This window comes from Leifsonia sp. TF02-11, assembly GCF_017565305.1.
GTDB lineage: Bacteria > Actinomycetota > Actinomycetes > Actinomycetales > Microbacteriaceae > Leifsonia.
Genome location: NZ_JAGEKP010000024.1, coordinates 1 through 57671, shown reverse-complemented (window position 1 = coordinate 57671; position 57671 = coordinate 1). Strand labels below are relative to the sequence as shown.

Below are 57671 nucleotides of genomic sequence, written 5' to 3'. Positions count from 1 at the left end.
GGCGGCGCACGTCGCTTGACTGGATCGGTACGGTCGGTCCCCAGCCGACGAAACGGCCCTCAGCGCGTCGGATACTGGTCGCATGTCCCCCCATGACGCCGTCGCCCACGCTCACACGTCGACGACCACCAGCCCGGTCGCCGTCAGCCACCCCCTCGACGCCCTCACCGCGGCGGAGATCGCCGCGGGCCGCGCGATCCTGGAGGCCGCCGGGCTCGTCACCGAGACCACGCGCTTCCCCAACGTGCTTCCGGTCGAGCCCGAGCGAGAGGTCGTGGCCGGCTTCCGGGAGGGCGACCCGATCGAGCGCCGTCTCCTGTTCGTGCTCCTCGACACCGCGACCGGCCGCTCGGCGGAGGCGGTCGTGTCGGTCACGGCCGGGGAGGTCGTCGACCACCGCGAGCTGAACACCGCGGAGGCGCCCTACGGGCAGCCGCAGTACCTGTTCGAGGAGTACGCCCGCGCCGAGGAGATCGCGAAGGCGTCGCCAGAGTGGCAGGCCGCGATGCGCCGTCGCGGCCTCGAGGATCGCATCGACCTCGCGTTCTGCGCGCCGCTCGCGCCCGGCCACTTCAACCGCGCCGACGAGGTGGGCCGCCGGGCGATCCGCAGCCTCACCTTCCTGCGCAGCACCGAGGACGACTCGCCGTGGTCGCACCCGGTCGAGGGGCTCATCGTCCACATCGACTTGACGCGCGGCGAGGTGATCCGCGTCGAGGACGACGGCGACGTCCCGGTGCCCGACCTCGACGGCAACTACGACGCCGCCACGATCGGCCCGGCCCGCACCTCCCTCAAGCCCATCGAGATCACCCAGCCGGAGGGGCCGAGCTTCCACGTCGACGGTCAGGCGGTCGAGTGGGAGAACTGGAAGTTCCGGGTCGGCTTCAACGCGCGCGAGGGACTGGTGCTCAACCAGGTGACCTTCCGCGACGGCGACGAGGACCGTTCCGTGCTCTACCGCGCATCGGTGCCCGAGATGGTCGTGCCCTACGGCGACACCACCGCGACCCGGTTCTGGATCAGCTACTTCGACGCGGGCGAGTACCTGCTCGGCAAGAACGCCAACACGCTCGCGCTCGGCTGCGACTGCCTCGGCGTCATCCACTACTTCGACGGCGTCGTGGCCGACGACCACGGCAACCCGGTCACCATCCCGCAGGTCGTCTGCATGCACGAGGAGGACTACGGCGTGCTCTGGAAGCACACCGACCTCGCCGGCAAGGCGGAGGTGCGCCGGTCGCGGCGGCTGGTCGTCTCGTACTTCTCGACGATCGGCAACTACGACTACGGCTTCTTCTGGTACTTCTACCTCGACGGCACGATCCAGGTGGAGGCCAAGGCGACGGGCATCGTCTTCGCCGGCGCCGGCATCCCCGGCAGCAGCGACCCGCACGCCACCGAGATCGCACCCGGACTCTTCGCCCCGGTGCACCAGCACCTGTTCTGCGCGCGGCTGGACGTCGCGATCGACGGCGACCGCAACTCGCTTTCCGAGGTCGACGTCGTCGGCATCCCGACCGGACCGGACAACCCGTACGGCAACGCGTTCACCTGGACGACGACCCCGATCGAGCGCGAGTCGGAGGTCGGCAGGCTGGCGAACCCGGCGACCTCCCGGGTCTGGGAGGTCACCAGCTCCGACCGCACGAACGCGGTCGGCAAGCCGACGGCGTTCCACCTCATCCCGCAGCCCGGCGCGACGCTGATGGCGCAGCCGGACTCCACCGTGTTCGGGCGCGCGACGTTCGCGACCAAGCACCTGTGGGCGACGCGGTTCGACCCGACGGAGCGCTTCCCGGCGGGGGACTACCCGAACGCCCACGCGGGCGGCGCCGGCCTACCGGCGTGGACCGCGGCCGACCGTTCGCTGGTCGACGAGAACATCGTGCTGTGGCACGTGTTCGGCCCGACGCACATCCCGCGGCCGGAAGACTGGCCGGTCATGCCCGTCGACTACTCGGGATTCGCGTTCAAGCCGTACGGCTTCCTCGACCGCAACCCGGCGCTCGACCTGCCCGACGGCGCTTCCGGGTCCGCGGGTGCGTCCAGCTGCGGAGGCGGCGCTTCCTGCACCTGCGGGCACTGACCGCCGCCAGCCCACCCACAGACCGCCCCCCGACTGACCCGCCGACCGACGAAGGAGCACCATGTCCGTCACGCTCTCCGACACCTCCACCTGGCTGCCGCTCGACGGCCTGGCGCCCGGCTTCGACGCCAACAAGGCGCCGCTGACCGCGGATCTCGCCGGCCGCACCGTCACGCTCGTCGACGACCGCGGCACGCGCATCGTGCACCGTTTCGGCGAGGCCCGCGTGGAGTGGGAGTACGGGCCGGGGGAGGGCGATCCGATCCCGCCGACGACGGGGGCGGACGACTACGAGGCGTTCCGGGTCGACGACGGCCTGTACTTCGCGCAGTTCCACCACGAGTACGATCCGAACGAGGCCGTCTCGCTGGTCATCGACCTGACGAACGGCCGCGCACTGTCGGTCATCCAGGCGATCGGCGGCGACTTCCCCGGCAACACCGCCGTGAAGCAGCTGTTCGTGCCGTCGCGCCTCGAGGGAGTGGAGGCCACCGGTCCCGAGCCCGCGCCTACCACCTCCCTGATCGGCCGGCGCGTGCTGTGGGTGTACAGCGCCGAGCACGCCTACGAGCACGTCTACCTGAGCCCGGACTGGTACACCTGGCAGTGCCTGGCCGGACCGGAGAAGGGATTGGCCGACACCGACGAGAACTCGGTGTGGCAGATCCGGCCGGGCATCTACGTGTTCGCCTGGCGCGAGAAGGTCATCCCGTGCGCCTCCGTCACCATCGCCGACCACCGCGACCAGCGCAACATCCGCTCGCACGGCGTGCTCTTCGGGCTGGACGAGTCGGGGGAGGTGCCGACGCACTTCACGTTCGGCGCCCACGGCCGGCTGCTGTCGAACACCGTGCACCCGGCGGCGTACGACCCCGCGGGCGCCTGAGGATGGGCGGCACCCTCTCGGCCGGCCTCCTCGCCGACCTCATCGTGACCGGCCGCCTGTACGCGGTCGACCGCGCGCACCCGTACGCCGAGGCGATGGCGGTGCGCGACGGCCGCATCCTGACGGTCGGCAGCGCGGAGGCGGTGGGGGCGCACCGCGGTCCGGACACGCGCACGCTCGACCTCGGCGACGCGTTCGCGATGCCGGGCCTCGTCGACGTGCACAACCACCACGCCCACGCCGGTCGGGCCGAGCTGTTCGAGCTCACGTTCCCGAACTCCGCGTCCTTCGACGGGATCCTGGAGGCCGTGCGCGCGTACGCCGTCACCCGCGGCCCCGACGAGTGGATCGTCGGCACCAGCTGGGGCACCGGCCTGCTCGACCAGCTGGCGCACAGCGCGGCGCGGCGCGCGCTGGACGACGCGGCGGGCGGCCGCCCTGTGCTGCTCACCGACGACAGCCACCACAACCGCTGGGCGTCGAGCCGGGCGCTCGCGCTTGCCGGAATCGACGCCTCCACAGCCGACCCCGACCACGGTGTGATCGTGCGCGATCCGGAGACGGGCGAGCCGAGCGGAGTGCTCCTGGAGGCCGCGGGCCTCCTGGTCGAGAAGGTCGCAGCTCCCGCCGTCGCGCTGACCGTCGATCAGCAGCAGCGCGCCTCCGCGCGCGCGATCGAGATCCTGCACTCGTACGGGATCACCGCGTTCCAGGACGCCGCGATCTCCCTCGACCAGATGCGCGCCCTCGCGGCCCTGGACGCGCGCGGCGAACTGCAGGCGTGGGTCGTCTCCTCGATGACCGTCAACGACCAGATCTTCGGCTACGCGGAGCTCGGGGACGAGCTGATCGCCCACCGCGCCGAGCTGACGAGCCTCCACCACCGCCCGGACTTCGTCAAGATCTTCCTGGACGGCACACCGCCGGCGCACTCGGGAGCGTTCCTCACGCCCTACCTCCCGGCCGACGGATTCGGCGACCACTTCCATGGCTCCACGACGATGCCGGCGGACGAACTGCTCGGCTGGCTGCGGAAGACGGCCGCGCAGGGCATCTCGGCGAAGATCCACTGCACAGGCGACGCAGCGGTGCGGATGGTGCTGGACGCCGTGGAGGCCGTGCGCGCCGACGGCCACGCGGCCCCGCGCTATCAGGTCGCGCACGGCCAGTTCATCGCGCCGGACGACCTCCCGCGGTTCGCGCAGCTCGGCGTCGCAGCCGACATCTCGCCGTTCCTCTGGTTCCCCGGGGTCATCGCGGACGCGCTCGGGACCGTCCGCCCGGCGGCGGAGGTGAACGGCCTGCAGCCGAACCGGTCGCTGATCGACTCCGGTGCGCTCGTCGCCGGCGGCTCCGACTGGCCGGTGAGCGAGACGCCGAACGCGTGGGAGGGCATCCAGGGCCTGGTCACACGCGCCGACCCGTTCGGGCAACGGTCGGGCGTGCTCGGCCCGGAGCAGGCGATCACCCTGCCCGAGGCGATCGAGGTGTTCACCGTCAACGGAGCGCGGGCGATGGGCCTCGGGGAGATCACCGGGTCGCTCGAGCCGGGCAAGTCCGCCGACTTCGTGGTGCTCGACCGCGACCCGTTCGCGCTGCCGGTCACCGAGCTGGTCACTCTGCGCGCCGAGCGGACCTACTTCGCGGGCGAGCAGGTGTACTCCCGCGCCTGAGGCCGCTGGGCCGCGCTGCTCCCGACCGCTCCGGTCTTTCCCCTACACTTGTGGAGATTCCCGGGACGGTCCGGGGTCGAAGGGAGAACGATGCCCAAGGTGATCGACCACGACCAGCGGCGATCGGACATCATCGACGTCACGTGGGGACTCATCGTCAAGGGCGGCCTGGAGGCGGCGACGATGCGCGAGATCGCCGCAGAGGCCGGCTTCGCGAACGGCGCACTGAAGCACTACTTCCCCGGCAAGGACGAGATCATCCAGGGCACCTACGAGCGCGCCCTCGGCATGATGAGCTCCGGCGTCGAGACCGCGGTCGGCGACAAGACCGGGCTGGCGGCGCTGCGCGCGATCGTCTACGCGTCGGCCCCGACCACGGCGGAGTCGATCACGGCCGGCCGGGTGCTCCTCAGCTTCTGGGAGCGCGCGCTCTCGAACGAGGAGCTGCACCAGGCCTACCGCGACCACCTCGTGGCCTGGCGGGCCGGGCTCCTGTCGTACCTCGCGCAGGGCCGCGCGGACGGCGACATCGTGACGGAGACGCCGGACGAGCAGCTCGTGGACGAGATCGTGCTCATCAACGCGGGCGCGAACATCATGAGCCTGATCGCTCCCGATCTGTCGACGCCGGCGCTGTTGACGGCGCAGCTGGACGCGTTCTTCGAGCGGATCACAGCGGGCTGACGCGCAGGCCCGGGCGAACGCGCAACGCCGGAGGTCGGTTTTCCCGTGTCCGACCCCCGGCGTCGTCTGAGTGCGACCGGCGGTCAGACCGCCGTCGCGAGCAGGATGCGCGGGCTGCCGGGCAGCGCGACGGTGCGCTCCGCGCGCCAGTCGGTGTCGGCCAGCCAGTCGCGCACGACCGACTCCTGGTACACGACCGTCCCGTCGATGTTGTAGTACTCGCCGGCGTGCAGCGCGTCGATCTTGCGCTGCTGCGGGTCGTCGTCGAGGAAGAAGTCGAGCAGCACGAGCGTCGCGCCCTCGGCGGCCGCGGCGCGCGCGTTGCGGAGGATCGCGCGGTTCTGAGCGGCGTCGAAGCGGTGGATGACGTGGTTGACCAGCACGAGGTCGTGCGAGCCGCCGGGCTGAGCGTCGGCGGTGTCGGCGCCCTCCACGGCCGTGCGGTCGCCGAAGCCCGCGGCCTGCACGGCCTCCCGCACCGGCTCGACCGACTGCGGGTCGAACACGAAGCGCACGCGCAGCTCGGGGTTGGCCTTGAGCCCCTCGACGGCGAACGCGGGGCTGAGGCCGCCGAAGTCGAGCGCGTCGCGGTACGGCGTGAAGTCGAAGTGCCGCGCGAGCATCGCGGCGTGCAGCTCGTTGTAGCGCATCACGCCGGCGAGGAAGGCGCCCCAGCCGGACTCGTCGAGCTCGAGCACGCCGGGGGCGTCGGTGTCGACCGTGGCGTCGTAGCCGAGCCACTGCGGGTAGCTGGTGGCGCCGAGGAAGGCGAGGAACGGCGCGAGGTCGAGCTCGGCGCGGTCGCCGGTGAGGTAGGCGGCAGCGTCGGGCGTGAGGGCGTAGTGCCCGTCCTCCCGGGTGAGCAGCCCCTGGGCGGCCATGCTGTCGGCCAGGATGCGCACCTGGCGCTGCGGGGCGCCGGTCGCGGCCGCCAGCGCCGCGGCGTCGAGGGGCGCGTCGGCGAGGGCGGAGAACAGGCCGATGCGGCTGGCGGCGAACAGCTGCTTCGCCCCCATGAAGCCGATGGCGATGTCGACGATGGCCTCGGGGGTCGTCGTGGTGGTGGCGGTCGATGTGGTCACTGCGCAGCTCTTTCTGTCGGGTGTCCGGTGAAATCGGGATGACTCTACCGATTTCGGAGTTTATTTTCTACTATCATAGAAAAACCGGGTGCGGAGCGCGCACCGACGACCTGCGCGGGCGAGCTGCGCAGCCGACGAACGGACGACGATGCCCACCACCACGCTGGCCCGCCAGAGCTTTCCCGCACCCTCCTCCACCCTCCCTCCCGTCGTGCTGCTGCACGGCTTCGCAGCAAGCGGCGAGGAGGACTTCGTCGCGACGGGGTGGCCGGAGGACCTCGTCGCAGCCGGCCGTAGCGTGGAGGTGGTAGACCTTCCCGGGCACGGCCGCTCGGGCGCCGTGGCGGGCGATGCGGCCACGACGGCCGGTGTCGTCGCCGCCCTCGCAGGGGTGCTTGCAGAGCTCGACGCGGGTGTCGGCGTCGACGTCGTCGGCTACTCCCTCGGGGCGCGACTCGCCTGGGAGCTTCCCGGCGCGACCGGCCGCGTGCGCCGCCTGGTGCTGGGCGGCCTGAGCCCGTTCGAGCCGTTCGCCGCGGTCGACGTCGCCGCGGTCGGGCGCGCCGCCGCGCGCGCAGCCGGGGAAGCCGACGCGGGCTCCGGCCTGGCCGCCGATGGGGCAGCCGACCCGCTCGTCGGGATGATGGCAGCGATGGTGAGCGCGCCCGGACGGGACACCGCCTCCCTGCTCGCCCTGATGGCGGGACTCGGATCGCAGCCGTTCGACCCGGCCGCCGGCGTCCCCGCGGTGCCGACGCTGGTCGCTGCCGGCGCTGACGACGTCATGACCTCCGGGCTGGGGGCCGTGGCCGCGACCCTGCCCGACGCCGTCTTCGTGCGCGTGCCCGGCGATCACCGGGGAGCCCTCGACTCCGCCGAGTTCCGCGACGCGGCCATCCGCTTCCTCGCCTGAGCCCCTCCCGCGCGGAACTCCCACGATCGCCCCGCTCGTAGGCTCGAGGGGCACGTCGTTGTCACTTTTCGCGCTGCGAAGTGACAACAACGTGCCCCTCGGGCACCTCGCGTCGTGCTACGGGGCGGTCGGTGCCCAGGTTCCGTCGGCGGCGACGTCGCGGTCCAGCCACAGCTCGCTCGTCGCCTCGCGGATCGCGTCGGCGCCGACCCGGTCGAGCAGCGCGATGGCCCCCAGGTTGTCCTCCAGCTGCGACAGCCGGCTGACGCCGAACAGCACGTTCGCCGTCGCCGGATGGGCGAGCGCGAACGCCAGCCCGAGCTGCGTCGGCGTCGCGTCGAAGCCTGCCGCGATCCGCTCGACCTCCGGGTAGGCGTCAACGATCCGCTCGCGGATGCCGCCGACATCCGCACCGATCTTGCGGGCGGGGGAGAGCTTGCCGGCCAGGATGCCGCCTTCGAACACGTCGGACGCCTGCAGCGCCAGCGTCCCGGAGCGGAACAGCTCTCCGTAGTGCGAGCCCTCCGCCATCGACCGGCGCACCAGGCCGTACTTGAGCTGGGCGAACGTGGGAGGGGTGAGCCCTTCCGCCTCGGCGACGGACAGGGCGGTGTGCACCGCGTCGATGGTCCAGTTGTTGACGCCCCAGCCGGTGAAACGGGCGGCGTCGATCTGCGTCTGCACCTCGCGGACGATCCGCGGCACGTCCACCTCGCCGAAGTAGTCGCCCACGACGACCAGATCCGCCCGCTCGACGCCGACCCGGCCGAGGGAGGTCGTGAGCTGATCGGCGAACGACTTCTGCGGATACTCCCACAGCCAGAGCTTGCCGCAGAGCACGTAGTCGTCGCGGTCGAGCCCGGCCTCCCGGACCGCCTCGCCGAAGAGTATGTCGGTACGGGACCCCTCCGCATGCGGGCCCATGTCGTAGTGGGCGACGTCGAAGAAGGCGGCGCCGATCTCGTGCGCGCGGTGGATGAGGGCGACGGCGTCGTCGGCACTCATGCGGTCCCAGGTGTTCCAGGAGCCCAGGGCGAAGACGGGCACGGCGGGACCGCCCGGACCGAGGGTGCGGGTGGGGACGACGGGGACGGTTCCAGCGGACACGAGGCCTCCTTGCGTTCGGCGTGCTGTTTTTCTACGCTCGTATAATATAACGAGGCGTCCCGGAGTGGTGGCGCCGGCCGAGCAGAGAGGGTCCACCGTGACCGACACCCGCACCATCCTCATCACCGGCGGCGCCGGCGGCATCGGCCGCGGTATCGCGGAGGCGTTCCTCGCAGCGGGCGACCGTGTGGTCCTCGCCGACCGGGACGCGGACGCCGTCGCAGCGGCGGCCGTCGGCCTCGGGCCCGGGGCCTCCGCCATCGCCCTCGACATCACCGACGAGGCCGCGGTCGCCGCAGCCGTCGAGGAGGTTGCCGCCGACCACGGGACGATCGACGTCCTCGTCAACAACGCGGGCATCCTCTCGCTGCACGGCGCGCTCACCGAGCTGTCCGCCGCCGACTACGAGACGATCGTGCGCGTCAACATCCTCGGTACGTTCACCGTCACCCAGGCCGTCGCGCGCCACATGACCGCCACAGGGACACGCGGTGCGATCGTCAACATCTCCTCGATCGGCGGACGGCAGCCCACCCCCGGGATGGGCGCGTACGAGTCGAGCAAGGCCGCCGTGGACTCGCTCACCCGCTGGGCCGCGATCGAACTCGCCGGTGCGGGAATCCGCGTGAACGCGGTCGCCCCCGGACCCGTGCTCACGCCGATGCTGCGTGCCGGGATGCCGGAAGGCTCGCCGGAGCGCGCGGCCTGGTCGTCGCGCATCCCGCTCGGCCGTCTGGCCGAGGTGGAGGACGTGGCGCCCGCGGTGGTGTTTCTCGCCGGTGCGGAGCACATCACGGGCGTGAGCCTCCCCGTCGACGGCGGGCAGCTGCTGGCCTGACGACGCGGGCGGGGTGGCGCGGGCGCGCCCGCTCCGGATGGTGCGTCGGGTCGCTCGACGCTTCCGGGGTCGCGCTTGGGCTCCGGGGTCGCGCCACGCCGCGTCACAGGCGCGATGGCGACGCGTCGCGACCCCGGCTCGTTCTCCGCCGACGGCCGAGGGGCACGTTGTTGTCCCTTTCGGCGCTCGAAAGTGACAACGACGTGCCCTTGGGTTGGCTGCGGGCCTGTGCGGGCGGGTGCGGGCGGGTGCGGGTCTCGACCGCTGCTAGTCGTGCGCGTGGTGTGCCCGGTGGTCGAGGGGCACGTTGTTGTCCCTTTGGTTGTCCGAAGGGGACAACAACGTGCCCTTCGATTGCCCCTCGGGGGTGGGGCGGGGCGGGCGGCCGTCCTCAGGCGCCGGCGCGGTCGTAGACGATCGCGCCGTCGACGACCGTGAGGTCGACCGGGACGGCGGGCAGCTCCGCCGGCGCGAGCCGCAGCGGGTCGGCGCCGAGGACGAGCAGGTCGGCGACCTTGCTCGGTTCCAGCGAGCCCTTCCAAGATTCCGCACCGTCCTGGCGGGCGGGCACGGTCGTGTACGCGTGCAGGAGGGCGCGCATCCGGGCGCGCTCGTCGCCGGGCGCGGGAGCGCCCATCCAGGCGTCCGCGTCCGCGATGCCCTGTCGCCAGTCAGGGGGGAGGATGGGCGCGTCCGAGCTCAGCGAGACCGGCACGCCGGCCGCCTGTGCTGCCGCGATCGGCCACGCGGAGGCGGCCACATCGTCGCCGAGGACGCCGGCCAGCCACGGTGCCGTGCGCACGGCGATTCCGGACTGCACGTTCAGGCCCATGCCGAGGCCGGCCATGCGCGCGAGCACGGCAGGCGTGACGAGGTCGCCGTGGATCACGTAGTGGCGCAGCTCGGTCGGGACCTGATCGCGGGCCTCCGCGACGGCATCCACCACGGCCTCGATCGTGCGGTCGCCCGTCGCGTGGACTCCGATCTGGAGGCCGAGCCGGTTCGCCTCGAGGATCATCGCGCGCAGGTTCCCTGCGCGCTCGTCGGTGCTCCCGCCCTCCACGAGCAGGCCGCCCTGGCTGCCGTCCGGGTAGCGGTGCCGGGTCCAGGCCTGGAGCATCGGCGGGATACCGTCGGCGAAGACTTTGACGCCGGCGACCTGCAGCCGCTCCGGGCGCACGGTCGCACGGCGCAGCGCGCCGAGGCCCTCGAGCACGGCGCTCAGCGAACTGGGGCCGTCGAGCACGCCGAACAGTGCGAGCACGGTGACGCGCGCCGTCAGGGCGCCCTCGGCGTCCAGCTCGACGTAGGCGTCGGTGACGTCCTGGCCGAAGCAGCCGGTCGCACCGCCGTCCTCTCCCGGGCCGAGGCCCGGCTCGGTGTAGCTGGTGATGCCGAGGGAGGCGATCAGGCGTCCGGCGCGGAGGATCGCCGCGCGGCGCTCCTCGTGCGTGCGCAGCAGGGGAGCGGAGTCGGAGGTGTCGTGCGGGTCGGAGCCCAGCGCCGACTCCGCGCTCGTGTCGCCCGCGTACCCGGCACTCGGCGCGTCGCCGCCGACCGCACCGCCACCGGCGTCGTCGCCGCCGAACACGGTTCGCGGCCACATCGCCCCGAGCCATGTGGCGTGCAGGTGCGAGTCGTTGATGCCCGGCAGCACGGCGCGACCGTCCAGGTCGATCACGCGCGTGCCGTGGCCGATGGTCGCCTCCACCTCGGCGGTGGTGCCGACCCGCAGGATGCGGCCCCCGCGGATCGCCACGGCCTCACCCGTGGTCTCTGCGGTGTCGAGCGTGTGGACGACCCCGCCGCGCAGCACCAGGTCGGCGGGGGCGGGGGCGCCGGCGCCGGCCCTGGTCGCGCTGATCCCGGTCGCGCTGATCCCGGTCGCGACTGTCTGAGGCGCCCCGCTCGCGCCTGCGCCGCTCGTGCCTGCGCCGCTCGTGCCTGCGCCGCTCGTGCCTGCGCCGCTCGTGCCTGCGCCGCTCGTGCCTGCGCCGCTCGCGCCTGCGCCGCTCTCGCTCGCGCCTGCGCCGCTCGTGCCTGCGCCGCTCGTGCCTGCGCCGCTCGTGCCTGCGCCGCTCGTGCCTGCGCCGCTCGTGCCTGCGCCGCTCGCGCCTGCGCCGCTCGCGCCTCTGCCGGTCGGGGTGGCGTGCACGGGCTCCTCCTTCACGTCGACCTCGCAGCCGACCCGGCTGGTGCCGACCTGGCTGGTGCCGACCTGGCTATTTTGGTCAACGTATGTAGAATAACCCACACCGACGCCGAATCCGCGTCCGATCCTCTGGAGCTTTCGATGACGATTCCCAGTACCACTCGCGCCGCCGTCCTCACAGCGCACGGCGAGCCGCTCACCCTGCAGGACCTCCCGCTGGCCGCCACGATCGAGCCCGGCGCGGCGCTCGTCCGGATCGGCTGCACCACGCTGTGCGGCACCGACATCGAGATCTGGTCGGGGAAGATGACCTTCCCCGGGATGCTGCCGATGGTGCTGGGCCACGAGATGGTCGGCGAGGTGGTCGCGGTCGGCGACGGCGCGCACGACACCCTGGGCCGGGCGCTGAAGCCGGGAGACCGGATCGGCTGGTCGGAGTCGACCTGCGGCGAGTGCTTCGGCTGCACCGTGCTGCGCGAGCCGGTGCACTGCTCGCGGCGCGGCTACGGATTCCTGCAGCGCTCCGACGTGCCGCCGTACGCGACCGCCGGGCTCGCCGACTTCGCCTACGTGACTCCGGGCGCCGCCAAGCTGCTGCTGCCGGACGAGGTGAAGGATACCTGGGCGTCCATGGCCGGCTGCGCCGCCAAGACCGTGCTGCGCGCGTTCCAGCGGGCGGGAGGCGTGCGCCCAGGTTCGCGTGTCGTCATCCAGGGCTCCGGAGCCCTCGGGATCTTCGCGACGGCGGTCGCGCACCTGTCCGGCGCCGCGACCGTCATCACGGTCGGGGCTCCCGCCGACCGGCTGGCGACGGCTCGGCGTTTCGGCGCCGACGCGGTGGTGGACATCGCCGGCGGCTCCGACGCCACCGTGCAACGGGTGCTCGAACTCACCGACGGCCAGGGTGCCGACCTCGTGCTCGATGTCGCCGGGGCGCCGAGCGTCGGTCCGGAGGCGCTCGCCATGGCCGCCCAGCGCGGAACGTTCGCGATCGTCGGCTCCACCGGCCCCGCCGGCGACCCGATCGCCCTCAGCACGATCATGGGCAAGGAGCTGACGGTGGTCGGCTCGCTCAACGGCGACATCGCCGACTACTACCGGGCGATCGAGTTCTTCCGCGCGTTCGCCGACCGGATGCCGTGGGACGAGCTCTTCAGCGCGCCGGTCGGGCTGACCGAGGCGTCGGAGAAGATCGCGACGATGGCCTCCCTCGGCGAGATCAAGGCCGTCATCGACCCGCGGCTCGGCTGAGACCGCGCCCGCCCTGCGCTCGACAGAATCCCCCAGCGACGAGGAGCACCGAACATGACAGAACGCATCCCCACCCGCCCGATCGGCGCCTCCGGCCTGGAAGCCGGCGTCCTGTCGCTCGGCTCGTGGCACACCTACGACCGGATGGACTTCACCGACGCGGTCGAGCTCGTCTCCACGGCCGTCGAGCACGGGGTGAACCTCTTCGACGTCGGCGTCTACGGCTTCAGGGGGATGCAGCCGCCGGTGTTCACCGACGTGCTGTTCTCGGCGATCGTCCGCGCCGCCGGCCTCCCGCGCGAGCGCTACCTGCTCTCCGAGAAGCTCTGGCTGGAGGGCTACGGCGACGGAGGCTTCCGACCGCAGCTCGAGCACGCGCTGTTCCGGGTCGGCAGCGACTACGCCGACCTCGTCATCCTGGGTGACCTGCGACGCGACGACCTCGACCTGCGCGACCTCGTCGTCGACCTCGCCGGGCTTGCGGAGTCGGGGCTGATCCGCGCGTGGGGCGTCAACAACTGGTCGGCCGCGAACATCCAGGCGCTCATCGACATCGCCGCCGCCGAGGGAGTTCCCGGCCCGCAGCTCGCCCAGTTGAAGTACAGCGTCGCGCGCCGCTCGATCCCGGACGGCGAGCCGTTCGCCCGGCTCTGGGCGCAGGGACTCGCGATGCAGGCCTCCGACGTGATGGAGGGCGGCATCCTCGCCGGGAACGCGACACCCGGCCGCGAGGTCGGCCGCGACCCCGGCGCGATCCGCGAGCGCATCGTGGCAGAGCTGCCTGCCTTCGTGGCGCTCGCCGAGGAGTTGGAGGCGACACCGGCTCAGCTCGCCGTCGCCTTCTCGCTCACGCATCCCGCGACGGCGACCACGCTCTTCGGCGCCAGCCGTCTCGAGCAGCTGCTCGCCAACCTCGACGCGGTGGCGCTGGTCGAGCGCGTCGGGGCCGAGACGATCCGCGCCAGGGTCGAGCCGTTCTGGGCCGACCGCGGTGTCGTGGACCCGGAGGGGCCGTGACAGCCCGCAGGGGCGGCGGCCCGCGCCCGCGCACCGCGCCGTACGCTCGCGCATCGCTTCCGTGCACTCCTGATCCACTCCAGCGCCACCCCGAACCTCAGAGAGGACACCCCATGATCCCCGTCCCGTTCGACCCCGAGATCGCCCCTGTGCTCGACGCGCTGGCAGCGGACCCGCAGCCGGCGCTCAGCCGCGAGGCGCTCCCCGCCATGCGCGACGGCGCCGCCTCCCTGTTCCCGTCGGCCGAGGCCGTCATCGGCGACCGGCCGATCGACGCGGAGGACCGGGTGATCCCCGGCCCCGCCGGCGCGCCCGACCTGGAGGTCACCATCCTGACCCCGCGCGGCCACGACGCGTCGCGTCCTGCGCTGCCGGTGCTCTACAACATCCACGGCGGCGGGATGATCGTCGGCCACCGCAGCTGGGAGACCGGCCGACTGGTGCAGCTCGTAGAGGAATTGGGCGTCATCGCGGTCAACGTCGAGTACCGGCTCGCTCCGGAGAACCCGTACCCGGCGGGCGTCGAGGACTGCTACGCAGGCCTGGTCTGGCTGGCGGAGCACGCAGCAGAGCTCGGCGCCGACCCCGCACGCATCGTGGTGATGGGCGGCAGCGCCGGCGGCGGCTTCTCCGCGGCCGTCGCCCTGCTGGCCCGTGACCGCGGCGGCCCCGCGCTCGCCGGCCAGCTGCTGCTGTGTCCGATGATCGACAACACCAACACGACCGTCTCGAGCCACCAGTACGCCGGCATCGGCACCTGGACGCGCGAGACCAACCTGCTCGCCTGGGAGTGCGTGCTCGGCGAGGAGCTCGCCTTCAGCGACCGCGCTCCCGCGTACGCGGCGCCGACCCGCGCGACCGACCTGTCAGGGCTGCCGCACGCGTACATCGAGGTGGGCGCCGCCGAGCCGTTCCGCGACGAGGACGTCGAGTACGCCTCCCGGATCTGGGCGGTCGGCGGCGACGCGGAGCTGCACGTCTGGTCGGGAGGCTTCCACGGCTTCGACATGTACGCGCCGGACAGCGAGCTCACGCGCGCCGCACTGGCTGCGCGGTTCTCCTGGCTGCGGAGGGTGCTCGGGCTGTGACCGCGCCACGGCCGGTCCGCTACGACCGCGAGCTGGTGCCCGGTCTCGCCGCGTTCCTCGACCTCGTGGAGCGCATCCCGCTGCGCGAGCACACCATCCTGGCCAACCGGGCGCACTTCGCGACGATCATCCCGCCGATCGCGGAACAGGCGGCCGGGTTGCCGGTGGAGTGGGAGGACCGGCTCATCCCCGGTCCGCCCGGCGCGCCCGCGGTGGCGGTGACGATCGTGCGGCCGGTGCGCGCGGGGGCCGCCGCTCCCGGTGTCCTGAGCATCCACGGCGGCGGTCAGGTGCTCGGCACCCGCTTCTTCGGCACCGGCGAGCTGATCGACTTCGCCGTGCGCTTCGGCACGGTCGGCGTCGCGGTGGAGTACCGGCTGCACCCGGAGGCCTCCGACGCCGCCCCTGGTCCGCGCGGCACCGCAGGGGCCGAGGACTGCTACGCGGCCCTGGAGTGGTTCGCCGCCCACGCGGACGAGCTCGGCGTCGACACCGAGCGCCTGCTGGTGTCGGGAGCGAGTGCCGGTGGCGGCCTGTCGGCCTCCGTCGCGCTGATGGCCCGCGACCGCGGCGGCCCCCGGCTCGCCGGTCAGCTGCTCGACTGCCCCATGCTGGACGACCGCAACGACACCGTGTCCGCGGGGCAGTACGACGGCATCGGCGCCTGGGACCGCAACAACAACGACACGGCCTGGAACGCCATCCTCGGCCCTGACCGCTTCGGCGACGCGGTGTCGCCCTATGCCGCACCGGCACGCGCCGCCGACCTCTCCGGCCTGCCGCCCGCGTATGTCGCTGTCGGCGCTGCCGAGGTCTTCCGCGACGAGGCGGTCGCCTACGCCTCCGGCATCTGGGCGGCGGGAGGCTCCGCCGAACTGCACGTCTGGAGCGGCGGCTACCACGGGTTCGCCGGCTTCTCGCCGGACGCCATCGTCTCGCGCGCCGCCCTCGCGGCCCGCGACAGCTGGGTGCGGCGCACCCTCCGGCTCGCGTGACCGTCGCGGCGCCGCCGCTGATGAGCGTGCGGCGCAGTGTCCTGGTGCTCGGGCTGCTGGAGGCGTTCGGCCCGCTCTCGATGGACCTCTACCTCCCGCAGCTGCCCCGGCTCGCGGCGTCGCTGCACACCAGCGACGCGCTGGCCCAGGCGACCATGTCGGTCTGCATGATCGGGCTCGGCGTCGGCCAGCTGGCGGCCGGCCCGCTCTCCGACCGGTTCGGACGGCGGCGGCCGCTGCTGATCGGTGTGGCCCTGTTCACGGTCTTCTCGCTCGCGTGCGTGCTGGCGCCCACGGTCGAGCTGCTGCTGGTGGCGCGGCTGTTGCAGGGTCTCGCCGGCTCGGCGGGGCTGGTGATCACGCTGGCCGTCGCCCGCGACCTGTACAGCGGGGCGGACCTGTCCCGGATGCTGTCCCTGCTCGCCCTGGTCAGCGCGTCGGCCCCGATCGTCGCGCCCGTCGTCGGGGGCGCCCTCGCCCTCGTGCTCGACTGGCGCGGGATCTTCGCCGTGCTGACCGCGATCGGCCTCGGCCTGTTCGCGCTGGCGTTCACCGGCTTGCGGGAGACGCTGCCCGCGGCCTCCCGTCACGCCGGCGGGATGCGCGTGGTGGCCTCCCACCTGGGCGCGCTCGGCCGCGACCCGGTGTACATCCTGGTGGTGGCCGCAGCGGCGGCGGGCGGAACGGCCTTCTTCGCCTATCTGTCGATGTCGAGCTTCGTGCTGCAAGACGGCTTCGGCCTCACGCCCCAGCTGTTCAGCCTGTTCTTCGCCGTCAACGCGCTCGCCAACCTGCTCGGCGCCCAGGTGAGCCGTGTGCTCGTGCTGCGCCTGGGGCCGGGGCGGCTGTACCTGGTCGGCCAGCTCGCGACGGCACTGGCCGCGATGCTCCTCCTGGCGGGGGTGCTGCTCGGCTGGGGAGTGCCGGGCGTCCTCGCGTCGCTCGCGGCGTTCCTGTTCGCGTCGGGGCTGGGCGGCCCGAACGGGACGACCATCGCACTCGGCGGCCACGCGGTGCGCGCGGGCACGGCGGCGGCGGTGCTGGGGACGGTGACCTTCACGGTCGGGCCGCTGATCGGACCGTTGGCGGCGCTCGGCGGGACGACGGCGCACGCGATGGCGGCGACGATCGCGGTGGCGGCGGGGGTGGCTGCGGTGCTGGCGGTGGGGGCGGCGGTGGTGTTGCGGCGCCGACCGTGATGGTCCTCCGGCCGGAGCGCCATTGACGCCTGATGCACCACACTCACCGTCGTTGTCGGCGTCCCGTCATGGATTCAGGTACGACCGTGGTCGGCCGTCGGTGACGTACACACGGAAACCGGCCGCCCCGCACAGCGGGACGGCCGGCCACGGCGGGCGGAACCTCAGCCGTTCGCGTTCGACAGCGCCGCGCCGACCGCGATGCCGTAGAAGATCGAGACGATGATGCCGAGGGCCACGAGGATGGCGCCGACGATGATGCCGGCCTTGGCGATGCCGTTGGAGTAGCCGGCCTTCTTCGACTGGCTGGAGGCGACGATGCTGATGATCAGGCCGACCAGGGGGAGGATGATCGCCAGGACCAGTCCCACGATTCCGAGGGTCTTGCCGGGGTAGTCTCCGGCGGGGGCGGACGGCTGCTGGTACGGAGCGGACTCGCTCATCGGGTTCCTTTCAGACGGGTACAGATCGCTGGGCCAGCGGTATGTCCGGCCCGAGCGCACATAGTCTGACGGTATAGCGGCTTTACCGCAAGCATTTGGGTGGGGGTTGAGAAATCCTCGAAAGGTGCATCCTCATCGCCGCAGGTCGCCCGCGGCGTAGAACCGCCGGAGCGCGCCCCGCGACGCCAGCACGATCGCCGGTAGCCCCGCCGATCGGGCGCGTTCGCGGTAGTGCGCCCGGTTGCCGGACGTCTGGGTGACGATCCAGCGCATCATGGCGGGATCCAGCCGGTCGGCGACGCCCTCGAGACCGCCGAGGCGGTCGCGCTCGAAGAGGGTGCGCCGCACGTAGCGCACGAGGCTGGTCGGCATCGAGACGTCCAGCACGATCAGCCCCGTGGCCCGGTCGAGGCGTTGCGGGAGCCACCGCGAGTAGTTGCCCTCCATGACCCACCGCTCCCCGTCGATCGCGGCGTCGTGGAGGCGGCCGAACTCATCAGGGTCGCGCTCGACCCAGTGGGAGCCCGGAACGAATCGCAGCACGTCGAGGTGCACGACGGGCAGTCCGGTAGCAGCGCCGATCGCGGCGGCGAGCGTCGACTTGCCGCTGTTCGACGGTCCGAGGATGCAGATGCGCTCACCCAGTTCGGACAGGCTCGGTCCCCGTTCAGCTCGCGTCATCCCGCCAACGCTATCCGGCCCGCAGCGCGGCTACGACTCCCGTCCGCGCGCGTCCTTCACGCGCTGGTGCCAGCCGGCCGTGCTGATGGCGTCCTCCGCCGTCCCCGCGGCGAGGAACCCAGCGGCCAGCCCGGTGAACTGCGTGTAGCAGTCCGCGCAGAGCACGCGCGTCGCGGTCCGTCTGCCTTCGCCGCTCAGACGTCTGCGGCAGTTGTCGCAGCGGCCGCTCACGCGCGCTGGAGGCCGAGGTCGACCGCCCAGCTGATGTCGACGCTGTGGGTCGGCGGGAGGTCGGTCGCGTCGGGTCGGATGGACGGATTCATGTGCGTCACCTTTCCAGTGCCAGGTCGAGGGCTGAGCAGAACGCCGCATCGCTGCGGGTGTCGGAGGGCTTCCGCGGGAAGACCGCTGGAACGTTGTCCGGGCGCACGCACACCACGAGCGGGGGGACGCCGGTGCTGTCGCCGAGGATCCCGGCGGTCCACGCGGAGGAGCACATGTCGACGGCGCTGGCGGCGCGGTCGGCGGGCGTCGGCACCTGCGACGCGCCGTTCGGGCCGGTCTGCTCGTCGGGGAGGCCCACCTGCGTGTAGCGGGAGTCGACACTGTCGGCGCTGTAGCAGTACGCCGACCTGGTCTGTTGGGTGTGCGGTGCCAGGGTGACCCAGGCGAGGCTGCCGGCGCCGAGCACGACGGCGGCGCCCGCAGCTGCCGCGATCATCCGCCCGCGCTTATTCTGCCGGCGGGTGTAACGGGTCAGCCCGTCGTCGAGGAGTGCTGTGATCCGGGCGTCCGCTCCCGAGGGGAGCAGCGGTGCCGTGTTCGTCGTCATGCCCTCAGCTCCTCGGTCCCAGTTCGCTCTGCAGGCGCGTGCGCATGCGGGAGAGGCGGTTGCGCACGGAGCCGTGCTTCAGGCCGAGCGCGGCGGCCGCCTCCTTGTACGTGAGCTCCTCGACCAGGCAGAGCCGGAAGATCTCCCGGTCGACGGCCGGCAGCCGGTCGACCACCTCGCGGACGAGACCCATCGCCTCGTCCAGGGCCGCGAGGTCTTCGGCGGACGCACGGCCCGACGGCGGGTCGGCGGCGTCGAGCGACTCCGCGGTCCTGCGCTGGTTCGCGCGCAGGCGGTTGCGGCTCAGGTTCTTGACCGTGACGATCAGCCAGGGGAGGGCCGAGACGCCGTAGAGCTGCACCTCGCGGCGGCGCGTCCAGAGGGTCAGGAACGCGTCCGCCGTCATCTCCTCGGCGTCCGGCCGGGAGCGGAGGACGCCGTACGCGTTCCAGTAGACACTTGCGCCGTGCCGCTGGTACAGCTCGGTCAGGGCGTCGCGATCGCCGTGCCGGAGCCGCTCGACGGCGGGCCGGTCGTCGACCGAGCTCCCCGTCGATTCGGGCGTTGGCGCGTACACGGTCCCCCCTCATGCCGAATGTGCGTCTCACTGACATCATGTCCGCTCGCGCGGAATCGTCTCACGCGATTTCGGCGCCAGGAATCGGGCGTGTCGGCTCGTATGTGCGCGCAGACGGATGCGTCTCAAAACGGTCCGCACCACCGGCGTGTCGCCTGTCGCACGTTGCGAGGGACCGGCGATTGCGTCTTGACTGAGGTACCGGTCGTGACCGGCTGATGCATTCGCTGCAGGGGAGTGATGATGGGGATACGCGTGCGCGTGAGTGCGGGGGCGGCCGTTCTGGGGCTGGCGGTCGCGATGACGGCGCTGGGGGCGAGCGCCGCCGTCGCGGCCGCTCCTGCTGTGGCGCCTCCGCCGGTCGCCGCCGCGGACGAGAGCTGCTGGTACGCGGTGGACACCGGGCAGAGCCTGTGCGTCAAGACGGGGGAGGACCTGGTCGCCGCCGTCGCGGAGGAGCAGGGCGTGCGGCTGATCATCCCCGACGGCGAGAAGGTCTCCGGGCTGAAGGTCGACGCCCGCAGCGAGGCAGCGCTCGCGCCGGCCGGGGCGCTGGCGAGCACGGCGGTCTCGACGATCTACGACGACAACAACTACGGCGGGGGGTCGTACACGATGTCGGTCAGCAGCGGCAGCTGCGCCACCACCGCGTACGGGTTCACCGACCTCGGCCCGATCGGCTGGTACAACCGCGTCTCGTCGTTCAAGAGCTACGGAAGCTGCAAGACGGCCGTGTTCTCGAGCACCAACTATGGCGGATCCAGCACCGGCTACTGGGCCTCGCTCAGCTCGGTCGGATCGATGAACGACCTCGCGAAGTCCTGGCGCGTCTCCGGCTGATCCGCTGGTCGGGGCTGATCCGCTCATCGGGGGGAGGGCGGATCGGGAGACGTCGCCAGGCCGCGGCCGTCGGACAGCGAAGGGGGTTCGCTGAAATCCGACAGCCGCACCGGCCGCACCCGCGGGCTCGACACGCCCGACGGGTGCGGCCCTTCTCCATCGGCGCGGCTGTGCGCGTCCGTTGCCGGGGCTACTGCCGCGCGGCCCGCTTTCGAAGCACCGGTTCCTGTGCGGGCAGCACGGTGGTGAAGCGGGCCATGGAGCCGAGCACGTCGTTCGCGTAGCCGGCGCGGGCGGTGCCCTGACCCCGAGGGTTGACGAGGGGGAGCGGCAGGTCGATCGGCGGGGTGCCCTTCTGGAAGACGTGGGCCGTGCGGTACGGCACCCGGGTCTTGCCCGCCGCGACCATCAGCGTCCCGGCCTGGACGTGGTCGACACGATCCCAGGTCAGGGTGAAGCGAGGTTCTGCGTCCGGGCTGCCCTTCCAGAGCCGGATGCCGTCGAATCCGACCGATACGACGACCGCGCCGCCGAGACCGAGGTGAGGTGTGGCGCCGCCCGCCGCTTTCAGCGCCTGTCGGAGCTCGGGCGTCTTCGGCGAGAGGAAGACGGTTTCGCCGGGCCGTGCGGTCGCGAACCGGCGGATCCGTCCGCGCGTCCGGAGGACGCCGAGCCCCAGGCTCACAGCGACCAGGAGCGGGACGCCCACGATTGCCGCCACGAGCCCGATGAGCACTCCTGAGCGACCTGGCCCGTCCGGCACGCTGAGGGCCACAGGGAGGAGGAGTGCCGTCAAGAGCACCGCGAACAGCACCGCAGCCGCCGTGTACACGATTGCGGCCCCTCTGCCCTCGTTCGGAGGCATCGCGAAGTACGTCGCCGTCGTGGGCGCCAAGGCGGGCTCGGGCGGACCACCGACCTCCGCCGGACCACCGGCCTCCGCCGAGGGGAGGGTCAGCACGGCCGAGTGCGCCCGGCGGATGACGACGCCGGTGACCGGATCGACCTGGTCGAAGGCGACCCGCCCGGAGGTCTGGGTCGTGTAGCCGGCTGCGGCCTCGGCGCGGTCGCGCCGCGACACGAAGACGACGAAGGCGACGATCACCAGGGCAGGGACGAGAAGGACGCCGGCCAGCAGGACGGCCTCGGAGGCGGTCATGCCGCCGCGCCGACTCGTGGCGCCCAGGAAGAGCCCGACACCGACGCCGAGGACGACCCAGACGAGGCTGAGCGCCGCGGTGCTCCTCCGGAAGATCTGGCTCGCCCGGTAGGCGGTCATCCCCGGCACGAGCGTGTACCGATCGCGACGCGTGGTGGATTCCCCCGGAGTGTCCATGGCGTCACCCTAGTGGTTAACGTCTATGAACAAAACGGATTCGGCAGTCGCGGCGGCTACTCGTAGATCCGCGCAACGGCCGCCTCGACGGGGATGATGACTTCCGGGTTCTCCGGCGCCCGCTCGCCCGGGACGTACCGCACCCAGCGCAGCTCGCCCTGGAACGGGTCCGACCGGCGCAGGACGTGACGGTCCCAGTCGACGGGGCCGCCGCGGTCGAGCCCGATGCTGATGCCCGTGAACGGCGCCATTCCGAGCAGTTGCAGCACCGGCTCCAGCACGAACAGCCGGGACGCGCCGGCAGGATCGGCGCCCGCCCACGCGCTCACCCGCCAGCGCAGCCCTGGCTCCGCGACGAAGCGCAGCAGCACCTCCGTCTCGCCCGCCGTCGCCAATGCACCCAGGGCTGCCGACGCCCGGCGCATCCGCCCGTACTCGTTGTATGCGAGTTCGAGCATATGGTCGCGTACCGAGAGCGCGTAGCCTCCGCCCTGATCCCCGTGCGCGACGAGCACACCGTCGCCGCTGCCGAAGTCGGCGCGCACGACGATGTCGAAACTGCGCAGCTTGGTGAGCTTCGCCGACCGGAACCTCTCCAGCGTCGCGGTGCCGGGGTAGAGCGTCACCGGGCGCTCGAGCTCGAGCTCGGTCGAGGGGCGGTGCGTGAACAGCGACCCGTCGTCGTCGAGGGGGAACACGGTGTTCCACCAGGCCGCACGGCGCCACTCCTCCGCGAGCTCCGCCACGAGCTCGGGATCCTCGGCGGAGAGGTCGATCAGCTCGGTCGGGTCGCTGGAGGTGTCGTACAGTCTCCACTCGGCGTCGTCGTACGCGTCGCCCCAGCGGTGCGCCGTCACGATCTTCCACGGCCCGCGGGAGTACGCCCGGTTGCCGGCGAACTCGGAGTACTGCGTCGTGCGCGCCGGTGCAGCAGCGGCGTCGCGCAGCACACCGGCGAACGGGATCCCGTCGACCTCGTGCGGCGACGCAGCGCGCGGCACGCCAGCGAGCTCGAGCAGCGTCTGACCGAGGTCCGTGACGTAGGCGTACTGCGGACGGATGCCGTCGTCGCCCTCGGCGCGCGGCAGCCCGGCCGGCCACGACACCACGAGCGGGACGCGGATGCCGCCCTCATAGGTCGAGCCCTTGTAGAGGCGGAACGGCGTGTTCGAGACGCGCGCCCAGCCGGCCGGATAGTGCGCGTGCACTCGCGGGCCGCCGATCAGGTCAGGGTCGCGGTCGACGTCGCGCTCCCAGTCAGCGGGGAGGCCGGCGAGCTGCACGAATTGGCTGAAGTAGCTGCGGGTGCCCTCCGGGCCGCCCTCGCCGGTGCCGCCGTTGTCGGAGGCGACGACGACGATCGTGTTCTCGTACTCGCCGAGCGCGCGCAGCTCGTCGAGGAGACGCGCGAGGTTCTGGTCGACGCTGTCGACGGCCGCGGCGTACACCTCCATGTAGCGCGCGAACAGATCGCGCTGCTCATCGGTGAGGTCGTCCCACGCGGTGTCGCCCGGCGCGGGCTCCGTCGCAGCGGGGAAGAGCCCGTCGCGCACTTGGCGAGAGAAGCGCTCGGAGCGCACGTGGTCCCAGCCACGCTCGTAGGCGCCGCGGTACTTCTCGATGTCCTGGTGCTTGGCCTGGATCGGGCCGTGGACGGCGTGGTGCGCGACGTACAGGAAGAAGGGCTTGTCGGCGTCGTTCGCGCGCAGCGCTCGCACCATCCCGAGGGCTCGGTCGGTGAGATCGTCGGTGAGGTAGTAGTCGTCCGGGTAGTCGTCGACGATCACCGGGGAGTTGTCGGACACCAGACGGTGGGGATGGAAGAGCGTCGTGAACCCGTCCATCGACCCGTAGTAGCGGTCGAAGCCGCGCTGCAGCGGCCACGACGACTTGTCGGCGCCGTCGTTCATCTTCGACTCCGTCGTCAGATGCCACTTGCCGACCATGAATGTCGCGTAGCCGGATTCGCGGAACGACTGCGCGATCGTGGGCACGTCCTCCGCGATCTCCATGACGTAACCGGGAAAGCCGGGATCGGCGTGAACGACGGAGGCGAACCCGGCGCGGTGCGGATTGAGCCCGGTGAGCAGCGCGGCACGCGCGGGGGAGCAGACCGGAGTCGAGTGGTAGTTGGTGAAGCGGTAGCCGGTGTCGGCGAGCTCCTGCACGGCGGGCGTCGCGATCTCGCTGCCGAACGGCGACAGGTCGCTGAACCCGAGGTCGTCCAGCAGCACCACCACGACGTTCGGAGCGCCCTCCCGCGCGCGCCGGCGCGGCGGCCAGGCCGGGGTGGAGGCGCTGGCGACCTCCGCGGCGACGCCCGCGAATCGCTCGTAGCCGCGCGAAGGGTACCCGGGCGATGCGCCCGCCCCTGCCGGCTCGGCCGTCACGCCGCCTGCTCCCGCAGCTTCAGCCACGCCGCCCGCCGCTCGGCCTGCTTGACCGGGTCGGCGATCGGCGATGCCGTCAGCAGACGCCGGGAGTAGGGATGCTGAGGGTCGCGCGTGATCTGCTCGCCGTCACCGGTCTCCACGATCTCGCCGCGGTACATGACCGCCACGCGATGGCAGATCCGCCGCACCACACCGAGGTCGTGCGAGACGAAGAGGTAGGAGACTCCGGTGTCGCGCTGCAATTCGATGAACAGGTCGATGATCGTCGCCTGCGTGGTCAGGTCGAGGGCGCTGACGGGCTCGTCGCACACGATCAGCCGCGGCTTGCGCACGAGGGCCCTGGCGATCGCGATGCGTTGACGCTGGCCTCCGGAGAACTCTTTCGGATAGCGGTCGAGCACGTTCGAGGGCAGCTTCACCCGATCGAGCATCTCGGAGACGGTCGCCCGTGCCTCTCTGCGGCCCGTGCCCGCTGTGGTCAGCGGCTCGGCCAGGATGTCGCCGATCGTCATGGCCGGGTTCAGCGAGCCGTACGGGTCCTGGAAGACGACCTGGATGCTGGAGGCGAGCTCGCGCCGCTTGGCTCCCTTCAGCCGGGTGATGTCGCGGCCGTCGAACTCGATGGTGCCGGAGGAGACGGGCACGAGTCCGAGGATCGCCTTGCCGAGCGTCGACTTGCCCGAGCCGGACTCGCCGACCAGGCCGACGCACTCGCCGGCGCCGACCTCGATGGAGACCTCCGTGAGCGCGCGGAAGGAGCCGCGGCGCTGGCCGTAGTCGACCACGACGTCCTTCGCCGACAGCAGCGGCGCGAACGCGGGTGCGGGCAGGGACGTGGGTGTCGACGTGGACGTGCCCGCGGTGGATGCGGTCATGCCAGCACCGCCTTTCTGATCTCGGGAGCGTGCGCGGCATCGAGCTGGGAGCGGCTCTCCGCTCCGTCGAGCGACGCCGCGATGAGCTCGCGGGTGTAGTCGCTCGCCGGGCTCGCGAAGATCCGCTCGACAGCACCGACCTCCACGATCTCGCCGTTCCGCATCACGACCACGCGGTCGCAGATGTCGGCGACGACGCCGAAGTTGTGGGTGACGATCACGAGCGCCATCCGGTACTCCTGCTGCAGTTCGCGCAGCAGCTCGAGGACCTCCGCCTGCACCGTCACGTCGAGCGCGGTCGTCGGCTCGTCTGCGACGAGCACCGACGGCTTGCCCGCGATCGCTCCGGCGATGAGCACGCGCTGCGCCATCCCTCCGGAGAGCTGGTGCGGGTACGACTTCATCACGCGGGGAGGGTCGACGATGCCGACGCGCTCCAGCACCTCGAGGGCCCGCCGGCGGGCGTCCGCCTTCGACAGCTTGTGCACCGCTCGCAGCGGCTCTGTCAGCTGGTGCCCGATCGTGAACGACGGGTCGAGGTTCGACATCGGCTCCTGCGGGATGTACCCGATCTCGTGGCCGAGCAGCCTCTGGCGCTCGGCGTGCGGGAGTTTCGTGACGTCCCTGCCGCCGAGCCAGATCGCGTCGGCCGTGCAGGCGCCGCCCGCCGGGAGCAAGTCGAGGATGCTGAACACGGTCTGCGACTTGCCGGAGCCGGACTCGCCGACGATCCCGAGCACCTCGCCGGGGGCGACGTCGAGGTCGATGCCGTGCACGACCTCGAGCTCGCCGCCGTCGGCCGTCGCGTAGTTCACGCGCAGGTTCTTGAGCTGGACGGCGGAGTCGGCCGACTTGTGGGCGATCGCGCCCGTGGAGGTCGTGACCGCCGCGGGCTCGCCGCGCCGTGCCGCCCGCTTGCGTCGCCGGTGCACCGGCGTCTTGACGCTGACGACGTCCGCCAGAGTGGAGCCGAGAACGGCGAGGGCGGCGATCGTGATCCCCAACGCGAGCGACGGCCAGAGCAGCAGGAGCGGCGTCGTGAGCATCGTGCGGAAGCCTTCGTTCATCATCGCGCCCCAGCCGGGCGTCTTCGCGCCGCCGATGCCGAGGAACTGCAGACCGGCCTGCATGCCCATGGCAAGCCCGGCGGTCAGAGCGGTCTGGATGATGACCGGGGCGTAGACGGCCTTCACGATGTGCTTCGACAGGATGCGCGCGTCGCCGAGACCCGAGACGCGGGCGGCATCCACGTAGGGTTCGTTGCGCACCGCGAGCACCGTTGAGCGGGTGAGCCGGAAGTATCCGGGCGCCATGAAGACGCCGAGAGTCGCCATCAGTACCGTGAAGTCGTTGCGGGTGCCCGCGGCCACGATCAGCAGGATGATCATGCCGGGCACGGCCTGCAGCGCGTCGCTGACCCAGGTGGCCGCGCGGTCGAACGTCCGGCCGTAGTACCCGGCGGCGAGACCAGCAGGAACACCGACGAGCATGGCGACGACGATCGTGACGAACGCGCCCCAGAGCGTGGACTGCGTGCCCCAGATCAGCCGGCTGAGCACGTCGCGCCCCGCGCTGTCGCCGCCGAGGGGGTGGGCGGCGCTCGGCGGCGCCTTGGTGAGCGCGAGGTCGACGAAGTTCGGGTCGTGCGGCGACAGCACGGGCGCGAACACGGCCACCAGCACGACCAGCACGAGCACGCCGAGCGAGATCGCGCCGGCGGGGCGCTTCAGGAACCGGACGAACGTGGAGCCGCGTCGTGGCGTCGCCGCAGCCCGCGGGTCGATGAGCACTTCGGTCGCCGTCATTGCACACGCGCCTTCGGGTTGATCCAGCCGAGCACCACGTCGAGGAGGAAGTTGACGACCACCACGAAGATGACCGTGATGACCGTGATGCCGAGCAGGATGGGGATGTCGCCGTTCTGGGAGGAGCCCGAGGTGAGGGCGCCGATCCCCGGCAGGGAGAAGATCTGCTCCACGACGATCGCGCCGCCGAGCAGGCCGACGAACATGAGCGCGAGCACGGTGAGGGAGGCCGGGGCCGCGTTGCGCACGAGGTGCACGACGACGCGGCGCTGCGAGAGGCCGCGCGAGCGCAGGGTGCGCACGAAGTCCTGGTTGTTGGTGGAGATGATCGCGTTGCGCAGCTGCTCGGCGATCATGACGATCGCGCCGAGCGAGAGGGCCACGGCCGGCAGCGTGATCGAGCGCAGCCAGCCGTCGAGGCTCACCTGCGGCTGCACGTAGCCGACGGCGGGGAACCACTTGAGATTGACGGCGAACCAGATCACGAGCACGAGGCTCACCCAGAAGCCGGGGAGCGCGAACAGGATGACGGACGCCGCCTTGATGACCTTGTCGAGGATGCTGCCGGGGCGGAGGCCGGCGAGGACGCCGAACAGGCCGCCGAACAGGGCGGACAGCAGCGTCGCGGCGGTGACGACGGAGAGCGTCACGGGCAGCTTGATGGCGATCTGGGCGTTGACCGGCTGGAAGTTGCGCCAGGAGTCGCCGAAGTCGCCGACGATCGCGTGGCTGCCCCAGTCCCAGAACTGCACCAGCAACGGGCGGTCCGTGCCGATCTTGGCGGCGAGGGCCGCCTGCTGGGCCGGCGTCGCCGAGCTGCCGAGGAGGCCGGCCGTCGGGTCGCCGATGGCGGCGTGGGCGAGGAAGAAGGTGCCGATGGAGACGGCCAGCAAGAGGATCACGCCCGAGATGAGCCTCTTGACGGTGAATCTGATCATGTGCGGGTTCCTGCCGGTTGTGGGGAAGGGGCGGGTCGCGCCGGCTGCGCGGCCCGCCCCTGGTGCTGCGTGGCGGTCGCTACTTGACGGTGATCTGGCGCAGCGTGGGGAACATCATCCCGACCACCGGGGTGATCGCGATGTTGGAGGTGGAGGTGTAGCTGTTGTTGGCCTGGTACCAGATCGAGAACCACGCCTTCTGGGTGACCAGCTTGTTGAGCGCCTCGATCTGAGTGAGCTGGTCGCTCGGGTCGGCGGTCAGCACCTTCTGGACGGCGGCCTGCACGTCGGGGAACCGGTCGACCTCCGGGGTCGGGTTGTACCACTGCGGCAGGTTGATCATGCGCTGCACGGTCGCGACCGGGTTGGAGTCCATCGACAGGAAGGAGACGAACATCGGATAGGTCGGTGCGTTCTTCTGGTAGTCCATGTACTGCATGTCGTCCCAGGTGACCTTGATGCCGAGGTCGCCGAAGGTCTGGTCGACCACCGGCTGCCAGACCTGGAAGACCTGCGACATCGGCATGTGCAGCGAGAAGCCGTTGGCATAGCCGGCCTCGGCGAGCAGCGACTTGGCCTTGCTGAGGTTGAACGCGTACATCGTGTCGAGCGACGCGACATTGCCGGGCATCCCGGCAGGGAAGGCCTGGTTCGAGACCTTGCCTGCGCCGTTGCCGACCGACTTGAGGATGCTGGCGCCGTCGAACGCGTAGTTGAGCGCCTGGCGCACCTTCTCGTCGCCGAGCGGCTTGAACTTCTCGCCCGCTCGGTCGGTGAACTGGAGGCCGACCCATCCGGAGACCTTCGCTGCCACATTCCAGCCGTTCTGCTTCGCCTGCTGCAGGGCGGTGTCGTCGGCGTAGTTGACGTTGATCTGGCCGGACATCATCGCGTTGTCACGCGCGGTCGCGTCCTGGATCGGGTAGATCGCCAGCGGGTCGAACGGGAACTGCTTGGCGTCCCAGTGGTTCTTCACCTTGGTGAAGTGGTACTCCGATCCCGCGACGCTCGTGGAGGCGAGCGTGTACGGGCCGGACCCGACGGGCTCCTTGGCGAGCGTGCCCGCTGCGATCGCCTTGGGGGCCATCATGTAGCTTCGCCCGATGCCCATGAAGTAGAGCAGCGTGTCGTCGCGCTCCTTCAGGTCGATCTTCACGGTGTCGTCGCCGACGGCCTCGAACTTGTCGACGCTCGCGTAGGCCTCGCCGCTGCGCGCGCCCTGCTTGAGGTAGTTCAGGCTGGTGACGGCTGCGGCCGCGTCGAACTTCTCGCCGTCGGAGAACGTCACTCCGGTGCGCAGGGTCAGGGTGACGGTCTTGTAGTCGGCGGAGGTCTCGAACTTGGTGGCGAGGGCCGGTACGGGCTTGCCGTCGCCGTCCACCGCGATCAGCGGGTCGTAGACCGCCGACAGGTACGGGCCGTCGAAGCCGACGTCGGCCAGGGAAGGATCCCAGCTCGTCACGTCGGCGAAGTTGCCGATGTTGAGCGGACCGCCGGCCGCCGCCTTCGTGGGTGTGGTTTCGGTTCCCCCGGAGCCGCAGGCGCTCAGCGCCAGCACGGTCGCGGAGGCCACGGCCACCGCGATCAAGGCTTTCTTCATGGTGTCTTCTCTCGGTTCGCTAGGCAGGGAGTGGAACTCGAAACAGCAGACGTCGATCCAGCGATCGGCTGACACTCCGCTGTGTCGTGGCGGTAATTCTACAGTTGTTGACAAGAAAGGCAACTAGTGGAGAAAAACGATGGGAAAAGCCTGACATGGCGCGGCACACAACGTGAAATCGGCGCAGAGGGATCGCCATTTCGCGCACGGATCGACACGGAGAGGTGGTCACGATGTACGGGAAGATATACGATCCTCACGGGGCGATCGGCCCGTCCCCTCCGACGTCGAAGGGAGCCATCGGTGCTCGACAGCCCGACCATCCAGGCCATCGCGGACGAACTCGCGACGGCCGAGAGGGACCGCACGACCGTCCCGCTGCTGACCGCCCGCCACCCCGGTATGACGGTGGAGGACTCCTACGCCGTGCAGCGCGTCTGGGTCGAACGCGGCCTCGCCGCCGGCCGCCGGCTCGTCGGCCGCAAGATCGGCCTGACCTCCAAGGTCATGCAGCAGGCGACCGGCATCACCGAGCCCGACTACGGCGCGATCTTCGCCGACATGGTCTACGAGACCGGTGCCGTCATCCCGTTCGACCAGTTCTCCAACGTGCGCATCGAGGTCGAGCTCGCCTTCGTGCTCGACCGGCCCCTCGCCGGCCCCGACGTGACGCTCTTCGACGTCCTCGACGCGACGAAGTACGTGGTTCCCGCGCTCGAGATCCTGTCGTCGCGCATCGAGCTGCAGGGACGCACGATCGTCGACACGATCTCCGACAACGCCGCGATGGGCGGCATGGTCGTCGGTGGACGGCCGGTCGCGGTCGACGCCGTCGACCTGCGCTGGGTCGGGGCGCTGCTCTACCGCAACGAGACCATCGAGGAGTCCGGAGTCGCCGCCGCCGTGCTCGACCACCCCGCCGCCGGGGTCGCCTGGCTGGCGAACAAGCTCGCGCAGCACGGCACCCGCCTGGAGGCAGGGGACATCGTCCTCGCCGGCTCCTTCACGCGCCCGATGTGGGTCGAGCGCGGCGACACCATCCACGCCGACTACGGAACCCTGGGAGCCGTGACATGCCGATTCCTCTGACCCCTGCGCCGACGCTCGCCGACCGCCTGGGGGAGGCCGAACGCACGCTGTACGGGATGTGGTCGTGCGGCGGCAGCCCGCTGGCCGCCGAGATCTGCGCCGGCAGCGGCCTCGACATCCTGCTCATCGACGGCGAGCATTCGCCGGTGGGGCTGGAGTCGATCCTCGCCCAACTGCAGGCGGTCGCCGCCTACCCGGTGACGCCGGTCGTGCGGGCCCCGATCGGCGACGCGGTCATCCTCAAGCAGCTGCTCGACCTCGGGGCGCAGAACGTGCTCGTGCCGATGGTCGACAGTGTCGAGCAGGCGGAGGCGATGGTGCGCGCCGTGCGCTACCCGCCGCTCGGCGTGCGCGGTGTCGGCAGCGCGCTCGCCCGATCCTCGCGCTGGAGCCGCATCCCGGACTACCTGGCGCGCGCCCACGAGCTGGTGTCGCTCACCGTGCAGATCGAGACGACGGAGGCGCTCGCCGTGGCGGGGGAGATCGCCGCCGTCGAGGGCGTCGACGCCCTGCTGGTCGGCCCGGCCGATCTTGCGGCCTCCCTCGGCCTGCTCGGGCAGCAGAACCACCCGGACGTCGTCGCGGCCGTCGAGACCGTGATCCGCGCCGGTCGGGAGGTCGGCACTCCCGTCGGCGTCAACGCGTTCGACCCGGCGACCGCCGACCGCTACGCGCAGGCCGGCGCGGCCTACCTGCTGGTCGGCTCCGACGTCACGCTGCTGGCGCGTGCCTCGGAGGCGCTCGCCGACCGCTTCATCGGCCCGGCCGGCGGCCCCGCCGCCGCGGCGTACTGAGTGCCCACCGGCGCCTTGCCCAAGCCGATAGGATTGTATATGATCTCGAATATGGTCCACCGGACCCACCCATCCCCGACGACGAGGAGCCCCCTCCTGTGAGCGCCATCAGCCTGCCAGGCAAGATCATCGCGGTGCATCTCAACTACCGCTCGCGCGCCGCCCAGCGCGGCCGCACCCCGGCGCAGCCGTCGTACTTCTTCAAGCCGTCGTCGTCGGTCGCCGCCACCGGCGGCGAACTGGAGCGCCCGGCCGGCACCGAGCTGCTCGCCTTCGAGGGCGAGATCGCCCTCATCATCGGCCGCCCCACCCGCCGGGTCACGCCGGAGGAGGGCTGGGCCGCCGTCTCCGGCGTCACCGCCGCGAACGACTTCGGCCTCTACGACCTGCGCGCCGCGGACAAGGGATCCAACGTCCGCTCGAAGGGCGGCGACGGCTTCACCCCGCTCGGCCCCGACGTCATCCCGGCCGCGTCCGTCCGGCCCGACGCGCTGCGCGTGCGCACGTGGCTGAACGGCGAACTCGTGCAGGAGGGCATGACGGACGACCTGCTGTTCCCGTTCGGACAGCTGGTCGCCGACCTCTCGCAGCTGATGACGCTGGAGCCCGGCGACGTCATCCTCACCGGCACCCCGGCCGGCTCGTCCGTCACGCAGCCCGGCGACATCGTGGAGGTGGAGGTGGACGCGCCGACCGCTCCCGGCGCCCCGACCTCCGGCCGCCTGGTCACCCGCATCACCGAGGGCAGCGTGCCGTTCGGCGACTTCGGCACCAAGCCGAGCGTGGACGACCTCCAGCGCAGCGAGGCGTGGGGTACGCCTCCGGAGCCCGGATTCACGCTGACCGACGAACTCCGCGCCAAGCTCGCCTCCGTCGCCACCGCCACCCTCAGCTCCCAGCTGCGCAAGCGCGGCCTGAACAACGTGAGCATCGACGGCCTGACCTCCACGCGCCCGCAGGCGAAGGTCATCGGCACCGCGCGCACGCTGCGCTTCGTGCCGAACCGCGAGGACCTCTTCGCGACCCACGGCGGCGGCTACAACGCCCAGAAGCGCGCGTTCGACTCCGTCGGCGCCGGCGAGGTGCTCGTCATCGAGGCCAGGGGCGAGCGCGGCAGCGGAACGGTCGGCGACGTCCTCGCCCTGCGCGCGCAGGTCAACGGCGCAGCAGGCATCGTCACCGACGGGGGTGTGCGCGACCTCGCGGTCGTCGCCGCCCTCGACATCCCGACCTACTCGGCCGGCCCGCACCCCGCGGTGCTCGGGCGCAAGCACGTGCCGTGGGACACCGACCTCACCATCTCCTGCGGCGGCGCCACCGTTCAGCCCGGCGACGTGATCGTGGGCGATGCCGACGGCCTCCTGGTCATCCCGCCCTCGCTCGTCGAGGAGGTCGTGGCCGACGCGATCGAGCAGGAGCGCGAAGAGGAGTTCATCGCCGAGATGGTCGCCGCCGGCGAGCGGGTCGACGGACTGTTCCCGATGAACGCCGCGTGGAAAGAGAGGTACGCCGCATGGCTGACACAGCGCTGAGGGCCGACCCGGCCCTGAAGGCCGTCGCCCCGAGCAAGTCGCAGCTCGCCTACGAGTTCATCCGCGAACGGATCGAGGACGACCGGTACGTCTCCGGCTACCGGCTGGTGCTCGGGTCGATCGCCGGCGAGCTCGGCATCAGCGTCGTGCCGGTGCGCGAGGCGATCCGGCGGCTGGAGGCCGAGGGGCTGGTGACGTTCGAGAAGAACGTCGGCGCCCAGGTCGCCTTCCTGCACCCGACCGAGTACACGTACACGATGGAGACCCTCGCTCTCGTGGAGGGCGCGGCGACGCAGCTCTCCGCGCCGCGCCTCACCGCCGAGCACCTGCGCCGTGCGCGCCAGGTCAACGAGGCGATGATCGCGAGCCTCGACGGTTTCGACCCGCACCGCTTCACGCAGCTCAACCAGGAGTTCCACTCCGTGCTGTTCGAGGAGTGCCCGAACCCGCACATCCTCGACCTCGTGCACCGCGGCTGGAACCGGCTCGCCGTGCTCCGCGACTCCGTCTTCAGCTTCGTGCCCGGCCGTGCCCGCGAGTCGGTCGCCGAGCACGAGCACATCGTGGCCCTGATCGAGTCGGGAGCGGAGCCGCTCGAGATCGAGCTCGCCGCCCGCCGGCACCGACTCGCCACCCTGGACGCCTTCCACGCGTACCAGGACGAGCACACCCACCACTGACCTCAGCCCAGCCCAGTAAGAAGGAGCCAGCGCATGGCGCAGCACTACGTTCCCGAGAACCTCCCCACGACCATCCAGCACTTCATCGACGGGAAGTTCGTCGACAGCGTCTCCGGCAAGACCTTCGACGTGCTCGACCCGGTGTCGAACCAGACCTACGTGCAGGCCGCCGCCGGGCAGAAGGAGGACATCGACCTCGCCGTCGCCGCCGCCACCCGCGCGTTCAAGGAGGGCCCGTGGCCGCGGATGAAGCCGCGCGAGCGCGCCCGCGTGCTGAACCGCATCGCCGACGCCGTGGAGGCGCAGGACGCGAGGCTCGCCGAGCTCGAGACCTTCGACACCGGCCTGCCGATCACCCAGGCGCTCGGCCAGGCGCGCCGGGCCGCGGAGAACTTCCGGTTCTTCGCCGACCTGATCGTCGCCCAGGCCGACGACGCCTACAAGGTTCCGGGCAGCCAGCTCAACTACGTCAACCGCAAGCCGATCGGCGTCGCCGGTCTGATCACCCCGTGGAACACGCCGTTCATGCTGGAGAGCTGGAAGCTCGCTCCCGCGCTGGCGACCGGCAACACGGTCGTGCTCAAGCCGGCCGAGTTCACGCCGCTGTCGGCGAGCCTCTGGGCCGAGATCTTCCGCGAGGCCGGTGTGCCGGACGGCGTCTTCAACCTGGTCAACGGCCTCGGCGAGGAGGCCGGCGACGCGCTGGTCAAGCACCCGGACGTCCCGCTCATCTCCTTCACCGGCGAGAGCCGCACCGGCCAGCTGATCTTCGCCAACGCCGCTCCCTTCTTGAAGGGCCTGTCGATGGAGCTCGGCGGCAAGTCGCCCGCCGTCGTCTTCGCCGACGCCGACCTCGACGCCGCGATCGACTCGACCCTGTTCGGCGTCTTCTCGCTGAACGGCGAGCGCTGCACCGCCGGCTCCCGCATCCTCGTCGAGCGGTCGATCTACGACGAGTTCTGCGAGCGCTACGCCGCCCGAGCGAAGAACATCGTCGTCGGCGACCCGCACGACCCGAAGACCGAGGTCGGCGCGCTGGTGCACCCCGAGCACTTCGACAAGGTGATGAGCTACGTCGAGATCGGCAAGTCGGAGGGTCGCCTGCTCGCCGGCGGTGGCCGCCCGGAGGGGCTGGAGCACGGCAACTACGTCGCGCCGACCGTCTTCGCCGACGTCGCTCCGGAGGCCAGGATCTTCCAGGAGGAGATCTTCGGCCCTGTCGTCGCGATCACCCCGTTCGACTCCGACGAGGAGGCTCTGAAGCTCGCCAACGGCGTCCGCTACGGCCTCGCCGCCTACCTCTGGACCAATGACCTGGAGCGCGCGCACACCTTCGCCCAGAACGTGGAGGCCGGGATGGTGTGGCTCAACTCGCACAACGTCCGCGACCTCCGCACCCCGTTCGGCGGTGTGAAGGCGTCCGGCCTCGGCCACGAGGGCGGCTACCGCTCCATCGACTTCTACACCGACCAGCAGGCCGTGCACATCACGCTCGGGCCGGTGCACACCGCCCGGTTCGGCGCGAACTGACGCATCCGATCCACCCAGACCGCACTCGAAGAAGAGGAACCAGCACCATGAGCATCACCCCCGACGGCCCGGAGCCCGTGGTCGGCCTGACCGACCCGATCCCGGCACCGATCGACCGCATCCCGACCCCGAAGGCCACCCCGCCGGACATCGTCCGCTGCGCGTACATGGAGATCGTGGTCACCGACCTCGAGGCCAGCCGCAACTTCTACGTGAACGTGCTCGACCTCGTCGTGACCGAGGAGGACGAGAACACCGTCTACCTGCGCAGCTTCGAGGAGTTCATCCACCACAATCTCGTGCTGCGCAAGGGGCCGATCGCCGCGGTCGCCGCGTTCGCCTACCGGGTGCGCACCCCGGAGGACCTCGATCGCGCCGTGGCGTTCTACACCGAGCTCGGCTGCCGCGTCGAGCGGCGTGCGGAGGGCTTCACGAAGGGCGTCGGCGACAGCGTCCGCGTGGAGGACCCGCTCGGCTTCCCGTACGAGTTCTTCCACGAGGTCGAGCACGTGGAGCGGCTGGCCTGGCGGTACGACCTCTACACCCCGGGCGCCCTGGTCCGGCTCGACCACTTCAACCAGGTCACGCCCGACGTGCCGCGCGCCGTCAAGTACATGGAGGATCTCGGCTTCCGTGTCACGGAGGACATCCAGGACGAGGCCGGCACCACCTACGCGGCGTGGATGCGCCGCAAGCCGACCGTGCACGACACCGCCATGACAGGCGGCGACGGGCCGCGCATGCACCACGTCGCGTTCGCCACGCACGAGAAGCACAACATCATCGCCATCTGCGACAAGCTCGGCGCCCTGCGCATGAGCGACGTGATCGAGCGCGGCCCCGGCCGGCACGGCGTCTCCAACGCGTTCTACCTGTACGTGCGCGACCCCGACGGCCACCGCGTCGAGATCTACACGCAGGACTACTACACGGGCGACCCCGACAACCCCGTCGTCACCTGGGACGTGCACGACAACCAGCGCCGCGACTGGTGGGGCAACCCGGTCGTGCCCTCCTGGTACACCGACGCCTCGCTCGTGCTCGACCTCGACGGCAACCCGCAGCCGCTCACCACGCGCACCGACGACTCCGAGATGGAGGTCACCATCGGCGCCGACGGCTTCTCGTACACCCGCAAGGACGACCAGCCTCAGGGCTTCAAGCTCGGCGCGCAGGTCTGACGCGCGCCTCCTCCCCGCCTTCGGTCACTCGCCGGGGGCGGGGAGGTGGCGGCTGCGGTGGATCTCGTACGAGCGCTGTGCGGGGGTCGCGCCCTGCACGATCGGACGGTCGGCCATGAACTGTTCGATCAGGTACGCGAGCTCGTCGGGCTCGCTGAAGTTGATCGCGTGCGCCGCGCCCTCGAGCCGGACGATCACCACGTGGTCGTCCGTCTCGGCCACGAGCTCGCGCACCCGCTCCGGGTCGGGCATCAGCGGGTCGCGGTCGCCGATCACGACCAGGGTCGGCACGGTCAGCTCCAGCAACCGCTCGAGGGACGGATAGTTGGTGAGCGCGTCGAACATGATGACCGTGCTCGCGACGCCGAAGCGCAGGTAGTCCGGAACCGCGACCTTCACCATCCGCATGGGCTCGCGGCCGCCGTCTTTGGCGAGCTGCAGGACGGCCCGGGTCATGGGACGGTTGTACGCGCCGCCCGCCGGCGACACCAGGACGGCCCGGTCGATCCGGTCGGGATAGTGGTGCGCGAACTCCAGGATCACCGGGCAGCCCATCGAGTTGCCGACGAGGGTCGCCTTCTCGACGCCGCGGTCGTCGAGGAACCGCACGGCGGCGTGCGCCAGGTCAGGTACGGCGAGTCCGCGGGGCGAGCCGCCGCTGCGGCCGAAGCCCGGCAGATCGGGGACCAGCGTGTGGAAGGTGTGCACCAAACGCTCGGCGGTCGGCAGCAGGTACCGCCCGGAGAGCCCGAAGCCGTGCACGTGCATCATGGTGCGGGCACCGGCCGGGCCGGGAGCCTCCCGGTAGAAGACATCGACGCCGTCGATCCGCGTCCAGTGCTCCGACAGGCTCGAGGCCGGCCGGCGCGGCAGCCGCCGCGGCTTCGCTGCGCGCTCTCCCGTGCTCATGCCCCCAGCCTGCTCCGCGCGCCGCTCCCCGGCAATGCCCACCGTGCCGAAGGGCACGTATGTGCCCCTAGACGAGCGCTTTCGGGGCGCTTGCGTGCCCCTCGGCGACCTCCGGGCGGGGATCCGCGCGCTGGGCGGCGCTCAGGGTCGAGCCGGTGGAGGCGACGACGACCGCCGCCATGGCCACGACGTGAAGCCAGGTGACCGTCTGCCCCAGCAGCATCCAGCCGGCGAGAGTCGCCACGACCGGCTCCAGGCTGAGCAGCACCCCGAAGGTCCGGGCGTCGAGCCGGCGCATGGATGCGAACTCCAGCGAGTACGGGATGACCGACGACAGCAACGCGACCGCCGCCAACCCCGCCAGCGCGGCGGGGTGCGTCACCAACGAGCCGACGGAGGCCGCACCGAAGGGGGCGACGACCACCGCGCCCACCAGCACCGCGGCCGCGAGGGCGCCGTGACCGGGGACGAGAGCGCCGACGCGCGATCCGGCGAGGATGTAGCCCGCCCAGAACGCTCCGGCTGCGAGGGCGAAGAGGATGCCGATCGGATCGAGGGCGCGCCCGTCGCCGGCGCCGTCGACACCGAGCACGACGATCGCGGCAGCCGCCAGCAGCACCCAGCCGAGATCGCGCAGCCGCCGCGAGAGGACCGCTGCGAGGGCGAGCGGCCCGATGAACTCGATCGTCACGGCGATCCCGAGCGGGATCCGGTCGATGGCCGCGTAGAAGCAGCCGTTCATGCCGGCCATCGCCACCCCGAACAGGAGGACGGCACGCCACTGCCGGCGCTTCCAGCTCCAGAACCGCGGACGGAACACGACCGCGAGCACGATCCCGGCGATCAGGAGGCGAGCGGTGGTCGTGAACGCCGGCCCGAGGAGCGCGAACAGCGGGGTCGCGATGCCCGCGCCGAACTGCAGGGACACACAGGAGCCGACGACCATCAGCGCGGCGACCGGGGTGCGGGAGAGGGAGTTCACCCTTCCATCCTGGAGACATCGGTAACGTCGGTCCAGCGGATGTTTCCGACGTATAATCGTCGGAAACACCGATGAGGAGAGGGACGTCGTGTACAACCTCCACCGCCTCGCCCTGCTCGACGAGCTCGACCGCCGCGGCACGCTCGCCGCCGTGGCGCAGGCGCTGTCGTTCGCGCCGTCCTCGGTGTCCGAGCAGCTGACGCAACTCGAGCGGGAGGTCGGCGTGCGGCTGCTCGAGCCCGTCGGCCGCGGGGTGCGCCTCACCGCCGACGCGCACCTCCTGCTCCGGTTCGCGCGCGTCGCCCTGGCCGAGCTGGAGGCCGCGGAGTCGGCGCTCGCCGCGGCTAGGGACAGCGTCGCCGGCGTGCTGCGGGTGGCCACCTTCCAGACGGTGGCGCTGTCGGTGCAGCCGGCCGTGTTGACCGACCTGGCCGGGCGTCATCCCGAGCTGCGCGTGGACGTCGCCCAGGTGCAGGCCGCCGAGGCGACCTCCGGCCTCCAGGTCGGCGATTTCGACGTGGTGCTGGGGGAGGAGTACCCCGGTCGACCCGTTCCGCCGAGCGATCGGCTGCACCGCGAAGACCTGCGCGGCGACCGACTGCGCCTCGCGACGCCCGAGCACGGCCCCTGGAGCACGGCGACCGGTCTACGCGGTGTCGCCGCGGCGGCGTGGGCGCTCGACCCGGAGGGGACGGCGCCGGGCGACTGGTCGCGCGACGTCTGCCGCAGCGCCGGGTTCGAGCCGGAGGTGCGCTTCGACGGCGTCGACCTGATCACGCACGTTCACCTGGTGCGCACCGGTCACGCCGTGGCGATCCTGCCCGACCTGCTCGGCGCCGAGAACTCACGGGGAGTGCGCCTGGTCGAGCTTCCCGGCCGTCCCGAGCGCATGCTCTTCACCCTGACCCGCGCCGCGCGGGTCGCCCACCCCGCCGTCACCGCCTTCCGCGCCGCCCTCACCCGGGCCCTCGACGTGCGCGAGGACGGTTCCGGGTCGACTAGCGTTCTCTGAGGGGCGCGTGTGGACGCGCCAGGTGCTGTGAGCGAAGGGTGCGCGATGATCGCAGGGATCGAGACCGGCGGAACGAAGATCGTCTGCGGTGTCGCCGACCGGGAGAACCTGACCGAGCCCCGGTCGATCCGACGGTTCCCGACCACCACGCCCGAGGAGACGCTCGGCCGGATCGCCGACTTCCTCGCGGAGGTCGGACCGGTGGAGGCCGTCGGCATCGCCTCCTTCGGTCCCGTCGACGCCGACCCGGCCTCCCCGCACTACGGCTTCGTGACCTCCACCCCCAAGCCGGGCTGGAAGGACACGGACGTGCTCTCCGCCGTGCGTGACGCGGCGAAGGCGCCCGCTGCCTTCGTCAGCGATGTGACCGGCGCCGCGATCGGCGAGTCCCGGGCCGGGGCCGCGCGCGGTGCGCGCAACGTCGGCTACGCGACGATCGGCACCGGCGTGGGCGTCGGCCTGGTGGTCGACGGCCAGCCGCTCACCGGCAACGGCTGGCCGGAGCTCGGCCACCTGCTGGTCCGCCGGCACCCGGCCGACCGGTTCGAGGGCCACTGCCCGTATCACGGCGACTGCCTGGAGGGCCTCACCGCCGGGCCGGCCGTGCTCGCCCGCTGGGGAGTCGACGCGTCGTCGTTCCCCGCGGATCAGAAGGACGAGGCGTTCGACATCCTCGCCTACTACATCGCGCAGCTCGCCTGGACGACGGTGCTCACTCTCGGCCTCGACCGCCTCGTGCTCGGCGGCGGCGTCATGCTGGCGCCGGGGCTCCTCGAGCGCACCCGACCGGCGCTGACGGCGATCGCGGGAGGCTACGGCCCGCCGCAGGTCGCCACCGGCGACCCGCGCGACCTCCTCGTCGCTCCGGGCCTCGAGGGGAAGTCGGGCCTGGTCGGGGCGCTCAGCCTGGCCGCCGACCTGGTCTCGTGAGCATCCCGTACGCGCCGTTGCCGGTGTCGCAGGACGCCGTCGACTACGCGTACGGTCCGGATTCGATGCGGCGGCCCGGTGTCGTCCCCGGTGCGATCGAAGAGCTGCGCCTGAGCGACAGCGCACGCTTTCCCGGCACCTCGCGGAGCGTGTGGCTGCACCGACCGGCCGGCCTGTCGGACGCGACGGAAAGCGCGGTCATGTTCTTCACCGACGGCTGGTGGTACCTCGACCCCGACGGCGACGTGCGCGGCGGTATCGTCCTCGACAACCTCGCCGCGGGCGGCGAGCTGCCGCCGATGGTGGGCGTCTTCGTCGATCCGGGAGTCTTCGCCGACCAGGAGCCGCCCGCGAAGAACCGCAACGCCGAGTACGACGCGGTCGACGACCGTTACGCGGCCTTCCTGCTCGAGGAGGTGCTGCCGCTGGTCGAGAAGCGATTCTCCGTCTCCAGCGACCCGATGATGCGCGGGATCTGCGGTGGGAGCAGCGGCGGCAATGCGGCGCTGGCGGCCGTCTGGACCCGGCCCGACGCGTTCGGACGCGCCATCACCTTCAACGCGAGCTTCGCGCAGCTTCCCGGCGGCAACCCGTATCCCGCCCTCGCCCGCACCGAGTCCAGGAGGGAGCTCCGGGCGTTCCTGCACGCGGCGCACCGAGACCTGAACTGGAACCGGCGCGACGACAACTGGTTCGCCGAGAACCTCGAGACCGCCGCCGCCTTCGCGCGCGCGGGCTACGACATCCGGCTCGTCGTCGGCGACGGCGGCCACAGCCCCAATCACGGCGGTGTGCTCCTCCCCGACGCGCTCCGCTGGCTCTGGAACGCCCCGGCAACGCCGAGCTGAGAAATCGTACGAATCTCACGGCGCAGCGTCGGCGTACTGTCGGCTGGCGGCCAGCGGTTTCCCTGCCTGCCGCGCCTACCCTCACGGTATGGCACGCCCCATCTCCTCGCCGGCGCGGTCGGCTCGGCCGGCGCAGCGGCAGCCCCACGTCGAGCTGTTCCGCTCGGCGCGCGACGACACCGTGATCGCGGTGGCGTGCCTCTGCCTGATCGGCCGCACGCACGAGCACGACGAGTGGCGACCCGAGTTCGACAGCGACACCGGAGCGGACAGGGCGGCGAGCCGGCGATGATGCCGGCGCGCTCCTGCCTCGCGAACGCGTCCGTTCGCAAACTGTGTGACGTGTATTAACAACCGCAACCGTTTGTGACGGTGGAGGGTGCGTCCGCACCCGGTCCGGTCCTAACGTCGGCGACGCACCCACCGCGTCATCTCAGCCCGATGTGAAGGACACAGCATGAAGAGAATCCTCCGGAGCGCCGCCGTCGTCTCCGTCGCAGCGCTCACCGTCGCGGGTCTCGCCGCCTGCGCCAGCGACTCGTCCGCCGCGACCGGAGGCTCGACCTCCGGCAAGAGCACCGTCTACTTCGGCGTCTCCGCCGCGGAGACCGGCCAGTACGCGCAGTACGGCGAGCAGTTCAAGGAGGCCTTCGACCTCGCCGTCGAGGAGGTCAACGCGAAGGGCGGGATCAACGGTCACCCTGTCGCGCTCAAGTACGAGGACTCGCAGTCCGACCCCAAGCAGTCCGTCGCGGTCGCGCAGAAGTTCGTGGGCGACGACAGCGTCAGCCTCGTCTTCGGCGACTATTCGTCGGCCGCCTCCATCCCGGCCTCCCCGATCTACACCGCGGGCAAGCTGCTGCAGTACGGCTTCAACAACTCGAACCCGGACTTCACCGCCAAGGGCACGCAGTATCAGTGGTCGACCTCGATCACCACGAGCGCCACGTACACCTGGACGGCCGACTATATCAAGAAGCAGGGCGTCAAGTCCGTCGGCGTGACCTACCTCAACACCGCGGACTGGGGCATCCCGGCGTTCAACGCCTTCAAGGACGAGGCCAAGAAGATCGGCCTGAAGATCACCGACGCCGAGGGCGTGCTCGACACCTCCGACGACTACCGCCCGTCGCTGACCAAGGCCGTCGCAGGCAAGCCGGACGCCTTCGTGCACATCGGCTACGGCCCTGACGCCGCGAAGCTGGTCACCCAGCTGCGCGCGATCGGCTACGACGGCACCTTCTACGGCGGACAGGACGAGCAGTCCTTCGACGGAACCAAGGACGCCGAGGGCGCGATCAACGGCGCCGAGTTCCTCGCCTCCAACCCCGCCAAGCAGGTGCAGGACTTCGTGAAGGCCTTCCAGAAGAAGTACCCGAACGAGACCGAGGTCACCGGTTTCGAGGCCGGCGCCTACGACGCGCTCAACGTCGCCGTCGCCGCGGCGAAGCTCGGCGGAACGACACGCGAAGGCATCCTGGCCGGCTTCAAGAAGGTCAAGGACGTGCCGAGCGTCGTCTACGGGAAGATCACCTTCGACCCGTCGACCCGCCGCGTGGCGTCGCCCGCGCTCACCCCGAGCATCCTGAAGAACGGGAAGTGGGTCGCGTACAACGGCTGAGCCGCTGAAGCGCACACCATGCTCGACACACTGATCGCCGGCCTGCTCCGAGGGAACGTCTACGCCCTCGGAGCGGTCGGCATCTCGCTCGTCTTCGGCGTCATGAACGTCGTCAACTTCGCGCAGTTCTCGTTCTTCGGTCTCGGCGCGATGCTGTCCTGGTTCTTCGTAGTGAAGCTGGGACTGCCGTTCTGGCTGGCACTGCTCCTCGTGCTCGCGATCTGCGGCGCGATCGGCCTGCTGATCAACGCGACCGTCGTGCGGCCGCTGGCGAAGTACCTGCCGCTCGCGGCCATGCTGTCCACCTACGCGATCTCGCTGATCCTCGACAACGCCTCTCAGGTCGCGTTCACGGCGCAGTTCCGCGTCTTCCCCGAGGTGCTGCCCACATCGAATCTGCACATCGGGAACATGCGCTTCGGCACGTCGGACCTGGTGATGCTCGGCACGACGGCCGCCGTGATGCTCGTGATGACCGTGTTCCTGAAGTACGGCAAGGTCGGCCGCGCCATCCGCGCCACCGCGCAGGACCAGGAGGCGGCCCTGCAGATGGGCATCCCCGTCGGCCAGGTGCAGCACGTCTCGTTCGTGATCGCCTCCGCGCTCGGCGGACTCGCCGGCGTCTTCATCGCGCTCTACGTGGGCGTCGCCAACCCCAGCTCGGGGCTGGACGTCGGGCTCACCTCGTTCGTGGCCGCCACGCTCGGCGGCCTGGGCTCGCTCGTCGGCGCGGTGATCGGCGGCTTCGTCCTCGGCATCCTGGAGGCGTTCGGCATCCACTTCTTCGGCGACACCGCGCGCGAGATCATCGTCTTCGTCATCCTGATCGTGGTGTTGATCGTGCGGCCGGGCGGCCTGTTCGGCAAGGTGCCGCTGATCTCGACGGAGCCGCTCACGGGCACCTTCCTCGGCAAGGGCCGTCCGCTGCGCATCCCGCGCTGGGTGTGGCCGCTGGCCTTCGTGGTGCTCGGCATCCTGGTGCCGGTCTTCGGCAACGACTACCTGGTGACCACCGGCACCCAGGTGCTGGTGTACGCGATCATCGCGGCCGGCTTCACCGTGACCGCCGGTCAGGCCGGCGTGCTCGCGCTCGGCCAGGCCGGCCCGATCGCCATCGGCGCCTACGCCTCCGCGCTCCTCACGCTGTACGTGCACGTGCCGTTCTGGCTGGCGCTTCCGCTGGCCGGTCTCGCCGCGGCCGTGGTGGCGTCGATCCTGGCGTCGCCGATCTGGGGCGTGAAGGGGCACTACGTGTCCATCGCCACTCTCGGGCTGGGAATCGCGATCGTCGCCGTGATCCAGTTGGTCCTGCCGCAGGGGCTCTACAACATCCCCGTTCCCGACTGGTTCGGGACGCCGTTGAACACACCGCAGGCGTACTACTGGATCGACTTCGGCGTGCTCGTGGTCACGCTGATCGTGATGTGGCGGCTGCGTACGTCGCACCTGGGCAAGGTGATCTCGTCGGTCGGCTCCGACGAGGTGGCAGCCCTGTCGTCCGGGGTGCGCGGCCGGGACTACAAGGCGCTGGCGTTCGCGGTCTCCGGCTTCTTCGCCGGGATCGGCGGTTCGCTGCTCGCGCACCAGTACACGTACATCGACCCGACCATCTTCACGATGCTGATGTCCCTGCTCGTGGTCACCATCGTGATCCTGGGCGGCGTCGGCCTCCCGTACGGCGCGGTCGTCGGCTCGATCATCCTGATCGGCGCGATGGAGCTGCTGCGGTTCACACCCGAGCTGCGCATCATCGTCTACGGCCTGGTGCTGATCCTGGTCGTCCGCTTCCGCCCCGGCGGCATCCTGGTGAGGAACTCATGAGCGCAGAGACGCTGCTCAGCGTCCAGAAGCTGGAGCGCCACTTCGACGGGCTGAAGGCCGTCGACGGGATCTCGTTCTCCGTCCACAGGGGCGAGGTCGTGTCGATCATCGGCCCGAACGGGTCGGGCAAGACCACCACGCTCAACCTGGTCACGGGCGCGATCCGGCCGAACGGCGGCACCATCACCCTCGACGGGGAGCGGATCGAGCGCGCGGACAGCGCCCGCATCGCCGAGCACGGCATCGCGCGCACGTTCCAGAACGGGCGGGTGTTCGCGACGCTGTCGGTGGCCGACAACATCGAGGTCGGCCTGCACACCACCCTGCGGGCGCACCGGCCGTTCCGGAGGCTGTCGAACCTGTTCCTGCTCCGTTGGATCCCGCTGCTCGCGGAGCTGTACATCGCGATCGTCGGCACGCCGGCCTCCCGTCGGGAGCGGGCGGCGATCGACGCGGTCGTCGAGTCGGAGATCGATCGCTTCGAGGCCAGGCTCGGCCCGCGCCGCGACGACCCGGCGTACTCGCTGAGCTACGCGAACCGGCGCCGCACCGAGATCGCTCGCGCGCTGGCGTTGGAGCCGAAGCTGCTCGTGCTCGATGAGCCCACGGCCGGTATGAACCAGTCGGAGACGGCGGAGGTGCTCGCCCAACTGCTCGAGCTCAAGGCGGCGGGGCAGACCATCTTGCTCGTCGAGCACAAGCTCGACCTGGTGATGACGGTGTCCGACCGGGTGATCGTCATGGACGGCGGCCGGATCATCGCAGAAGGACGGCCGGACGAGGTGCGCAGCGACACGGCGGTGGTCGAGGCCTACCTCGGTCGCCGGCGCGGACTCGGAGGAGTGGATCTGGCATGACCGAGCTGCTGGCACTGGAGGACGTGAACGTCTACTACGGCCCGTTCCACGCGCTGCGCGGAAACTCGCTCACCGTGGGGGAGGGCGAGATCGTCTCGCTGCTCGGCGGCAACGCCAGCGGCAAGTCCACCACGATGAAGACGATCCTGGGGCTCGTGCGGCCGAAGTCCGGCACGGTGCGGTTCGCCGGGGCCGATATCACGCACGTGTCCACGCGGCGCCGTGTCGCGGGCGGGATCGCCTCGGTTCCGGAGGCGCGCCGGGTGTTCCCCGAGCTGACGGTGGACGAGAACCTGATCGCCGGTGCGTACACGCGCCGCTCCCGGTCGCGCGCGGACAAGGCCGCCATCGCCGACGACCTGGACCGGATGCGCACGCACTTCCCGCGCCTCGCCGAGCGGCGGAAGCAGCAGGCGGGCACGCTCTCCGGCGGCGAACAGCAGATGCTCGCCTTCGCACGCGCCCTGATGAGCCGACCGAAGCTCGTCTGCATGGACGAACCGACCATGGGCCTCTCGCCGAAGCTGGTCGACCAGGTGCTCGACGAGATCGTGCGCATCAACACCGAGCTCGGCGTGGCCGTGCTGTTCGTCGAGCAGCAGGCCGAGCTGGCGCTCTCCATCGCCTCCCGAGGGTACGTGCTCGCGACGGGCGCGATCGTGCTGCAGGGCACGGCGCGCGAACTGCTCGACGACCCGCAGATCCAGGAGGCCTATCTGGGAAAGGCGGCCCACGAATGACAGGACTCGCACAGCGGTCGGAGCCCACCCGTCAGCGGCTGGGGTTCTTCACCCGGCTGCTCGACGCCGGCACGGCGCTGCAGCGCTACCGCAACGCGCTCGACCAGTTCGTGCGGGCGGAGGAAGTGGGGCTCGACACCGTCTGGGTGGCCCAGCACCACTTCCACGAGGCGGAGGGCGGCCTCCCCTCGCCGTTCGTGCTGCTCGCCCAGGCGGCCGCGCTGACCTCCCGCATCCGGCTCGGCACCGGCATCGTGACGCTGCCGCTCGAGGCGCCGCTGCGCGTGGCCGAGGACGCCGCCGTGCTGCACCTCCTCTCCGACGGCCGGCTGGAGCTCGGGATCGGGTCCGGCGGCACGCCGTCGTCGTTCCCCCCGTTCGGGCACGATCCCGCCGACAGGGCCGCGATCTACGACCGGCACAGGGAGGCGCTCGTCTCCGCCCTGCGCGGCGAGCAGCTGACCTCCGACGGCGGCGCGCTGTACCCGGCGGCGCCTGCGGTGCTCGACGTGATCTGGGAGGCGACGTTCTCGGCCGAGGGCGCCGCCCGCATCGGCCGTCGCGGCAACGGCCTGATGCTCTCGCGCACCCAGCCGCGCCGCGAGTGGCAGGCGCCGTCGTCGCCAGAGCTGCAGGAGGCGATCGTCGACGCCTACCTCGCCGCGCTGCCCGACGGGGTCGCGCCGCGCATCCTGGCCTCCCGTTCGGTGCTCGTCGTCGACACGGAGGCCGAGGCCGCTTCCTGGGTCCGACGCGGGATCGACCGCGGGCGCTCGTTCGTCGACGCGCAGGGGCTGGCGATCCCGGCCGGCACCACCGACGCAGAACTGCTGGCCTGGCTCGACGTCCACATCGGCACGCCGGAGCAGGTGCTCACCACCCTCGGCGCCGACACCGTGCTCGCGCGGGCGACCGACGTCGCGTTCCAGCCGCACCCGGTCGATCCGCCGCACGAGACCGTGCTGCGCTCGATCGAGCTCAGCGCGGAGGTCGGGCGCGAACTGCTCGACTGGTCGCCGGCCGTGCCGGCGGTCGCGCTGCGCTGATCCGTTCTGTCCACTTCCGATCCATCGAGTTCCGACCCATCGAAAGGACACCATGACCACCGACGTCATCGACCAGCTGGTCGGCATCCAGCCGGGCGACCCGCTCGACAGCCTGCGCGACCAGCGTCCCAACGCCCGCGCCAACGCGCAGGCGAGCTTCGACGCGCTGCTGCACTCCGACGAGCTGTCGCACGTCTCCCAGCGGGAGCGGCTGGCCGTCGCCTACTGGACGGTCGCGCTGTCGAAGTCGCCCACCGCAGCCTTCTACCGCGACCTCCTGGCCGCGGACGACGCCGCGCTGCTGTCGGCCCTGGAAGCCGCGCTGCCTGGTGCGCTGACCGACGGCCCCTACGGCGACTACCCCGCCGGGCCGCTGTCCGCGGAGAACGTCGACGGCCTCCACTGGCAGCCGTCGCCCGAGCTCGCCGCGGCGGCGGGTCCGCGCCTCGCCGCCGCCCTCGCCCACACGCACCTGCTCGTCTATCGGCCGAGGGATGCTTCGGCCGACGCCCTCCAGACGTTGCAGGACGCCGGGTGGTCGACCACCGGGATCGTCACGCTCTCGCAGCTCGTGGCCTTCCTCAGCTTCCAGCTCCGCGTGGTCGCGGGGCTCACCGTCCTGAAGGGAGAGCTCGCATGAGCGAGACGATCACCGGCACCGCGACCCAGGAGCCGACGGCCCCGAACGCGTTCACGCAGGCGGAACTCGGCTGGGAGGCCTGGCTCGAGCCGCTGCCGCTGGAGGACCTCACCGAGCGCCACTACGCCGGCCTGGTCGACAAGGGCCGCGCGAACAGCCCGTACTTCCGGTTGCTGGTGCGCGACCCCGACATCCTCGGCGCACGCACCCGCACCGACAACGACATCTTCTACAACGAGAAGGGCGGGCTGACCCGCGCCCTTCGCGAGCTGTCGGCCACGGCGGCCTCGCGCACGAACGGCTGCATCTTCTGCGCCTCCGTGCACTCGCGCTTCGCCAGCCACCACTCCAAGCGCCCGGACGACGTGCAGCGCCTGCTCGACGAGGGCACTGCTGCACCGCAGGACGACCCGCAGTGGCGGGCGGTGATCGACGCGTCGGTCGCGCTCACCCGCATCCCGGACGAGTTCGGCGCTGACCACGTGCGCGCGCTGCGGGAGGCCGGCCTCGACGACGTGGCGATCATCGACGCGATCAACGGCGCCGCCTTCTTCAACTGGGCCAACCGCCTGATGCTGTCCCTGGGCGAGCCCACCCCCGCCCGCTAGGCAGCGCAGACCGTAACTCCGGAGATCCGGGCCGAATCGCCGCGGATCTCCGGAGTTACGGACCGACACGCCGTCCAGCGCCCCGAGACTCCGGAATTGCCCACACCTAGATCTCGACGTCGCTGCCCATGGTCACCGTGCGGAGGGCCGGCAGGCCGAACCGCGCGGCGGGGTCTGCGGCGTTGTGCGCGAGCGCGACGAACAGGCCGCGGCGCCACGGCACCATCCCGCGCTGCCTGGTCACGCGGATCGCGCCGCGCGAGATGAAGTACGACGCCTTCTTGAAGTTGGCGTCATCGAGCGGCAGCACCCCGACCCGCACCGCCGTGCGGAGGGCGCGCGGGATGTCGGGGTCGTCCGAGAAGCCGAACCGGACGCTCAGGAACTCGATCCCGTCGTCCTCGTAGCCGAGCGTGTCGCACTCGAAGGCCTCCTCGGGCGGAACATGCGGCACCTGCGCGAAGCTCACAGAGACGATGATCACGTGCTCGTGCAGCACGTGGTTGTGCTTGACGTTGGCCCGCAGTGCCAGCGGCACGGTCTCCTTGCTCGGGTGCGGGAAGATCGCGATACCAGGCACCCGCGGCAGGTGCAGCCGACGGACCTCCTCGACGAAGGCGGCCATCGATCCCTCCTTGCGCTTGCGGTCGGCCTGCACCAGCTGCCGGCCGCGACGCCAGGTGGTCATGATCAGGATGACGACGCCCGCGATCAACAGCGGCACCCAGCCGCCATTGATGATCTTCGACAGGTTGCCCGCCAGGAACGACAGTTCGAGCCCGCCGAACGCGACGGCGGCCAGCACGAGCTTCCAGGGCGCCCAGTGCCAGAGCGGGCGCGCGACCAGCAGCAGGAGCACGGTGTCGACGACCAGGGCGCCTGTGACCGAGATGCCGTACGCCGTCGACAGCCGATCCGAGGAACCGAACGAGAGCGTCACCGCGAGCACGCCGATGAACAGCAGGATGTTGACCGCCGGCATGTAGATCTGGCCGCCCTCGCGCAGCGAGGTCTGCTGGATCTTCAGCGGGGGCAGGAGCCCGAGCTGCACGGCCTGCCGCGACAGCGAGTACGCGCCCGAGATGACGGCCTGACTCGCGATCACGGTCGCGGCGGTGGCCAGGATGACGACGGGCAGCCGCCCCCACTCCGGGATGAGCAGGAAGAACGGATTCGCGCGCGCCGCAGGATCGTGCAGCACGAGCGCCGCCTGGCCGAGGTAGTTGAGCACGAGCGCGGGGAACACCAGGAAGAACCAGGCCCGGCTGATCGGCGTGCGGCCGAAGTGTCCCATGTCGGCATACAGCGCCTCCGCGCCGGTGATGACCAGCACGACAGCGCCGAGCGCGACGAAGGAGAGCACGGGACGGTCGACGATGAACGCGATGGCATACGTCGGCGACAGTCCGAGCAGTACGGAGGGGAACTGGACGACCATCGCCAACCCGGCGGCTGCGATGACGACGAACCACAGCACCATGACCGGGCCGAACAGGGCGCCGACCCGTCCCGTGCCGAACCGCTGCACCGCGAACAGTGCGACCAGGATGACGGCGGCAATCGGGATGACGAGGTGCGAGACCGCCGGCACGGTGACGTGCAGGCCCTCGACGGCGGACAGCACGCTGATCGCGGGGGTGATGATCGAGTCGCCGTAGAAAAGGGCGACGCCGACGATCCCGATGACGAGCAGGGTGCCGGCCTTGCCCGCCTTGGCGGCGTACAGCCGTTGCGCGAGCGCGGCCAGGGCCATCACGCCGCCCTCTCCGTCGTTGTCCGCGCGCATCAGGATTCCGATGTACTTGATCGAGACGATGACGGTGACGCTCCAGAAGATCAGCGAGATCACCCCGAACACGTCGGCCTGCTGCGCCCTCACGGCTCCGCCGTCGAGCAGGAAGACGGTCTTCAGGGCGTAGAGCGGGCTGGTGCCGATGTCGCCGAAGACCACGCCGAGCGCCGCGAGCGCGGCAGCGTACAGGACTCTCCTGCGGCGGCCCGTCCGCGCCGGAGCGGGGGTCTCGTCGTCCACGTCTTCGTGCGTGACGGCCGGGTGTTTCTCGTGCACGCGGGACACGCTACCCCGGTTGCGGCGCACCGCACTCGCGCGGACGGCCGTGGCGGGAGGTTCGGGGTGTGGAGAGGGTCGCACGGCGTGTTCCGGCACAATGATGAAGCATGGACCAGCGCAGGATCGACAGTGCGATACAGGCGTTCTACTCCGACGCCTTCGACGAGGACGCCCGGCTGACCACGCGCTCACCCCAAGGCCGACTGGAGTTCGAACGGACGCAGGAGATCGTCCGCGCGGCCACGCCGGCCCCGGCGCGCGTTCTCGACGTCGGAGGCGCGACCGGCGTCCACGCGGCCGCACTCGCCCTGAGCGGCTACGACGTGGTCTTGGTCGATCCGGTCGAGAGCCAGGTGGCGGTGGCCGCGAGGATCGGGACGTTCGCGGCCGTGGTGGGCGATGCCAGGGAGCTCGACTTCCCCGATGACTCCTTCGACGCCGTCCTGATGGCCGGCCCGCTCTATCACCTCGCCGACCGACGCGACCGCCTGACCGCCCTTCGGGAGGCGCGACGAGTATGCCGGCCCGGCGGATCCGTCCATGCCGCCGCCATCCCGCGACTGTCGGCCTTCGCGGCGGCGGCGCTCGACCCCGACCTCTTCGACGCGGCCCCGGACGACTGGCTGGGGCTGTTGCGGCACGGCACGCCGGTTCCCTCGCTCCGCTTTCCGGCTGGCCACTATCACACGCCGCTCGAGCTCGAAGAGGAGCTGTCGACCGCGGGGCTCCAGGACGTGAGTGTCAGCGGAATCGAGGGGCCGGCCGGTATCGCGATGGAGAGCGTCACGCAGGCGTCAGAAGCGGATCACGCGGCCGCCCTGCAGCTCGCGCGGACGTTCGCGCACACACCGGACATCCGCGACTTCAGCAACCACCTGCTCGGGTCCGGAACAGCATGAGAGCGGACGGCGATGCTCACGCCGGCTTCTGCAGGGTGACGCCGCGACCCGCGAAGAACCGCCGGAACGTGTCGAGGTCGAGCACGGCGTCCTGAGCAGTGTCCGCCACCCCGGACGGGTTGTGAAGAACGATCCGATCGCCCTCGACGCGATGGACGAGGACCAGGTGACCGCCACGCCGGACGTTCGGCCGGCCGGGATACCGGATCTCGGACGAGACGGAGGCCAGGGCGACCTGACCGCCGCGGACATGCTCGAGCAGTTCCTCCGCCTCGATGTCCGGGTGCACGGCGCCCTCGATGCCGAAGTCGTCGCGGATCCACTCCACGAACGGCCGGTAGTAGAGCCCGCCGACGGTGTCGCCTTCGCGCACGAGCGCGGCCCGTCGTTGCGCGCGGCCGACCAGGTCGAACATGGTGATGTCGCCATGCTGCGGCGACCAGGCGCGGAGCACTGAGCGCAGACAGGCCAGGCCGCAGACGTGTCGCGACCAGAACAGGTATTCCTCCTCCGACGGATATCCGTCCGAGGTCCAGTCGAAGAACCGAGCCGGATTCGCTCCGTGCTCGATGAGCGGTTCATTGCAGCTGAGGTCGCCCCACTGCGACTCGTAGGGGAAGGGTCCCATGGTGCTCCCTCGGTGTTCGGTGCGGCCGCCCCCAACCTAGCCGTGCCGTCAGCACGAACGGTGCAGCCCGGCCGGCGACGGCCGGGGCGTCACACCGCGACGCCGTCCACCGAGTACACCACCTCGCCGCCCAGCACCGTGAGCCGGACGGTCGCGTCGAGCAGCACCTCTGCGCCGTCGCGGAACGGATCGACGTCGATGACGATGAAGTCGGCCGCCGCGCCCTGGCGCAGCACGCCGAGCTCCCCGTCCCAGCGCGAGGCGTATGCGGCGTCGCGCGTCGCCCGGCGCACCGCGTCGGCGATCGCCATCGCGTTGCCGGCGAGGTTCGGCGGCAGGTCGCCGTCCATCGCCGACCGGCGGGTCGCGGCGATGTAGAGGTTGGGCAGCGGATCGTACGGCGCCGTCGGAGCGTCCGTGCCGAGAGCGAGGGTCGCGCCGGCATCGGCGAACTCGCCCCACGGGTAGGCACGCTCGACCCGGTCGTCGCCGAGCATCGCCCGCCAGTTCTCCTGGATCGCGGGGTCGCTGTGCACCGGCTGAACCGAGGCGACCACGCCGAGGCGCGCGAGACGGGCCGGGGTGGCGGCGTCCACCGTCTCGAGGTGCTCGATGCGGTGGCGGCGGTCCGCGCGCGGCCCGTTCGCGGCCACGGCCGCGTCGAGGGCGTCGAGCGCGAGTGCGGACGCCGCGTCCCCGATCGCGTGCATGGCGACCTGGAGGCCCGCGGCATCCGCGGCCGTCACCACCGCCGAGAGCGAGGGGAGGTCCCACAGCGCCTCCGGCTGCGAGCCGTTCGCGAACGGCGCACGCATCGCGGCGGTGCAGCTGTCGATCACACCGTCGACGAACAGCTTGATGCCGGTGACGCGCAACCACGGTCCGGGATACTCGTCGGCCAGCTCGACGGCGCGGGCGACGGCGGCCAGGTCGCCCTCCGTCGTGCCCGTGCGGTTCACGGCCCAGTGCGCGGCCATCCGGATCGGCAGGGTGCCGTCGCCGTCGGCCAGCGCGGCGGCGAGGGCGCGCAGGTCGGCTTCGCGCAGAGCCATCTCGACCGCCGCGGTGACGCCGGCCTCCCGGTACGTGTCGAAGGCCGCCCGCAGCGCCCGCTCGCGCTCGGCGTCGGAGACGAGCGCCTCCAGCCGGTCGAGCATGAGCCCGAGCGCCGCGTTCTCGAGCAGCCAGCCCGTGGCGACTCCCTCGGCGTCCCGCTCGATCCTCCCTCCCAGCGGATGGGGAGTGTCGTCGTCGATGCCGAGCTCGGCGAGTGCCGCGCTGTTCAGCCACGCCGAGTGGACGTCGTTGGCGTGGAGGTAGACCGGTCGGTCGGAGACCACGGCGTCGATCAGATCGCGGTGCGGCGCCCGCCCGCCGAGAGCGGAGAACAACCAGCTGCGCCCGATCAGCCGGGCGCCGTCGGGCAGCGCGGCCGCGGCCGCCGCCAGCCGCGACTGGATCTCCGCCACGTCGGCGGCGTCGTGCAGATCGACCTGGGTCAGCGACTCCCCGAGGCTGACGAGGTGGGTGTGCGCGTCGACGATGCCGGGCAGCACCACCGCGCCGTCCAGCTCGACGACCTCGTCGACCGGCAGTGCGTCGGCGGTGACGGTGTCTCCGACGTACGCGATCCGGCCGTCCTCGACCACGATCGACTCGGCCCAGGGCCGGGTGTCCGAGGTGAAGACCGCTCCGCCGCGGTAGTGGATCAGGGTGCTCACAGTGACTCCTTCGATCGTCGCGACGAACGCACGATCAGCAGATAGAGGACGAACGGGACGATGAGACCGACCGGCACGGAGAGGTCGATGCCGCTCAGGGCGGCGGCGACGGGGCCGACGAAGACGAGGGTCGCGCTGCACATCAGCGAGGCGGCGATTCCGACGAGCACCGCGACGACACCCGCGAGGTGGAAGCCGCCGGAGAACCAGAAACGACTGCTGCGGGATTCGTCGGTGAGAGCAGGGCCGTCGTAGCGGTTCCGGCGCCACAGCATGTCGGCGAGATAGACGCCCATGATCGGCGCGAGGATCGTGACCCCCAGCTGCAGCGCACTGGAGACACTGTCGAGGAAGTTCCAGACCAGGAGGGCGAACAGCGTCATCGCCACGCCCACCGTGCCGTCGAGCAGCACCGTGCGCGAGCGGGGGAGCTTGATGCCGACGGCCTGCAGCGCGAGTCCCGAGCTGTAGGCGGTCATGGCGTTGTTGGCGATGGTGCCGACGATGACCGAGATCAGGAAGACCGGGGCGAACCAGGCCGGGAGGAACTTCTCGAGGCCGGCTTCGGGCGACGTCATGTCGACGGCGCTCGCCGCGAGGCTGCCGACGAACGTGGCCAGGATGCCGGGGATGACCAGCCCGAGGGTCGTCCACAGCGCCACGTCGCGCACCCGTGTGCCGCGCGGAAGGTAGCGCGAGAAGTCCGCGCTGTTCGTGTAGGAGAGCGGGGCGGAGGCGACGAGCGCGACTCCCGCGGCCATCATGGCGACGAGCTCCACACCGGAGAGCGGCTTCGCGGGGGCGAAACTCCAGTGCGCCCCGCTGACCACGAAGACCGCCATGCCCGCGAAGATCACCGCGAGCACGATGGCGAGCGGCTGGTAGAGCCGCATGATCAGGCCGTGGCCGTACACGCTGATGACCATGGTGGCCGCGGCGATGACGACAGCGCTGATCGCGATGGTCCAGCCGGTCGCGGGCACGCCGATGCGCCCGAGCAGACCGACGGCGACGGTCGTCGCCGCAGCCCAGTTGATGGCGAGGTAGCAGACGCTGATCAGCCAGCCGGCGATCGCGACATTGAAGCGGTTGCCGGTGATGCCGTACATCGCGCGGGTGATGACTTCGCTCGGGGTGCCGGCCGCGGGGCCGGAGCCGGCGACGATGCCGGTGACGATCGAGAACACGTTCCCGATCACGATGACGGCGAGGGCCTCCCACAGGGTGAGGCCCATGACCATGAGCGTCGCCCCGACCACGACGGCGAGGAAGTTGACGTTCGGCGCCGCCCAGACGGCGAACAGGTCGCGGGCGCGGCCGTGGCGCTCGGTCTCCGGGATGAAGTCGATGCCATGCGTCTCGATGCGCGTGGGGCTGTCGGCGTCGGTCGTCAGCGCTGACTCCTCCGCCAGGGTCTCGATGGGTGGGTTGTCTGACACGGGTCCTCCAGGTCATTCTGCAGAAGCGCTCGGGTGAGCGGAACGTCGTCGTTCGCGTCGCACGGCACGCTACGTACCCAAAACGATTTGGGCAAGAAGAATCCGACAAATTAGGATGCGATCATGGCCCGGCAGCGATCGACCATCCGCGATGTGGCCAGGCGCGCGGGCGTCTCGGTGACGACGGTGTCGCACACGTTCTCCGGCAACGGCGTGGTCAACGCCGCCACCCAGGCACGCGTGCGCGCGGCCGCGTCAGCGCTCGGCTACCACCCGGACGTCGTGGCGAGCGGCCTGCGGCGCTCCCGGCTCGGGGTGGTCGGCCTGGTGCTGCGGCCGGCGGGAGAGCACCCGGAGCACGTGAGCGACGTCGACTACTTCCCGCGCTTCGCCGGCGCAGCAGCCCTCACCTGCCTGCAGCACGGCTACGCGCTCATGCTCGTGGCCGACCCGACCGAGCCGGGAGCGCCGGTGACCGCCTACGCGTGCGACGGCATCGTGGTCACCGACCCGGTCGCCGACGACCCCCTCGTCGCGCTCCTGCGCTCGAGCCGCACGCCGTACACGCTGGTCGGGGCGGACGTGAACGATCCAGAGGATCCCCAGGTCGTCGACATCGCGACCCCGGCGATCACCGACCGCGTGCTCGATCTCCTCACGGAGGCCGGCGCGACACATCCGGCGCTGGTCACCGGGTTCGATCGGATCGAGTGGAACCTCGCGACAGAGCAGCGCTACCGGGAGCGGATGCGCGCGTCCGGCGCCGCGGAGGTCGTCGTCCACGCCCGCGAGCTCGACGGCGGCGAAGCGGGGAGCCGGGCTGCGGACGACCTTCTCGCCCTGCCCGAACGGCCCGACGGCGTGTACTGCCAGACGAGCGACCACGCGCGCGGTCTGGTGGACCGATTCGTGGAGCGCGGCATCCGGGTGCCCGACGACATCCGCGTCGTCTGCGGGTCGGACGCCGACCGCCTCCGCAACACGGAGCCGTCGATCACCGCGGTGGACCTCCAGCCGGAGGCCCTCGGCCGGCAGGCGGCAGCCGCCCTGCTGCGCCAACTCGAACCCGGTCTCGAGCTCACGGTGCCGGACCCCGACCACGGCCGCATCATCGAGCGTCGGTCGACCGCGCGCTGACCCTCGACCCCTGCGCGATTTGCGCCAAATGCCGCGTTGCGGGCCCCGAGCCGCCACACTTGCCGCAATGCGGTGCGGCGATTCGTGACGAATGTCGACTTTCGTGCCACGAATCCCGCGATTCGTGACGAATGTGGGTGGGTGGGATTTGCGCCGAGTGTGGCGGTTGGGGTCGTGAGTCGCCGCATTTGCGCAATGCGGTGCGGCGATTCGTCACGAATGTCGACTTTCGTGGCACGAATGTCGGGATTCGTGACGAATGTGGGTGGGCGGGATTTGCGCCGAATGTGGCGGTCGGGGTTGTGGGTCGCCGCGTTTGCGGCAAATGTGGTGCGGATTCGTGACGAATGTCGACTTTCGTGGCACGAATGTCGTGATTCGTGACGAATGTGGGTGGGTGGGATATGTGCCGAGTGTGGCGTTGCGGGGTGTGAGCTGCCGCAGTTGCCGCAAATGTGGCGGGGATTCGTGACGAATGTCGATATTCGTGGCACGAATGTTGGGATTCGTGACGAATGTCGCGCGGGGGAGCGGCGGCGCGTCAGAGGCCCTCGGCGACGGCGGCGGCGGCGTGCAGCCAGGCGCGGCGCGTGCGCGGCGCGAGCGTGTCGAACGCGAGGCGGCCGCCGTGCATCTCGGGGTCGAACGGGATGGTCACCGCCCTGCGGGCGAGCGGCTCGAAGCCGGCGGCGACGCGGCGCACGTCGGAGGCCGGGCCGGTGCGCTCGGACTGCGACACGATGACGACAGCGTCGCGGGCGAGCCGCGCGGAGTTCGCGTCGCGCTCCAGCAGCGCCTCCAGCAGCAGAGCGCCGGCCTCCGCGTGCTCGCCGAGGGCCGTCGTCGCGATGACGAGCTGGTCGGTGTGGTCGATCATCCGCAGCCACCGCTCGGCCGACTCGTCGTTGCCGCTGTCGATGAAGACGAGCCGGTAGAACTTGGTGGCCACCGTGTGCAGGAGGTCGAAGTCGGCCGAGGAGATGCGCTGCTCGGTTGCGAGCATCGTCGGGTTGGAGCGCAGCACGTCGTACTTGTCGGCGTTCTGGTGGTGCACGAAGTGCCCGATGTCGGCCGTGCGCGCCTCCGCGGAGAGCAGGGAGGCTGTGGCCGGGAGCAACGACTGCACCGTGGCGTCGTGGTCGTCCTGCTCGGTTCGCCAGCCGAGGGTGCCGCGGGTCTCGTTGTTGTCCCACGCCAGCACACCGGATCCCCCGTTTCGTGCGAAGACCGCCGACAGCAGCGCGGTGGTCGGGGTCTTGTTGGCTCCGCCCTTGCCGTTGACGATCGCGATTGTGCGCGGGCCGGCCCAGTGCCGGCTGACGGCGTCGATCTCCGCGCGTTCGCGCAGTTCGCCGGCCGAGGGCTCGAGCGGGATGCCGGCGCGCGCCAAAGCTCCGCGGACTCCGCGGCGCGCGCGGTCGGGGCGCGGCTTCTCGGCGTACAGGAATGACTCGCGCCCGGGCGCCGCCTGCGGCAGGAGGGCGACGGGCCCGGCAGACGACGAGTCGCCCGGCGAGGGTTCGGCTGCCGACGATCCCGTCTGGCTGAGGAGGGCGGCGAAGTCGCGGTCTGGCGAAGAACCGTCTTGCGAGGATTCTGCCGGCGACGTTTCAGCCCTCACCGACCCGCCCGCAACTGAACCGCCCGCAACCGACCCGCCCG

52 protein-coding genes are annotated in these 57671 nt (G+C 71.2%); 31 read left to right on the top strand and 21 right to left on the bottom strand.

The annotated features are described in order from the left end of the window. The first annotated feature begins 82 nt into the window (after positions 1-82). From JNB50_RS21230 to JNB50_RS21215, 4 genes are all read left to right on the top strand, one after another. Positions 83-2089, top strand: coding sequence for a primary-amine oxidase (locus tag JNB50_RS21230; RefSeq protein WP_208042131.1), 2007 nt, complete (start codon positions 83-85; stop codon positions 2087-2089). Positions 2090-2150: 61 nt separating this feature from the next. Next, positions 2151-2975 carry a molybdenum cofactor biosynthesis F family protein gene (locus JNB50_RS21225; RefSeq protein WP_208042130.1) on the top strand — a complete coding sequence of 275 codons (825 nt, stop codon included), beginning with the start codon at positions 2151-2153 and terminating at the stop codon, positions 2973-2975. Positions 2976-2977: 2 nt separating this feature from the next. Beyond that, a complete protein-coding gene (locus JNB50_RS21220) occupies positions 2978-4648 on the top strand; it encodes an amidohydrolase (protein WP_208042129.1) in 1671 nt (556 codons plus the stop codon). 90 nt (positions 4649-4738) lie between these two features. Continuing rightward, on the top strand, positions 4739-5332 hold the full coding sequence (locus JNB50_RS21215; protein WP_208042128.1) for a TetR/AcrR family transcriptional regulator: 594 nt from the start codon (positions 4739-4741) through the stop codon (positions 5330-5332). Between the two features lie 83 nt (positions 5333-5415). Here JNB50_RS21215 and JNB50_RS21210 read toward each other — a convergent pair whose 3' ends face one another. After that, complete coding sequence (locus JNB50_RS21210) at positions 5416-6414, bottom strand: methyltransferase dimerization domain-containing protein (RefSeq protein WP_307794828.1); 999 nt, start codon at positions 6412-6414, stop codon at positions 5416-5418. A gap of 148 nt (positions 6415-6562) precedes the next feature. Here JNB50_RS21210 and JNB50_RS21205 point away from each other — a divergent pair, with 148 nt between their 5' ends. Continuing rightward, positions 6563-7327 (top strand): alpha/beta fold hydrolase, encoded by a 765-nt coding sequence (locus JNB50_RS21205; protein WP_208042127.1) that lies wholly within the window; start codon positions 6563-6565, stop codon positions 7325-7327. 117 nt (positions 7328-7444) lie between these two features. Here the strand turns inward: JNB50_RS21205 and JNB50_RS21200 are convergent, their stop codons facing one another. Then, complete coding sequence (locus tag JNB50_RS21200; RefSeq protein ID WP_208042380.1) at positions 7445-8434, bottom strand: aldo/keto reductase; 990 nt, start codon at positions 8432-8434, stop codon at positions 7445-7447. A 97-nt stretch (positions 8435-8531) separates the two neighbouring features. Here JNB50_RS21200 and JNB50_RS21195 point away from each other — a divergent pair, with 97 nt between their 5' ends. Next, a complete protein-coding gene (locus JNB50_RS21195) occupies positions 8532-9272 on the top strand; it encodes an SDR family oxidoreductase (RefSeq protein WP_307794827.1) in 741 nt (246 codons plus the stop codon). A 391-nt stretch (positions 9273-9663) separates the two neighbouring features. Here JNB50_RS21195 and JNB50_RS21190 read toward each other — a convergent pair whose 3' ends face one another. Then, complete coding sequence (locus JNB50_RS21190; protein WP_307794826.1) at positions 9664-11526, bottom strand: amidohydrolase family protein; 1863 nt, start codon at positions 11524-11526, stop codon at positions 9664-9666. 39 nt (positions 11527-11565) lie between these two features. Here JNB50_RS21190 and JNB50_RS21180 point away from each other — a divergent pair, with 39 nt between their 5' ends. The 5 genes from JNB50_RS21180 to JNB50_RS21160 all read left to right on the top strand — a co-directional run bounded on the left by JNB50_RS21180 (position 11566) and on the right by JNB50_RS21160 (position 16974). Next, positions 11566-12675 (top strand): zinc-binding dehydrogenase, encoded by a 1110-nt coding sequence (locus JNB50_RS21180; protein WP_208042125.1) that lies wholly within the window; start codon positions 11566-11568, stop codon positions 12673-12675. A gap of 54 nt (positions 12676-12729) precedes the next feature. Continuing rightward, on the top strand, positions 12730-13692 hold the full coding sequence (locus JNB50_RS21175; RefSeq protein WP_208042124.1) for an aldo/keto reductase: 963 nt from the start codon (positions 12730-12732) through the stop codon (positions 13690-13692). Positions 13693-13805: 113 nt separating this feature from the next. Then, positions 13806-14780 carry an alpha/beta hydrolase gene (locus tag JNB50_RS21170; protein WP_208042123.1) on the top strand — a complete coding sequence of 325 codons (975 nt, stop codon included), beginning with the start codon at positions 13806-13808 and terminating at the stop codon, positions 14778-14780. Beyond that, entirely contained in the window at positions 14777-15775 is a 999-nt protein-coding gene (locus tag JNB50_RS21165; RefSeq protein ID WP_208042122.1) for an alpha/beta hydrolase, read from the top strand. Before JNB50_RS21170 ends, JNB50_RS21165 begins: the two co-directional genes overlap by 4 nt. Then, positions 15772-16974, top strand: a complete 1203-nt coding sequence (locus tag JNB50_RS21160; protein WP_307794825.1) for a multidrug effflux MFS transporter — start codon at positions 15772-15774, stop codon at positions 16972-16974. Before JNB50_RS21165 ends, JNB50_RS21160 begins: the two co-directional genes overlap by 4 nt. A 164-nt stretch (positions 16975-17138) precedes the next feature. Here the strand turns inward: JNB50_RS21160 and JNB50_RS21155 are convergent, their stop codons facing one another. The 5 genes from JNB50_RS21155 to JNB50_RS21135 form a co-directional block, all read right to left on the bottom strand. Next, the gene (locus tag JNB50_RS21155; protein WP_208042121.1) at positions 17139-17417 is read right to left on the bottom strand and encodes a DUF4190 domain-containing protein; all 279 of its coding nucleotides are present in this window, start codon (positions 17415-17417) and stop codon (positions 17139-17141) included. A gap of 132 nt (positions 17418-17549) precedes the next feature. Beyond that, positions 17550-18098, bottom strand: coding sequence for a hypothetical protein (locus tag JNB50_RS21150; protein WP_208042120.1), 549 nt, complete (start codon positions 18096-18098; stop codon positions 17550-17552). 30 nt (positions 18099-18128) lie between these two features. Continuing rightward, positions 18129-18329, bottom strand: a complete 201-nt coding sequence (locus JNB50_RS21145; protein ID WP_208042119.1) for a hypothetical protein — start codon at positions 18327-18329, stop codon at positions 18129-18131. 97 nt (positions 18330-18426) lie between these two features. Beyond that, positions 18427-18930 (bottom strand): hypothetical protein, encoded by a 504-nt coding sequence (locus JNB50_RS21140; protein ID WP_208042118.1) that lies wholly within the window; start codon positions 18928-18930, stop codon positions 18427-18429. Between the two features lie 4 nt (positions 18931-18934). Then, complete coding sequence (locus JNB50_RS21135) at positions 18935-19507, bottom strand: RNA polymerase sigma factor (protein WP_208042117.1); 573 nt, start codon at positions 19505-19507, stop codon at positions 18935-18937. Between the two features lie 255 nt (positions 19508-19762). Between JNB50_RS21135 and JNB50_RS21130 the strand changes: the two genes are divergently transcribed. Further along, positions 19763-20347, top strand: a complete 585-nt coding sequence (locus JNB50_RS21130; RefSeq protein WP_208042116.1) for a hypothetical protein — start codon at positions 19763-19765, stop codon at positions 20345-20347. A gap of 190 nt (positions 20348-20537) precedes the next feature. Here the strand turns inward: JNB50_RS21130 and JNB50_RS21125 are convergent, their stop codons facing one another. From JNB50_RS21125 to JNB50_RS21100, 6 genes are all read right to left on the bottom strand, one after another. Continuing rightward, positions 20538-21683: a hypothetical protein gene (locus tag JNB50_RS21125; RefSeq protein WP_208042115.1), complete on the bottom strand. Its 1146-nt coding sequence runs from the start codon at positions 21681-21683 to the stop codon at positions 20538-20540. Between the two features lie 56 nt (positions 21684-21739). Then, positions 21740-24100 (bottom strand): arylsulfatase, encoded by a 2361-nt coding sequence (locus JNB50_RS21120; protein WP_208042114.1) that lies wholly within the window; start codon positions 24098-24100, stop codon positions 21740-21742. After that, a complete protein-coding gene (locus JNB50_RS21115; RefSeq protein WP_208042113.1) occupies positions 24070-24951 on the bottom strand; it encodes an ATP-binding cassette domain-containing protein in 882 nt (293 codons plus the stop codon). The genes JNB50_RS21120 and JNB50_RS21115 overlap by 31 nt, the downstream gene beginning before the upstream one ends. Beyond that, the gene (locus JNB50_RS21110; protein ID WP_208042112.1) at positions 24948-26756 is read right to left on the bottom strand and encodes a dipeptide/oligopeptide/nickel ABC transporter permease/ATP-binding protein; all 1809 of its coding nucleotides are present in this window, start codon (positions 26754-26756) and stop codon (positions 24948-24950) included. The genes JNB50_RS21115 and JNB50_RS21110 overlap by 4 nt, the downstream gene beginning before the upstream one ends. Then, a complete protein-coding gene (locus JNB50_RS21105) occupies positions 26753-27694 on the bottom strand; it encodes an ABC transporter permease (protein ID WP_208042111.1) in 942 nt (313 codons plus the stop codon). Before JNB50_RS21105 ends, JNB50_RS21110 begins: the two co-directional genes overlap by 4 nt. Positions 27695-27773: 79 nt before the next feature. Continuing rightward, positions 27774-29294, bottom strand: a complete 1521-nt coding sequence (locus tag JNB50_RS21100) for an ABC transporter substrate-binding protein (RefSeq protein WP_208042110.1) — start codon at positions 29292-29294, stop codon at positions 27774-27776. 303 nt (positions 29295-29597) lie between these two features. Here JNB50_RS21100 and hpaH point away from each other — a divergent pair, with 303 nt between their 5' ends. From hpaH to hpaD, 6 genes are all read left to right on the top strand, one after another. Next, on the top strand, positions 29598-30383 hold the full coding sequence (gene hpaH / locus JNB50_RS21095; RefSeq protein WP_208042109.1) for a 2-oxo-hept-4-ene-1,7-dioate hydratase: 786 nt from the start codon (positions 29598-29600) through the stop codon (positions 30381-30383). Beyond that, complete coding sequence (locus JNB50_RS21090) at positions 30368-31177, top strand: HpcH/HpaI aldolase/citrate lyase family protein (protein ID WP_208042108.1); 810 nt, start codon at positions 30368-30370, stop codon at positions 31175-31177. The genes hpaH and JNB50_RS21090 overlap by 16 nt, the downstream gene beginning before the upstream one ends. Positions 31178-31275: 98 nt before the next feature. Beyond that, positions 31276-32709 (top strand): fumarylacetoacetate hydrolase family protein, encoded by a 1434-nt coding sequence (locus JNB50_RS21085; RefSeq protein ID WP_208042107.1) that lies wholly within the window; start codon positions 31276-31278, stop codon positions 32707-32709. Further along, the gene (locus JNB50_RS21080; RefSeq protein WP_208042106.1) at positions 32691-33389 is read left to right on the top strand and encodes a GntR family transcriptional regulator; all 699 of its coding nucleotides are present in this window, start codon (positions 32691-32693) and stop codon (positions 33387-33389) included. Before JNB50_RS21085 ends, JNB50_RS21080 begins: the two co-directional genes overlap by 19 nt. A 33-nt stretch (positions 33390-33422) precedes the next feature. Further along, positions 33423-34919, top strand: coding sequence for a 5-carboxymethyl-2-hydroxymuconate semialdehyde dehydrogenase (gene hpaE / locus JNB50_RS21075; RefSeq protein WP_208042105.1), 1497 nt, complete (start codon positions 33423-33425; stop codon positions 34917-34919). Between the two features lie 47 nt (positions 34920-34966). Continuing rightward, positions 34967-36100 carry a 3,4-dihydroxyphenylacetate 2,3-dioxygenase gene (hpaD, locus tag JNB50_RS21070; protein ID WP_208042104.1) on the top strand — a complete coding sequence of 378 codons (1134 nt, stop codon included), beginning with the start codon at positions 34967-34969 and terminating at the stop codon, positions 36098-36100. Between the two features lie 24 nt (positions 36101-36124). Here hpaD and JNB50_RS21065 read toward each other — a convergent pair whose 3' ends face one another. Together JNB50_RS21065 and JNB50_RS21060 are read right to left on the bottom strand one after the other, a co-directional pair. Next, on the bottom strand, positions 36125-37009 hold the full coding sequence (locus JNB50_RS21065) for an alpha/beta fold hydrolase (RefSeq protein WP_208042103.1): 885 nt from the start codon (positions 37007-37009) through the stop codon (positions 36125-36127). A 67-nt stretch (positions 37010-37076) separates the two neighbouring features. Next, on the bottom strand, positions 37077-37991 hold the full coding sequence (locus JNB50_RS21060; protein ID WP_208042102.1) for a DMT family transporter: 915 nt from the start codon (positions 37989-37991) through the stop codon (positions 37077-37079). An 88-nt stretch (positions 37992-38079) separates the two neighbouring features. On the opposite strand from JNB50_RS21060, the gene JNB50_RS21055 reads away from it, so the two are divergent. The 11 genes from JNB50_RS21055 (at position 38080) to JNB50_RS21005 (ending at position 48114) form a co-directional block, all read left to right on the top strand. Next, positions 38080-39003 (top strand): LysR family transcriptional regulator, encoded by a 924-nt coding sequence (locus tag JNB50_RS21055; RefSeq protein ID WP_208042101.1) that lies wholly within the window; start codon positions 38080-38082, stop codon positions 39001-39003. A gap of 45 nt (positions 39004-39048) precedes the next feature. After that, a complete protein-coding gene (locus JNB50_RS21050) occupies positions 39049-39933 on the top strand; it encodes an ROK family protein (RefSeq protein WP_208042100.1) in 885 nt (294 codons plus the stop codon). Continuing rightward, positions 39930-40781 carry an alpha/beta hydrolase-fold protein gene (locus JNB50_RS21045; RefSeq protein WP_307794824.1) on the top strand — a complete coding sequence of 284 codons (852 nt, stop codon included), beginning with the start codon at positions 39930-39932 and terminating at the stop codon, positions 40779-40781. The genes JNB50_RS21050 and JNB50_RS21045 overlap by 4 nt, the downstream gene beginning before the upstream one ends. Before the next feature lie 88 nt (positions 40782-40869). Next, positions 40870-41073 (top strand): hypothetical protein, encoded by a 204-nt coding sequence (locus tag JNB50_RS21040; protein WP_208042099.1) that lies wholly within the window; start codon positions 40870-40872, stop codon positions 41071-41073. 165 nt (positions 41074-41238) lie between these two features. Further along, on the top strand, positions 41239-42402 hold the full coding sequence (locus JNB50_RS21035; RefSeq protein ID WP_208042098.1) for an ABC transporter substrate-binding protein: 1164 nt from the start codon (positions 41239-41241) through the stop codon (positions 42400-42402). Between the two features lie 18 nt (positions 42403-42420). Further along, complete coding sequence (locus JNB50_RS21030; protein ID WP_208042097.1) at positions 42421-44223, top strand: ABC transporter permease; 1803 nt, start codon at positions 42421-42423, stop codon at positions 44221-44223. Continuing rightward, complete coding sequence (locus JNB50_RS21025; protein WP_208042096.1) at positions 44220-45080, top strand: ABC transporter ATP-binding protein; 861 nt, start codon at positions 44220-44222, stop codon at positions 45078-45080. Before JNB50_RS21030 ends, JNB50_RS21025 begins: the two co-directional genes overlap by 4 nt. Before the next feature lie 5 nt (positions 45081-45085). Beyond that, on the top strand, positions 45086-45820 hold the full coding sequence (locus tag JNB50_RS21020) for an ABC transporter ATP-binding protein (RefSeq protein WP_374222279.1): 735 nt from the start codon (positions 45086-45088) through the stop codon (positions 45818-45820). Further along, entirely contained in the window at positions 45817-46866 is a 1050-nt protein-coding gene (locus tag JNB50_RS21015) for a putative FMN-dependent luciferase-like monooxygenase (RefSeq protein WP_208042094.1), read from the top strand. The genes JNB50_RS21020 and JNB50_RS21015 overlap by 4 nt, the downstream gene beginning before the upstream one ends. Positions 46867-46918: 52 nt before the next feature. Further along, entirely contained in the window at positions 46919-47506 is a 588-nt protein-coding gene (locus tag JNB50_RS21010) for a CMD domain protein (RefSeq protein ID WP_208042093.1), read from the top strand. Continuing rightward, complete coding sequence (locus JNB50_RS21005) at positions 47503-48114, top strand: alkylhydroperoxidase domain protein (protein ID WP_208042092.1); 612 nt, start codon at positions 47503-47505, stop codon at positions 48112-48114. Before JNB50_RS21010 ends, JNB50_RS21005 begins: the two co-directional genes overlap by 4 nt. Positions 48115-48220: 106 nt before the next feature. On the opposite strand, the gene JNB50_RS21000 is transcribed toward JNB50_RS21005, so the two are convergent. Further along, complete coding sequence (locus JNB50_RS21000; protein ID WP_307794823.1) at positions 48221-50182, bottom strand: potassium transporter Kup; 1962 nt, start codon at positions 50180-50182, stop codon at positions 48221-48223. Between the two features lie 110 nt (positions 50183-50292). Here JNB50_RS21000 and JNB50_RS20995 point away from each other — a divergent pair, with 110 nt between their 5' ends. Continuing rightward, entirely contained in the window at positions 50293-51084 is a 792-nt protein-coding gene (locus JNB50_RS20995) for a class I SAM-dependent methyltransferase (protein ID WP_208042091.1), read from the top strand. A 16-nt stretch (positions 51085-51100) separates the two neighbouring features. Here JNB50_RS20995 and JNB50_RS20990 read toward each other — a convergent pair whose 3' ends face one another. The 3 genes from JNB50_RS20990 to JNB50_RS20980 all read right to left on the bottom strand — a co-directional run bounded on the left by JNB50_RS20990 (position 51101) and on the right by JNB50_RS20980 (position 54872). After that, a complete protein-coding gene (locus JNB50_RS20990; RefSeq protein ID WP_208042090.1) occupies positions 51101-51712 on the bottom strand; it encodes a hypothetical protein in 612 nt (203 codons plus the stop codon). Between the two features lie 89 nt (positions 51713-51801). After that, entirely contained in the window at positions 51802-53433 is a 1632-nt protein-coding gene (locus JNB50_RS20985; protein ID WP_208042089.1) for an amidohydrolase, read from the bottom strand. After that, positions 53430-54872, bottom strand: a complete 1443-nt coding sequence (locus tag JNB50_RS20980) for a cytosine permease (protein ID WP_208042088.1) — start codon at positions 54870-54872, stop codon at positions 53430-53432. The genes JNB50_RS20985 and JNB50_RS20980 overlap by 4 nt, the downstream gene beginning before the upstream one ends. A gap of 123 nt (positions 54873-54995) precedes the next feature. On the opposite strand from JNB50_RS20980, the gene JNB50_RS20975 reads away from it, so the two are divergent. Beyond that, positions 54996-56009, top strand: coding sequence for a LacI family DNA-binding transcriptional regulator (locus JNB50_RS20975; protein WP_208042087.1), 1014 nt, complete (start codon positions 54996-54998; stop codon positions 56007-56009). 541 nt (positions 56010-56550) lie between these two features. Here JNB50_RS20975 and JNB50_RS20970 read toward each other — a convergent pair. Then, positions 56551-57671 (bottom strand): AAA family ATPase (locus JNB50_RS20970; protein WP_208042086.1); only part of this gene is annotated, 1121 nt, incomplete at its 5' end.

Coding starts and splice junctions, on each gene's coding strand:
- JNB50_RS21105 (WP_208042111.1), bottom strand. CDS start 27,694: ATGATCAGATTCACCGTCAAGAGGCTCATCTCGGGCGTGATCCTCTTG.
- JNB50_RS21100 (WP_208042110.1), bottom strand. CDS start 29,294: ATGAAGAAAGCCTTGATCGCGGTGGCCGTGGCCTCCGCGACCGTGCTG.
- JNB50_RS21175 (WP_208042124.1), top strand. CDS start 12,730: ATGACAGAACGCATCCCCACCCGCCCGATCGGCGCCTCCGGCCTGGAA.
- JNB50_RS21170 (WP_208042123.1), top strand. CDS start 13,806: ATGATCCCCGTCCCGTTCGACCCCGAGATCGCCCCTGTGCTCGACGCG.
- JNB50_RS21115 (WP_208042113.1), bottom strand. CDS start 24,951: ATGACCGCATCCACCGCGGGCACGTCCACGTCGACACCCACGTCCCTG.
- JNB50_RS21230 (WP_208042131.1), top strand. CDS start 83: ATGTCCCCCCATGACGCCGTCGCCCACGCTCACACGTCGACGACCACC.
- JNB50_RS21005 (WP_208042092.1), top strand. CDS start 47,503: ATGAGCGAGACGATCACCGGCACCGCGACCCAGGAGCCGACGGCCCCG.
- hpaE (WP_208042105.1), top strand. CDS start 33,423: ATGGCGCAGCACTACGTTCCCGAGAACCTCCCCACGACCATCCAGCAC.
- JNB50_RS21140 (WP_208042118.1), bottom strand. CDS start 18,930: ATGACGACGAACACGGCACCGCTGCTCCCCTCGGGAGCGGACGCCCGG.
- JNB50_RS21050 (WP_208042100.1), top strand. CDS start 39,049: ATGATCGCAGGGATCGAGACCGGCGGAACGAAGATCGTCTGCGGTGTC.
- JNB50_RS21220 (WP_208042129.1), top strand. CDS start 2,978: ATGGGCGGCACCCTCTCGGCCGGCCTCCTCGCCGACCTCATCGTGACC.
- JNB50_RS21225 (WP_208042130.1), top strand. CDS start 2,151: ATGTCCGTCACGCTCTCCGACACCTCCACCTGGCTGCCGCTCGACGGC.
- JNB50_RS21205 (WP_208042127.1), top strand. CDS start 6,563: ATGCCCACCACCACGCTGGCCCGCCAGAGCTTTCCCGCACCCTCCTCC.
- JNB50_RS21110 (WP_208042112.1), bottom strand. CDS start 26,756: ATGACGGCGACCGAAGTGCTCATCGACCCGCGGGCTGCGGCGACGCCA.
- JNB50_RS21010 (WP_208042093.1), top strand. CDS start 46,919: ATGACCACCGACGTCATCGACCAGCTGGTCGGCATCCAGCCGGGCGAC.
- JNB50_RS21080 (WP_208042106.1), top strand. CDS start 32,691: ATGGCTGACACAGCGCTGAGGGCCGACCCGGCCCTGAAGGCCGTCGCC.
- JNB50_RS21025 (WP_208042096.1), top strand. CDS start 44,220: ATGAGCGCAGAGACGCTGCTCAGCGTCCAGAAGCTGGAGCGCCACTTC.
- JNB50_RS21215 (WP_208042128.1), top strand. CDS start 4,739: ATGCCCAAGGTGATCGACCACGACCAGCGGCGATCGGACATCATCGAC.
- hpaD (WP_208042104.1), top strand. CDS start 34,967: ATGAGCATCACCCCCGACGGCCCGGAGCCCGTGGTCGGCCTGACCGAC.
- JNB50_RS21180 (WP_208042125.1), top strand. CDS start 11,566: ATGACGATTCCCAGTACCACTCGCGCCGCCGTCCTCACAGCGCACGGC.
- JNB50_RS21125 (WP_208042115.1), bottom strand. CDS start 21,683: ATGGACACTCCGGGGGAATCCACCACGCGTCGCGATCGGTACACGCTC.
- JNB50_RS20995 (WP_208042091.1), top strand. CDS start 50,293: ATGGACCAGCGCAGGATCGACAGTGCGATACAGGCGTTCTACTCCGAC.
- JNB50_RS21090 (WP_208042108.1), top strand. CDS start 30,368: ATGCCGATTCCTCTGACCCCTGCGCCGACGCTCGCCGACCGCCTGGGG.
- JNB50_RS21040 (WP_208042099.1), top strand. CDS start 40,870: ATGGCACGCCCCATCTCCTCGCCGGCGCGGTCGGCTCGGCCGGCGCAG.
- JNB50_RS21150 (WP_208042120.1), bottom strand. CDS start 18,098: ATGACGCGAGCTGAACGGGGACCGAGCCTGTCCGAACTGGGTGAGCGC.
- JNB50_RS21015 (WP_208042094.1), top strand. CDS start 45,817: ATGACAGGACTCGCACAGCGGTCGGAGCCCACCCGTCAGCGGCTGGGG.
- JNB50_RS21155 (WP_208042121.1), bottom strand. CDS start 17,417: ATGAGCGAGTCCGCTCCGTACCAGCAGCCGTCCGCCCCCGCCGGAGAC.
- JNB50_RS20975 (WP_208042087.1), top strand. CDS start 54,996: ATGGCCCGGCAGCGATCGACCATCCGCGATGTGGCCAGGCGCGCGGGC.
- JNB50_RS21030 (WP_208042097.1), top strand. CDS start 42,421: ATGCTCGACACACTGATCGCCGGCCTGCTCCGAGGGAACGTCTACGCC.
- JNB50_RS20990 (WP_208042090.1), bottom strand. CDS start 51,712: ATGGGACCCTTCCCCTACGAGTCGCAGTGGGGCGACCTCAGCTGCAAT.
- JNB50_RS21035 (WP_208042098.1), top strand. CDS start 41,239: ATGAAGAGAATCCTCCGGAGCGCCGCCGTCGTCTCCGTCGCAGCGCTC.
- JNB50_RS21065 (WP_208042103.1), bottom strand. CDS start 37,009: ATGAGCACGGGAGAGCGCGCAGCGAAGCCGCGGCGGCTGCCGCGCCGG.